This window comes from Streptomyces sp. NPDC034085, assembly GCF_055575555.1.
In genome coordinates this window covers 395,539-451,770 of sequence record NZ_JBVISL010000001.1, presented here as the reverse complement: position 1 = coordinate 451,770, position 56,232 = coordinate 395,539, and the positions used below count along the sequence as shown (strand labels likewise).

54 protein-coding genes (2 of these 54 cut by a window edge) are annotated in these 56,232 nt (G+C 72.7%); 25 read left to right on the top strand and 29 right to left on the bottom strand.

All coding sequences use genetic code 11. The annotated features are described in order from the left end of the window. On the top strand, positions 1–110 hold the 3' portion of the coding sequence (pulA, locus tag ACZ501_RS02140) for a pullulanase-type alpha-1,6-glucosidase (RefSeq protein ID WP_468791813.1). Its footprint begins 5,308 nt before the window's first position; the window shows 110 of its 5,418 coding nt (coding positions 5,309–5,418); its start codon lies off the left edge, out of view; the stop codon is at positions 108–110. An 87-nt stretch (positions 111–197) separates the two neighbouring features. Here the strand turns inward: pulA and ACZ501_RS02135 are convergent, their stop codons facing one another. From ACZ501_RS02135 to ACZ501_RS02105, 7 genes are all read right to left on the bottom strand, one after another. Next, positions 198–722 (bottom strand): GNAT family N-acetyltransferase, encoded by a 525-nt coding sequence (locus ACZ501_RS02135; RefSeq protein ID WP_361600875.1) that lies wholly within the window; start codon positions 720–722, stop codon positions 198–200. Between the two features lie 28 nt (positions 723–750). Then, positions 751–1,458, bottom strand: coding sequence for a TetR/AcrR family transcriptional regulator (locus ACZ501_RS02130; protein ID WP_361600872.1), 708 nt, complete (start codon positions 1,456–1,458; stop codon positions 751–753). Between the two features lie 56 nt (positions 1,459–1,514). After that, positions 1,515–2,558 carry a PDR/VanB family oxidoreductase gene (locus ACZ501_RS02125; RefSeq protein ID WP_468791810.1) on the bottom strand — a complete coding sequence of 348 codons (1,044 nt, stop codon included), beginning with the start codon at positions 2,556–2,558 and terminating at the stop codon, positions 1,515–1,517. After that, the gene (locus tag ACZ501_RS02120) at positions 2,555–3,451 is read right to left on the bottom strand and encodes a metal-dependent hydrolase (protein ID WP_361600866.1); all 897 of its coding nucleotides are present in this window, start codon (positions 3,449–3,451) and stop codon (positions 2,555–2,557) included. The genes ACZ501_RS02125 and ACZ501_RS02120 overlap by 4 nt, the downstream gene beginning before the upstream one ends. A 92-nt stretch (positions 3,452–3,543) precedes the next feature. Further along, the gene (locus tag ACZ501_RS02115; protein WP_362462840.1) at positions 3,544–5,466 is read right to left on the bottom strand and encodes a hypothetical protein; all 1,923 of its coding nucleotides are present in this window, start codon (positions 5,464–5,466) and stop codon (positions 3,544–3,546) included. 110 nt (positions 5,467–5,576) lie between these two features. Beyond that, positions 5,577–6,371: a tyrosine-protein phosphatase gene (locus ACZ501_RS02110; protein ID WP_361600860.1), complete on the bottom strand. Its 795-nt coding sequence runs from the start codon at positions 6,369–6,371 to the stop codon at positions 5,577–5,579. Positions 6,372–6,467: 96 nt separating this feature from the next. Further along, positions 6,468–7,052 carry a rhomboid-like protein gene (locus tag ACZ501_RS02105; RefSeq protein WP_468791807.1) on the bottom strand — a complete coding sequence of 195 codons (585 nt, stop codon included), beginning with the start codon at positions 7,050–7,052 and terminating at the stop codon, positions 6,468–6,470. Between the two features lie 209 nt (positions 7,053–7,261). On the opposite strand from ACZ501_RS02105, the gene ACZ501_RS02100 reads away from it, so the two are divergent. Together ACZ501_RS02100 and ACZ501_RS02095 are read left to right on the top strand one after the other, a co-directional pair. Then, positions 7,262–8,164 (top strand): hypothetical protein, encoded by a 903-nt coding sequence (locus tag ACZ501_RS02100; RefSeq protein WP_468791804.1) that lies wholly within the window; start codon positions 7,262–7,264, stop codon positions 8,162–8,164. A 69-nt stretch (positions 8,165–8,233) separates the two neighbouring features. Next, positions 8,234–9,682: a PepSY-associated TM helix domain-containing protein gene (locus ACZ501_RS02095; protein WP_468791801.1), complete on the top strand. Its 1,449-nt coding sequence runs from the start codon at positions 8,234–8,236 to the stop codon at positions 9,680–9,682. 65 nt (positions 9,683–9,747) lie between these two features. Here ACZ501_RS02095 and ACZ501_RS02090 read toward each other — a convergent pair whose 3' ends face one another. Beyond that, complete coding sequence (locus ACZ501_RS02090) at positions 9,748–10,365, bottom strand: winged helix-turn-helix domain-containing protein (protein WP_361611066.1); 618 nt, start codon at positions 10,363–10,365, stop codon at positions 9,748–9,750. A gap of 504 nt (positions 10,366–10,869) precedes the next feature. Beyond that, on the bottom strand, positions 10,870–11,889 hold the full coding sequence (glnII, locus tag ACZ501_RS02085; protein WP_468791798.1) for a glutamine synthetase: 1,020 nt from the start codon (positions 11,887–11,889) through the stop codon (positions 10,870–10,872). 207 nt (positions 11,890–12,096) lie between these two features. Between glnII and ACZ501_RS02080 the strand changes: the two genes are divergently transcribed. Then, entirely contained in the window at positions 12,097–13,047 is a 951-nt protein-coding gene (locus tag ACZ501_RS02080) for a Gfo/Idh/MocA family protein (protein WP_468791795.1), read from the top strand. Positions 13,048–13,054: 7 nt separating this feature from the next. Here ACZ501_RS02080 and ACZ501_RS02075 read toward each other — a convergent pair whose 3' ends face one another. Continuing rightward, complete coding sequence (locus ACZ501_RS02075; RefSeq protein ID WP_468791792.1) at positions 13,055–13,612, bottom strand: hypothetical protein; 558 nt, start codon at positions 13,610–13,612, stop codon at positions 13,055–13,057. A gap of 618 nt (positions 13,613–14,230) precedes the next feature. Between ACZ501_RS02075 and ACZ501_RS02070 the strand changes: the two genes are divergently transcribed. After that, entirely contained in the window at positions 14,231–15,145 is a 915-nt protein-coding gene (locus ACZ501_RS02070) for a GDSL-type esterase/lipase family protein (protein ID WP_468791789.1), read from the top strand. A 242-nt stretch (positions 15,146–15,387) separates the two neighbouring features. On the opposite strand, the gene ACZ501_RS02065 is transcribed toward ACZ501_RS02070, so the two are convergent. Both ACZ501_RS02065 and ACZ501_RS02060 read right to left on the bottom strand, forming a co-directional pair. Continuing rightward, the gene (locus ACZ501_RS02065; protein WP_468791786.1) at positions 15,388–15,588 is read right to left on the bottom strand and encodes a DUF397 domain-containing protein; all 201 of its coding nucleotides are present in this window, start codon (positions 15,586–15,588) and stop codon (positions 15,388–15,390) included. Continuing rightward, positions 15,585–16,394, bottom strand: coding sequence for a helix-turn-helix domain-containing protein (locus ACZ501_RS02060; protein WP_468791783.1), 810 nt, complete (start codon positions 16,392–16,394; stop codon positions 15,585–15,587). Before ACZ501_RS02060 ends, ACZ501_RS02065 begins: the two co-directional genes overlap by 4 nt. 196 nt (positions 16,395–16,590) lie before the next feature. On the opposite strand from ACZ501_RS02060, the gene ACZ501_RS02055 reads away from it, so the two are divergent. Next, the gene (locus ACZ501_RS02055; RefSeq protein WP_468791780.1) at positions 16,591–17,085 is read left to right on the top strand and encodes an ATP-binding protein; all 495 of its coding nucleotides are present in this window, start codon (positions 16,591–16,593) and stop codon (positions 17,083–17,085) included. On the opposite strand, the gene ACZ501_RS02050 is transcribed toward ACZ501_RS02055, so the two are convergent. Beyond that, a complete protein-coding gene (locus tag ACZ501_RS02050; RefSeq protein ID WP_361599849.1) occupies positions 17,075–17,509 on the bottom strand; it encodes a MarR family winged helix-turn-helix transcriptional regulator in 435 nt (144 codons plus the stop codon). The two genes, ACZ501_RS02055 and ACZ501_RS02050, sit on opposite strands and share 11 nt — an antisense overlap. A gap of 64 nt (positions 17,510–17,573) precedes the next feature. Here ACZ501_RS02050 and ACZ501_RS02045 point away from each other — a divergent pair, with 64 nt between their 5' ends. Further along, positions 17,574–18,410 (top strand): alpha/beta fold hydrolase, encoded by an 837-nt coding sequence (locus ACZ501_RS02045; RefSeq protein ID WP_468791777.1) that lies wholly within the window; start codon positions 17,574–17,576, stop codon positions 18,408–18,410. A gap of 55 nt (positions 18,411–18,465) precedes the next feature. Further along, positions 18,466–18,828 (top strand): DUF4180 domain-containing protein, encoded by a 363-nt coding sequence (locus ACZ501_RS02040; RefSeq protein ID WP_361599855.1) that lies wholly within the window; start codon positions 18,466–18,468, stop codon positions 18,826–18,828. 30 nt (positions 18,829–18,858) lie between these two features. Here the strand turns inward: ACZ501_RS02040 and ACZ501_RS02035 are convergent, their stop codons facing one another. Then, complete coding sequence (locus ACZ501_RS02035) at positions 18,859–19,239, bottom strand: ArsC/Spx/MgsR family protein (protein ID WP_361599858.1); 381 nt, start codon at positions 19,237–19,239, stop codon at positions 18,859–18,861. Positions 19,240–19,346: 107 nt separating this feature from the next. Here ACZ501_RS02035 and ACZ501_RS02030 point away from each other — a divergent pair, with 107 nt between their 5' ends. Further along, on the top strand, positions 19,347–19,604 hold the full coding sequence (locus ACZ501_RS02030) for a hypothetical protein (RefSeq protein ID WP_361599861.1): 258 nt from the start codon (positions 19,347–19,349) through the stop codon (positions 19,602–19,604). A gap of 46 nt (positions 19,605–19,650) precedes the next feature. On the opposite strand, the gene ACZ501_RS02025 is transcribed toward ACZ501_RS02030, so the two are convergent. Together ACZ501_RS02025 and ACZ501_RS02020 are read right to left on the bottom strand one after the other, a co-directional pair. Then, positions 19,651–20,556: a thermonuclease family protein gene (locus ACZ501_RS02025; RefSeq protein ID WP_468791774.1), complete on the bottom strand. Its 906-nt coding sequence runs from the start codon at positions 20,554–20,556 to the stop codon at positions 19,651–19,653. A gap of 8 nt (positions 20,557–20,564) precedes the next feature. Further along, complete coding sequence (locus ACZ501_RS02020; protein WP_468791771.1) at positions 20,565–21,809, bottom strand: PP2C family protein-serine/threonine phosphatase; 1,245 nt, start codon at positions 21,807–21,809, stop codon at positions 20,565–20,567. Between ACZ501_RS02020 and ACZ501_RS02015 the strand changes: the two genes are divergently transcribed. The 3 genes from ACZ501_RS02015 to ACZ501_RS02005 all read left to right on the top strand — a co-directional run bounded on the left by ACZ501_RS02015 (position 21,727) and on the right by ACZ501_RS02005 (position 24,776). Next, entirely contained in the window at positions 21,727–22,413 is a 687-nt protein-coding gene (locus tag ACZ501_RS02015) for a VIT1/CCC1 transporter family protein (protein WP_361599870.1), read from the top strand. The two genes, ACZ501_RS02020 and ACZ501_RS02015, sit on opposite strands and share 83 nt — an antisense overlap. Positions 22,414–22,448: 35 nt before the next feature. After that, the gene (locus ACZ501_RS02010; protein ID WP_468791768.1) at positions 22,449–23,339 is read left to right on the top strand and encodes a TIGR01777 family oxidoreductase; all 891 of its coding nucleotides are present in this window, start codon (positions 22,449–22,451) and stop codon (positions 23,337–23,339) included. A gap of 162 nt (positions 23,340–23,501) precedes the next feature. Next, positions 23,502–24,776: an NAD(P)/FAD-dependent oxidoreductase gene (locus tag ACZ501_RS02005; protein ID WP_468791765.1), complete on the top strand. Its 1,275-nt coding sequence runs from the start codon at positions 23,502–23,504 to the stop codon at positions 24,774–24,776. 77 nt (positions 24,777–24,853) lie between these two features. Here ACZ501_RS02005 and ACZ501_RS02000 read toward each other — a convergent pair whose 3' ends face one another. Further along, complete coding sequence (locus ACZ501_RS02000) at positions 24,854–26,293, bottom strand: regulator (protein WP_361599878.1); 1,440 nt, start codon at positions 26,291–26,293, stop codon at positions 24,854–24,856. 173 nt (positions 26,294–26,466) lie between these two features. Here ACZ501_RS02000 and ACZ501_RS01995 point away from each other — a divergent pair, with 173 nt between their 5' ends. The 5 genes from ACZ501_RS01995 (at position 26,467) to ACZ501_RS01975 (ending at position 29,862) form a co-directional block, all read left to right on the top strand. Beyond that, positions 26,467–26,745 carry a hypothetical protein gene (locus ACZ501_RS01995; protein WP_468791762.1) on the top strand — a complete coding sequence of 93 codons (279 nt, stop codon included), beginning with the start codon at positions 26,467–26,469 and terminating at the stop codon, positions 26,743–26,745. 108 nt (positions 26,746–26,853) lie between these two features. Continuing rightward, positions 26,854–27,651 carry a lipoyl(octanoyl) transferase LipB gene (lipB, locus tag ACZ501_RS01990; RefSeq protein WP_361599881.1) on the top strand — a complete coding sequence of 266 codons (798 nt, stop codon included), beginning with the start codon at positions 26,854–26,856 and terminating at the stop codon, positions 27,649–27,651. 111 nt (positions 27,652–27,762) lie between these two features. After that, positions 27,763–28,728: a lipoyl synthase gene (lipA, locus tag ACZ501_RS01985; RefSeq protein ID WP_361599884.1), complete on the top strand. Its 966-nt coding sequence runs from the start codon at positions 27,763–27,765 to the stop codon at positions 28,726–28,728. 227 nt (positions 28,729–28,955) lie between these two features. Beyond that, positions 28,956–29,153 (top strand): SCO2195 family GlnR-regulated protein, encoded by a 198-nt coding sequence (locus tag ACZ501_RS01980; RefSeq protein WP_267035224.1) that lies wholly within the window; start codon positions 28,956–28,958, stop codon positions 29,151–29,153. A 10-nt stretch (positions 29,154–29,163) separates the two neighbouring features. Next, positions 29,164–29,862: a DUF4191 domain-containing protein gene (locus ACZ501_RS01975; RefSeq protein ID WP_361599888.1), complete on the top strand. Its 699-nt coding sequence runs from the start codon at positions 29,164–29,166 to the stop codon at positions 29,860–29,862. A gap of 165 nt (positions 29,863–30,027) precedes the next feature. Here ACZ501_RS01975 and ACZ501_RS01970 read toward each other — a convergent pair whose 3' ends face one another. Continuing rightward, positions 30,028–30,495 (bottom strand): RDD family protein, encoded by a 468-nt coding sequence (locus ACZ501_RS01970; protein WP_361599891.1) that lies wholly within the window; start codon positions 30,493–30,495, stop codon positions 30,028–30,030. Positions 30,496–30,680: 185 nt separating this feature from the next. Between ACZ501_RS01970 and glnA the strand changes: the two genes are divergently transcribed. Both glnA and ACZ501_RS01960 read left to right on the top strand, forming a co-directional pair. Then, complete coding sequence (gene glnA / locus ACZ501_RS01965; RefSeq protein ID WP_007263729.1) at positions 30,681–32,090, top strand: type I glutamate--ammonia ligase; 1,410 nt, start codon at positions 30,681–30,683, stop codon at positions 32,088–32,090. 152 nt (positions 32,091–32,242) lie between these two features. After that, the gene (locus ACZ501_RS01960) at positions 32,243–32,512 is read left to right on the top strand and encodes a hypothetical protein (protein ID WP_361599895.1); all 270 of its coding nucleotides are present in this window, start codon (positions 32,243–32,245) and stop codon (positions 32,510–32,512) included. 44 nt (positions 32,513–32,556) lie between these two features. On the opposite strand, the gene ACZ501_RS01955 is transcribed toward ACZ501_RS01960, so the two are convergent. After that, positions 32,557–33,210 (bottom strand): TetR/AcrR family transcriptional regulator, encoded by a 654-nt coding sequence (locus ACZ501_RS01955; RefSeq protein WP_361599898.1) that lies wholly within the window; start codon positions 33,208–33,210, stop codon positions 32,557–32,559. 86 nt (positions 33,211–33,296) lie between these two features. Between ACZ501_RS01955 and ACZ501_RS01950 the strand changes: the two genes are divergently transcribed. Next, positions 33,297–34,067, top strand: coding sequence for an SDR family NAD(P)-dependent oxidoreductase (locus ACZ501_RS01950; protein ID WP_361599901.1), 771 nt, complete (start codon positions 33,297–33,299; stop codon positions 34,065–34,067). Here the strand turns inward: ACZ501_RS01950 and ACZ501_RS01945 are convergent. From ACZ501_RS01945 to ACZ501_RS01920, 6 genes are all read right to left on the bottom strand, one after another. Then, positions 34,061–34,582 (bottom strand): DUF4240 domain-containing protein, encoded by a 522-nt coding sequence (locus ACZ501_RS01945; protein WP_361599904.1) that lies wholly within the window; start codon positions 34,580–34,582, stop codon positions 34,061–34,063. The genes ACZ501_RS01950 and ACZ501_RS01945 overlap by 7 nt on opposite strands. A gap of 119 nt (positions 34,583–34,701) precedes the next feature. After that, complete coding sequence (gene aceE, locus ACZ501_RS01940) at positions 34,702–37,386, bottom strand: pyruvate dehydrogenase (acetyl-transferring), homodimeric type (RefSeq protein WP_468791760.1); 2,685 nt, start codon at positions 37,384–37,386, stop codon at positions 34,702–34,704. Between the two features lie 258 nt (positions 37,387–37,644). Beyond that, positions 37,645–38,271: a GntR family transcriptional regulator gene (locus ACZ501_RS01935; protein ID WP_361599949.1), complete on the bottom strand. Its 627-nt coding sequence runs from the start codon at positions 38,269–38,271 to the stop codon at positions 37,645–37,647. Positions 38,272–38,461: 190 nt separating this feature from the next. Further along, positions 38,462–40,333: a 2-oxoglutarate dehydrogenase, E2 component, dihydrolipoamide succinyltransferase gene (gene sucB, locus ACZ501_RS01930; protein WP_468791757.1), complete on the bottom strand. Its 1,872-nt coding sequence runs from the start codon at positions 40,331–40,333 to the stop codon at positions 38,462–38,464. A 53-nt stretch (positions 40,334–40,386) separates the two neighbouring features. Further along, on the bottom strand, positions 40,387–41,775 hold the full coding sequence (lpdA, locus tag ACZ501_RS01925; RefSeq protein WP_361599913.1) for a dihydrolipoyl dehydrogenase: 1,389 nt from the start codon (positions 41,773–41,775) through the stop codon (positions 40,387–40,389). A 340-nt stretch (positions 41,776–42,115) separates the two neighbouring features. Further along, the gene (locus ACZ501_RS01920; protein ID WP_361599916.1) at positions 42,116–43,654 is read right to left on the bottom strand and encodes a leucyl aminopeptidase; all 1,539 of its coding nucleotides are present in this window, start codon (positions 43,652–43,654) and stop codon (positions 42,116–42,118) included. A 376-nt stretch (positions 43,655–44,030) separates the two neighbouring features. Between ACZ501_RS01920 and ACZ501_RS01915 the strand changes: the two genes are divergently transcribed. The 5 genes from ACZ501_RS01915 (at position 44,031) to ACZ501_RS01895 (ending at position 50,894) form a co-directional block, all read left to right on the top strand. Further along, positions 44,031–46,040 (top strand): hypothetical protein, encoded by a 2,010-nt coding sequence (locus ACZ501_RS01915; protein WP_468791754.1) that lies wholly within the window; start codon positions 44,031–44,033, stop codon positions 46,038–46,040. Positions 46,041–46,225: 185 nt separating this feature from the next. Further along, positions 46,226–47,767, top strand: coding sequence for a GT4 family glycosyltransferase PelF (gene pelF / locus ACZ501_RS01910; protein ID WP_468791751.1), 1,542 nt, complete (start codon positions 46,226–46,228; stop codon positions 47,765–47,767). After that, a complete protein-coding gene (locus ACZ501_RS01905; protein WP_468791748.1) occupies positions 47,764–49,347 on the top strand; it encodes a hypothetical protein in 1,584 nt (527 codons plus the stop codon). Before pelF ends, ACZ501_RS01905 begins: the two co-directional genes overlap by 4 nt. Before the next feature lie 63 nt (positions 49,348–49,410). After that, positions 49,411–50,064, top strand: coding sequence for a spherulation-specific family 4 protein (locus tag ACZ501_RS01900; RefSeq protein ID WP_468792649.1), 654 nt, complete (start codon positions 49,411–49,413; stop codon positions 50,062–50,064). Further along, positions 50,061–50,894: an endo alpha-1,4 polygalactosaminidase gene (locus ACZ501_RS01895; protein WP_468791745.1), complete on the top strand. Its 834-nt coding sequence runs from the start codon at positions 50,061–50,063 to the stop codon at positions 50,892–50,894. Before ACZ501_RS01900 ends, ACZ501_RS01895 begins: the two co-directional genes overlap by 4 nt. Positions 50,895–51,312: 418 nt before the next feature. Here the strand turns inward: ACZ501_RS01895 and ACZ501_RS01890 are convergent, their stop codons facing one another. The 4 genes from ACZ501_RS01890 to ACZ501_RS01875 form a co-directional block, all read right to left on the bottom strand. Next, positions 51,313–51,882 carry a hypothetical protein gene (locus ACZ501_RS01890; protein WP_468791742.1) on the bottom strand — a complete coding sequence of 190 codons (570 nt, stop codon included), beginning with the start codon at positions 51,880–51,882 and terminating at the stop codon, positions 51,313–51,315. A gap of 753 nt (positions 51,883–52,635) precedes the next feature. After that, on the bottom strand, positions 52,636–53,859 hold the full coding sequence (locus ACZ501_RS01885) for a sensor histidine kinase (protein WP_468791739.1): 1,224 nt from the start codon (positions 53,857–53,859) through the stop codon (positions 52,636–52,638). A 22-nt stretch (positions 53,860–53,881) separates the two neighbouring features. After that, entirely contained in the window at positions 53,882–54,619 is a 738-nt protein-coding gene (locus tag ACZ501_RS01880) for a hypothetical protein (RefSeq protein ID WP_468791736.1), read from the bottom strand. Further along, positions 54,616–56,232, bottom strand: the 3' portion of a protein-coding gene (locus ACZ501_RS01875) for a phosphatidylglycerol lysyltransferase domain-containing protein (RefSeq protein WP_361599934.1). 273 nt of this gene lie beyond the right edge of the window; only the last 1,617 of its 1,890 coding nucleotides appear in the window; its start codon lies beyond the right edge, outside the window; it ends in the stop codon at positions 54,616–54,618. Before ACZ501_RS01875 ends, ACZ501_RS01880 begins: the two co-directional genes overlap by 4 nt.

The window sequence follows — 56,232 nt, the reverse complement described above, 5'->3', positions numbered from 1 at the left end:
CCGTACAGGCGCAGGGCGCGGACCCGGCGGTGAAGCGGTCGGCGTACGACCCGGCGACGGGGGAGTTCACCGCACCGGCGCGCACGGTCGCGGTGTTCAAGCGGGGCTGAGCCCGAGCGCGGCCTGCCCCGGTCGGGGCCGGCTGCCGCCCGACAGGAGCACGGTGGTGCCGGAGGCGACTCCGGCACCGCCGTGCCTCACACGTCCAGGCGCCGCTCCAGCAGGATCACCCCGTACACCCGCCCGTCCGCGGCCTGCTTCGAGGGGAACTCGCCGACCACCCGGTAGCCCGCGCCCCGGTAGTACTCCACCAGCTTCGGGTTGCTGGAGACGCAGTCCAGCCGCGCCCGCTCCCGGCCCGTGCGGGCGATCCGGTACTCGGCGTGCTCCAGGATCCGCAGGCCCGCCCCGGCCGGCGCGGCCTCCCGCTCCACCATCAGCCGGTGCACGTACCCCGCCACCGGCGGCTGCACGCCCCAGGCTTCCTCGTCGGACCACCAGAGCTCGTACGCCCCCACGACGCGCCCGTCGGCGTCCTCCGCGAGCCAGACCTCACCGTCGCGCATGACCGCGCGGAAGTGCGCCGCGTCCTTCTCGCCCGGCTTCCACTGGTCGATGCCCCGGCCGAGCATCCAGCGCGCGGCCCGGTCGTACAGCTTCACCAGCGTGCCGGCGTCCTTCTCCCCGGCCGCCCGGAACAACATCCCGTCGTCAATGATCACGCGGGCATTATCACCACCGGCCGTGCGTTCATCCGCCCTGGCGGGGTCCCGGAACCAGCGCCGCCAGCCGCCCGACCAGTTCCCCGAAGGGCCCGTCGGCCGGCTCGTCGGCCAGGATCCGTACCAGGATCCCCGCCATCTCCTCGTCGTAGGCCGCGCTCACCGCCGCCAGCGCGGCGAAGTCGTGCACCAGCTGGAGTTCCAGCTCGCCCCGGGGGATCCGCCGCCCGTCCAGCCACAGCAGCGCCGTGGACTCGGCCAGCGACACCCACGACCGTACGACGAGCTCCAGCCGGGCCGGCGGGTCCTGCACGCCGATGTGCACGAGGATCTGCTCGTACGCGGCCTGCCGGACCTCGTCGATCATCGCGTTGGCCCGGCTGCTGCCGGCCGCCGGACCACCGCGCAGCAACGCCGAGAAGCCGGGCCCGTGGTCGTCGACGAAGGCGAAGTACCGGCCCATCACCCGCAGCAGCCGGGCCCCGAGCGGGCCCTCCTGCGGTTCGTGGAACCGCTGCGCCAGCTCGTCGGCGGCCCGCCGCAACGCGGCCTCGTACAGGCTGAGTTTGCCGGGGAAGTAGTGGTAGACGAGCGGGCGGGATATCCCGGCGGCCGCCGCGATCTCGTCGATCGACACGTCGTCGGGGGAGCGGTGGCTGAACAGCTCCAGGGCCACCCCGATCAGCTGCTGCCGCCGCTCCTCGACACCCATCCTGCGCCGCACCCCGGTTGTCATGCCGACACCCTACTTCCCGCGCGGGTGTGGGCCGTACGGGTGACGGGCCGCCGCCGCTACAGGTCGAGCGTGAGCCGGTCGGCGGCCGCGCGGGAGACGCACAGCAGCATCGAGCCGGCGCGTTCGCCGTCCGTGAGGAGATCGTCGCGGTGGTCGACCCGGCCCGCCACGACCCGCTGCCGGCAGGTCCCGCAGAAGCCCTGCCCGCAGGAGTACGGGGTGTCGGGCAGCACGCGGCGCACCGCCTCCAGCGCGGACTCGTCCGCCGCCACCTCGACCGCCGTGCCGGTGCGGGCGAGTTCCACCGTGAAGGGCTTCGCCTCGGCGGGCGGCGCCGCCGCGAAGCGCTCCAGGCGGACCGCCCCCGGGTCCGGGACGGCCTCCGCGACCGCCCGCATCAGGGGCTCGGGGCCGCAGCAGTAGACCAGGGTGCCGGGCCGGATCCCGGCCAGCGGGGACAGGTCGGGCAGGCCGGCCTCGTCCTCGGCGGTGACCGTCACCCGGTCCCCGTAGGCGGCGAGTTCGGGCAGGAACGGCATCGAGGCGCGGGTACGGCCCCCGTACAGCAGCGTCCAGCCGGCGCCGGCCGCCGTGGCCGCGCGGAGCATCGGCAGGATCGGGGTGATCCCGATGCCGCCGGCGACGAACGCGTACGAGGGCGCCGGCTCCAGCTCGAACCGGTTGCGCGGCGGACGCAGTTGCAGCTCCGCCCCTTCCACCAGCCGCTCGTGCGCCTCGCGGGAGCCGCCGCGGCCGTCCTCGACCAGCCGGACCGCGATCGTCCAGCGCCCCGCCTCGGCCGGGTCCCCGCACAGCGAGTACTGGCGTACCAGCCCCGAGGGCAGGGCCAGGTCCACGTGCGCGCCCGGGGTCCAGGCCGGCAGTTCGTCCGACTCCAGGACCAGGCGCAGCACCCCTTCGGCGGGCTCGGTGCGCGAGACGACCACGGCCCGCAGCGTCCGGCGCGGCGAGTACCCCGACACGGGGTTCTCCAGCGCGGGCAGCGGCCACAGGGGGGAGCGGTCCACCCGCTTGAGCAGGGCGCGCCGGGTGAGGGCGGCGGCCCCCGCCACCGCCGCGACGGCCAGGGCCCGCTTCACGGCCGCACCCCGCCGTTGGCGCCGGGGGAGGAGGCCAGGTAGGCCTGCGCCTGGGCGGTGGAGCCCTCCTGGGAGGGGTGGTAGGTCCGCGACAGGTACGTCGGGATGGAGCGGGCCATCGCCCCCGCCGAGGGCAGGACGCCCTTGCGGCCCGCCCGCAGGAACTGCCCGTAGGAGGCTTTGGCGCCCGGGAGGAGGGGGTCGTTCGCCATGAAGAAGCGGGCGCCGCGCTGCCACAGGAAGAGCAGGGCGGCGAAGGCGCTGGCCCAGGTGCGGACCCGGCGGCGGTAGCTGCCGTCCATGTGCATGAACAGGTCGAAGGCCACCGAGCGGTGCTCGACCTCCTCCGCGCCGTGCCAGCGCAGCAGGTCCAGCATCATCGGGTCGGCGCCGCGCCGGTCCAGCTCGCGTGCGTTGAGCACCCAGTCGCCCAGGAACGCCGTGTAGTGCTCGATGGCGGCGATCATCGCGATCCGTTCCCTGAGCCACCAGGTGCGGGCGCGGCCGGGCGGCAGGGTCCGGTCGCCGAGCAGCTTCTCGAAGAGCCAGTCGACCTGGGCGGTGTAGGGGGTCGGGTCGAGGCCGAGGCGCTTGAGGTGGGGGAGTACGTCGTCGTGCGCGGCGGCGTGCATCGCCTCCTGCCCGATGAAGCCGATGACGTCCGCCCGCAGCCGCTCGTCCGTGATGTGCGGCAGGGCCTGCTTGTAGACGTGCACGAACCAGCGCTCACCGGCGGGCAGCAGCAGGTGCAGCACGTTGATGGTGTGCCCGGCGAAGGGTTCGCCGGGCAGCCAGTGCAGCGGGGTGTCCTCCCAGGAGAAGGACACGTTCCGGGGCGCGAGGCCTATGTGTTCCGACGCCACGGGGGCGGGGGCGGGCAGCCTATTAGACATGGCGTCAATGTACTGATGGGTACCCGCCAGGAAAACCCCCCGGCGTTACCGAACCCGCCGGCGCTGCCGAACCCGCCGGCGGGGACCACCCCCTAGCGGAGCGCCCCGGCCTTGGTGCCGTCCGTCAGCTTCCCCGACAGGTCCACCTGCGCACCCTCCGGCGCCTTCAGCGCCAGCCGGTTGCCGGTCGCGCTGCCGCTCACCCCGGACCCCGACGCCGACACCGAGGCGAACTGCGCGCTCCCCGCCGCCAGTACGTACCACTGCCCGGCGCGGGACTTCCACAGCACCCCGGCCAGTACCCGCGGCTCCCGGGGCCCGCAGGCCGGGGAGCCCTCCGCCTTGGCCGCCTGGGCCGCCAGCGGCGCCCCCGGGGCCAGGAACTGCGCCTGCACCCGGTCCGCGGTGCCCTGCCAGGTCTCCGCCCGGGTGCACAGCCAGGTGGCCGTCCCGTCGCCCTCGGGCAGCGGCTGCTTCGCGTACGTCCAGGCGTTGACGGTGCGCACCCCGTGCGAGCGCACCGACGGCAGCAGGCACGCCGTCTTCGACCACTCCCCGAGCTCCGCCCCCTCCGTCACGTCCCGCACCGCGCCCGGCGCGCCCGAGGTCAGCCGCGCCGGGGTCAGCTCGCCCAGGTCGGTCACCAGCCGGGTGGCGCCGTCGCCGGTCAGGGACAGGGCGCTCCAGCTCGTGCAGTCGCCGCCCGGGGCGGGGCCGACCACGGGCGGGGTGACCCCGTCCGGGGTGAGCTTCAGCGGGGCCGGCTGGTCGCCCGGCTTGAGCAGGTCGCGCAGGGCGGCGCCGGTCACCCAGGGGGCCGTCAGGTAGCGCACGTTGCCGTCGACCCGGCTCAGCACGAGCGCCGTCGCGGTGTCCGCCGTCGCCCCGTCGGTCCGGGCGAAGTCCAGGGCGGCGCCGGCCGTGCCGTTGCGCGGCTCGGCGTACCGGACCACGCGCAGCCCGTCGTACAGCAGGACCACCACGGCCTGGTCGACCGTGCCCGCGAACAGCAGCTGCGCCGGCCCCATCGGAGGCCCGGACGGGGTGCCCGGAGTGGCCGAGACCACCACCTCCTTGCCGGGGCGGGCCCATACGGCGAGCGCCCGGCGCAGCAGCCCCGCGTCCCCGGCGCGGTCGCCGCGCGCGGGCCAGGCGGAGTAGTCCGTACGGGAGGACGTACGCCACACCGTGGGCGCGGCCCGCAGCAACTGGCCCGGGTCCAGGGCCTGTTCCGCCACCGCGTTGCGCGCGTACGGCGGGGCCGCGGGCCCGTCCGAGCCCCAGCCCCCGCCCGGCAGTGCCAGCAGCGCCCCGCACACCGCGAGCGCCGCGGCGGCGGCCAGGCCGGCCCGCGCGAACCGGCGCCGGCGCAGCAGGTCGGTGGGGCGGGCCTGGAGCACGCACGGGTCGAACTCCGGGGAGGCGAAGAGGGCGTCGTGCGCCGGATCCCCGGACTCGGCGACCGCCGCCGCCGGGTCGGCGACCCCGGCGTCGGCGAGCACCCGGAGCACGTCCGGCTCGGCCAACCCCTCCAGCGCCCGCAGCACGCAGGCCGCGCGGCCGGGGCCGTTCAGGGTGGCCAGCCACTGGTCCAGGGCCAGTTCCTCGGCCCCGCCCGAGCGCGGGAACAGCCGCAGCCCCCACACCTGGGGCAGCAGCGCGGGCAGCTGCCCGCGCAGCGGGAGCGCCCGGAAGGTCAGCGGGATCCCCGCCTCCAGGGCGGAGCGCAGCACGCGCAGCCGGACGTACGCGTACCCGGACTCGGGCCCGCCCAGCCCGCCGCGCTGCGCCGGCACCCCGCCCTGCACGGCCGCGGGGTCGGAACCCCGCCGCCCGCGCGGCAGCGCCCGCTGGGTCAGCGAATGCGCGGTGAGCACCCGCCGGTTGCGGCCGAGGGCGGGGGGCAGCACCAGGTAGGCCAGCCGCACCAGCCGCGGGTAGTGCTCGACGATGGCGGCCTCGGCCTGCTCGACGTCGGGGGTCAGGGGGCGGGTGGCGGTATCCGGCGCAGTCACGTTCAGCAGAACGAGCGAATCGTCGGATGGTCACCCGCCCTGGCGCACCCGTTCGTGCGCATTCCCGCCTTCGAGGTTTACGGGGCGGCCCTGTGCGCCGACCGGCTCCGTCAGGCGGTCAGCCTGGCGCGCAGCGCCTCGACCGTCTCCTCCGAGACGCCGAGGCCCTCGTGGACGTACTTCTCCATCGAGCCGTAGCGGACGCGGACCTCGTCCAGACCGGCCTCCAGGTACGCGGGGAACACCCCGATCAGCGCCAGCGCGATGTCCGGGTCCCCGCCCGCGGCGGTGAAACCCTCGATCAGCGGCGCGAAGGCCAGCTTGACCGCCGGATTCACCGACAGGTACTCGGCCATCAGGGTGTCCTCGTCGGCGCCGAGCAGCGCCAGGATCAGCGTCGCTCCCCAGCCCGTACGGTCCTTGCCGGCCGTGCAGTGGAAGAGCAGCGGGCCCGCCTGCGGGTCCGCGGCCTCGGTGAGCAGCGTCCGGTACGCCGCCTGGGCGGAACCGGTGCTGACGAAGGAGCGGTAGACGGACCCGAACAGGGTCTGCGCCTTGCCGCCGCCCAGGTGCTCCTCGGCCACCACCGGGTCGGCGAGGAGGTCCTTGAGCTGGGTGGCGGCCGGCATCCGGCGGTCGCTCATCTTGTCGGCGAGCACGTCGCGCACCAGCAGCCGGACGCCGTCGGGTATCCGGTCCGGGTGGTCGGCCCGCTCGGGCGCGCTGCGCAGGTCGATGACGGTGCGCAGGCCCAGCGCCGCGACCGCCGGGTCGGCGTCGAGGTCGAGCCGGTCGAGCGCGCCCGAGCGCAGCACGAGGCCGGGGCGGACGGTACGGCCGCCGGCGAGCGGGGTGCCACCGAGGTCGCGGAGGTTGGCGACGGTGGTCGAGGGGGTGGCGGTCATCGTGGCGGCTCCAGCGGTGTGGCGTGCTCGGGGTGGCTTGCTCGTGGCGGCTTGCTCGGGTCCTGCGCGCCGTTCGTCCCCTTCGGGGCACATGGGTCAGACATGAGTGATTTTCCGATGATTCGATCCGGAACGACAATCGACGGCGACGGACAGCCCGATCCCCAGAGCGAGCGCCACGAGGTGGCCGGCGTCGGTGAAGGTCCGCCCGCGCCGCAGCACCGGCTGTGCGGCGACGGCCAGCAGGCCGGCCCGGACCGCGGTGCGCACCGCCCCGCGCGGCAGCGCCGAGGTCAGCGCGCCCAGGACGGTGTTGAACCCGTAGCTCGTGCCGACGTCCAGGGCCCGGCGGGTCTCGCGGTCGGCGCCGCGGCGCAGGGCCCCGTAGACGAGGAGCGTCGCCGCGGTGTGCCCGAAGAGGAAGACCGCGGCCGTCCACCACGCCCCGTACGCGTACTCCGCGTAGCCCAGGACCGCGACCAACAGCAGGGCGTACGGCAGCGGCATGGGCTCCTCGACCACGCAGGCGCTGCTCAGCAGCGTCTCCCAGCGGCCGGCGTCGAGGTTGTCGACGTTCGTCGAACAGCCGCGCAGCACCCGCTCCCGCTCGGCCGGGACCAGCCGTTCGAGGGCCTGGGCCCCGAGCTGGACCCCGCCGGCGTAGACCGCCCCCAGCGGCAATGACCATGACCATGGCAATGGATTCACCCTGCCATGATCGGATACGGCCCTCTTGCGGGTGGCGGCGGGCCCCGTGCGAACATGGCCGGGACATGCCTGAATCCTCACCCCGCGCGCCGATGCGCGGCACGCGCGCCGCGATGTTCGCGGCCGTGTGCGTGGCTCTGGGTGCGGTGGGGCATTCGCTCATGTCCGGGACGGATGTCCCTTTGAGTAGCCTTCTGGCCGCTTTCGCCGTCACCGGGGCGCTCGCCTGGGCCGCTGCCGGACGGCGCTGCGGACCGGCCGGGATCACCGCCGCGCTGCTCGCCGTACAGGGCGTCCTGCACCTCGCCTTCTCCGCCGGCCAGGCCCCGCGCCACGGCCATGGCCACGGCCGTCCCGCCCGGGCACCGGCCGCCGTGCCCGAGCCGCTGCCCGGGCACCACCACGTGCCCGGCATGCGGATGGACGCCCCCGCGGGCGCTCCGGCCGCGGACGGCATCACGGGCCCGGCCGGCGGCGACCTCCTGGGCGGCACGGGCGACCTGGCGAGCGGCGCGGGCGACATGGCCCCGGGCGCGGGCGACATGGCCGGGATGGGCGACCTGCTGGGCATGGCCGGGATGGGCGACCTGCTGGGCACGGCCGGGCACGGCGGCCTCGGGATGATCGCCGCGCACGTCCTCGCCGGGGTCTTCTGCGCCGTCTGGCTGGCCCGGGGCGAAGCCGCCGTCTTCCGGCTGGCCGGCGTCCTCGGGGCCACCGCGCTGCTGGCCGCCCGCCCGCTGGCCCGCGCGCTCGCGCTGCTGCGGACCCGGGTGGCTCCCGTACCGGCCCCGCCCGCGCAGCGTCCTCCGTACGAACGCCCGCCCCGCCTGCGCGGAGCCGTCCACGCCCACACCGCGGTCCGACGCGGCCCACCCGGGTGGCGGGACACCCGCACCACGGCCCCGACGCCGTGTCGCCAGAGCCCCGCCCGGCCGACGGCCCCCGCCGCGTACGCCCACCGCGTCGCCGCGGGCCGCCGTCGCGCCCCCGCGCGCGCGCACGCACCGGGCAGCGCCGGCCCCGCCCGCAGGGCGGCCGGAGCCGCTCCGGCGACACCCGTCCCGCTCCCCGCGCCCGCCTGACCGGCGCGTTCCGGGCGACGGACGAGACCGGGGCCGATCCCCCCGTTTCGCCGAACCCCGAGGACCGACATGTCCCTTGACGAGCTCCAGAACGCCCCGGTGCCGGACGCCGCCGCACCGGCCGGGCCCGCCCGCCGCACCGCCGGCGGCTGGGCCGCGCTGCGGCCCCTGCTGCTGCGCCTGCACTTCTACGCGGGCCTGCTCATAGCCCCGTTCCTCTTCCTCGCCGCCGCCACCGGCCTGCTGTACGCCGGCTCCTGGCAGGCCGAGCGCATCCTCTACTCCCACGAACTGACCGTCGACAGCGTCGGTGAGCAGGCCCTGCCGCTCAGCGCCCAGGTCAAGGCCGCCCAGGGCGCCGCCCCCCAGGGCAAGGTGCTCGGCGTGTGGCCCGCACCCGAGCCCGACGCGACCACCCGGGTGATCATGGAGAACCCGGGGCTCGGGGAGGGCGAGACCCTCACCGTCTTCGTCGACCCCTACACCGCCGGCGTGCGCGGGCAGCTGACCACCTCCGGTGACGCGCTGCCGCTGCGGGCCTGGCTGAGCGAGTTCCACGCGAGCCTCCAGCTCGGCGAGCCCGGCCGCAACTACAGCGAACTCGCCGCCAGCTGGCTCTGGGTGGTCGCCCTGGGTGGAATCGCCCTGTGGATCGGCCGCCGCCGCGCCCGCACGGCCGACCTCGTCCGGCCCGACCGCAAGGCCACCGGCCGGCGCAAGACCCTCTCCTGGCACGGCAGCATCGGCCTGTGGGCCGCCGTCGGGCTCGTCGGCCTCTCCGTGACCGGCCTGACCTGGTCGAACTACGCCGGTGAGAACATCGGGCAGCTCCAGGACCGGCTCGGCGGAGCCACCCCCTCCGTCGCGGCCGCGCTCAAGCCCGGCGCGGGCGCCGACGGCGGCGACGAGCACGCCGGACACGTCATGACCGACGGCATGGAGATGCCCCCGCCGGCCCCCGTCACCGACGTCGGCATCGACCGGGCCGTGGCCGCCGCCCGGGCCGCCGGGGTGACCGAGAGCCTGCGCGTGACCCTGCCCGCCAAGGGCAAGGGCTACGTCGTCAAGGAGAACGACAAGACGCTGCCGGTGCACCTGGACTCGGTCGCGGTGGACCCCGCCGACGGCCGGATCATGGACGAACTGCGCTTCGCCGACTACCCGCTGCTCGCCCAGCTGACCCGCTTCGGCATCGACCTGCACATGGGCCTGACCTTCGGGATCGCCAACCAGCTCGCGCTGGCCGCGCTCGCCGTCGCGGTGATGTTCCTCGTCGTGTGGGGCTACCGGATGTGGTGGATGCGCCGTCCCACCAAGGAGCGCCGGCTGTCGGTGGGCCGCGCCCAGCCGCGCGGCGCCTGGCGCAGGCTGCCGGTGACCGCGCTCCTGCCGCTGGCCTGCATGACGGCGGTCGTGGGCTGGTTCCTCCCGCTGCTCGGCATCAGCCTGGCGGCCTTCCTCGTCATCGACCTGGCCGCCGGGTTCGCCGCGCGCCGGCGTGCGGGGCGGACCGCGTAAGGAGGAGCGGGGGGAGTGGGCCCGTACGCGCTTTCCCGCGTACGGGCCCACCGTCATCCCCGCCGTCAGGGCGCGTACTTGTAGCCCACGCGGCGGACGGTCTGGATGGCGCCGCGGTGCGCCGCGCCCAGCTTGCGGCGCAGGCGGGCGATGTGGACGTCGACGGTCCGGCCGTCGCCGACGTGGCCGTAGCCCCACACCGTGGTCACCAGCTGGTCCCGGCTGTGCACCCGGTGCGGGTGCGCCACCAGATGGGCGAGCAGCTCGAACTCCAGGTAGGTGAGGTCCAGCTGCTCGCCGTCGACCTCGGCCGTGCGCTGCGCGGTGTCGATGCGCACGAGCGCGTCCCCGGTGGTCGTCGGGGACTCGGACGCCGACCGGACGGACGGGCCCGGTCCGGCGGCGGGTGCGGGAGCGGGAACGGACTGCGGGGCGAAGGCGATCGGCTGCTGGTCGGCCGGTACGAGGACCAGGTAGCCGACCATCGGCGGCTGGCCCGGCAGCGTGGGCAGGGCGTGCTGCGGCGCGGGCAGCCAGGTGGCGCCGGGCGGCAGCAGGTCCACCACCCGGGCCACCTCGTCCCGGTCGACGGCCCGGAGCCGGTGGCGCGGACCGGGCGGGAAGGGCAGGGAGGCGGAGGTCGCGGCGGAAGCGGCAGAAGCGAGGGAACGGGTGCTCGTCATGAGTGGTCGGCTCTTTCACGCGGAGAGGTCGGCAGAGGACGTACGTGTGCATGTGCGTGTGCACGTAGTCGTTGCGTACCGCGCAGACCGAAGGCCCCGGGTCTGGTGAGAGGTCCCGGAAGGCTTTAGAGGGCCGGCGCGTTCTCGGCGCGGCAACACACCCGGTCGAAGTCGTGGTCCTGACGGGACGGCCAGAACGGCTCCAGGTCGCTGCGACCTGTCGGGGGGTGTGAAGGGCTGGCCATGGGCGCCATTGAAGCAGAAACGACGGGCCCGGGGCAGGGCGCGTCCCACCTGATGGATCGGAATCTCAAATTCCGTCGTCATGATGTCGTCAGGCCGTCACAATCCCGGCAAACCGTCCTGCGGCGAGCTGCTCCCGGACACCCCGTTCCGGCGCCCGTATCGCATCGTGGACCGATCCGTCCCGGCAACACGACAGCCCCCCACCGCCGTTGCCGGCGACGAGGGGCTGTGCGGGGGCCGGAGCCCCGGGCCGGGGGCTCAGACCAGGCCGTCCTTCTCCAGGCCCGTGCAGCAGGTGTCCGTGATCAGGCGGGTCACCACGTACGGGTCCACGTTCGCGTTCGGACGCCGGTCCTCGATGTAGCCCTTGCCGTCCTTTTCCACCTGCCACGGGATGCGGACCGACGCGCCGCGGTCCGAGACGCCGTAGCTGAACTCGTTCCACGGGGCCGTCTCGTGCAGACCCGTCAGGCGCTCGTCGATGCCCGCGCCGTAGTTCTTGACGTGGTCCAGCGGCTTGCTGCCCTCGCCCAGCGCCTCGCACGCCGAGATGATCGCGCGGTAGTCCTCGCGCATCGCCTTCGTGGAGAAGTTGGTGTGCGCGCCCGCGCCGTTCCAGTCGCCCTTCACCGGCTTCGGGTTCAGCGTCGCCGACACGTCGAATTCCTCGGCCGTGCGGTACAGCAGCCAGCGCGCGATCCACAGCTGGTCGGAGACCTCCAGCGGGCTCAGCGGGCCGACCTGGAACTCCCACTGGCCGGGCATGACCTCGGCGTTGATGCCCGAGATCTCCAGGCCTGCCGCCAGGCAGTGGTCCAGGTGCTTCTCGACGATGTCACGGCCGAAGATCTCGTCCGAGCCCACGCCGCAGTAGTAGCCGCCCTGCGCCGCCGGGAAGCCGCCCACCGGGAAGCCGAGCGGGCGGTCGCCGTCGAAGAACGTGTACTCCTGCTCGATGCCGAAGATCGGCGCCTGGCCGGCGAACCGCTCGGCGACCGGACGCAGCAGCGCGCGCATGTTCGACTCGTGCGGGGTCATGTCGATGTTGAGGACCTCGCACAGGACGAGGAGGTGGTTCCCGCCGCGGATCGGGTCCGGGCAGGAGAAGACCGGCTGGAGGACGCGGTCCGAGGCGTGGCCCTCGGCCTGGTTGGTGCTCGAACCGTCGAAGCCCCAGACCGGCAGCTCCGCCCCGTCCGCCAGGATCTTCGTCTTGGAGCGGAGCTTCGCCGTCGGCTCGGTGCCGTCGATCCAGATGTACTCAGCCTTGTAGCTCACGGGACCATCCTGACTCTGCGGGGTGCTGCGGGTGGCTTGATCGGTGCGCGCGCCTGGCGCCTTTGTCGCTGGTCGCAGCGTGCCCCGTGGCGATTTCTCATCCGTTGCCCGTGTGTGAACCCCGTGTTACCGGGGTTTACACCGCAGGTCGGGTGGCTTGTGCGGGTCGGCGGCCGTACATCCGTCCGAGTGGGGCACACTGAGCAGGTGAGCATTTCGTACGATTTCAGCGCCTCCGGCAGTGGCCCCGCCGCGGGCCCCGGCGGTTCCCGCCCCCGCGTCGGCCTGCTCGGCACCGGCCCCTGGGCCCACCGCACCCACGCCCCCGCCCTCGCCGCGCACGCCGGCTCCGACTTCGCCGGGGTCTGGGGCCGCCGTCCCGAAGCCGCGGCCGAGCTGGCCGACGCGTACGGGGTGAAGGTGTACGAAGACCCCGACGCGCTGTTCGCCGACTGTGACGTCGCGGCCTTCGCCCTGCCGCCCGACGTCCAGGCCCCCCTCGCCGTGCGCGCGGCCGCCGCCGGCTGCCACCTGCTGCTCGACAAGCCCGTCGCCACGACGGCCGCGGACGCCCGCGCGGTGGCCGACGCCGCCGCGGCGCACCGGGTCGCCTCCGTCGTCTTCCTCACCCTGCGCTTCGCCGAGCCCACCGCCGCGTGGGTCCTGGAACAGGCAGGACGCTCCGGCTGGTTCACCGCCTCCGCGCACTGGCTCGGCGCGGTCTTCCCGCCCGCCGGCGAGCCCAGCGCGTACGCCGACTCGCCCTGGCGGAAGGCCAAGGGCGGCCTGTGGGACGTCGGCCCCCACGCCCTGTCCGTCCTGATCCCGGTCCTGGGCGACGTCACCTCCGTCCGCGCCACCCGCGGCCCGTCCGACCTGGTCCAGCTGGCCCTGCGGCACGCCTCCGGGGTCGTGAGCAACGCCGTGCTCAGCCTGAGCGCGCCCCGCGCGGCAGCGGGGGTCGGGCTGGAACTGCGCGGGGCCGAGGGCGTCTTCGCGCTGCCCGACTGGAGCGACGTCCCCGGCGCCTACGGGCGGGCCCTGGACGCGCTGCTCACCGCTGCCCGCACGGGGACGCCGGATCCGCGCGGGGCGGAGTTCGGGGCCCGGCTGACGGAGATCCTGGAGGAGGCGGAGGGGCAGCTCGCGGACATGTGACCCGGGGTCATTTGATGAGGGCGTTGGCCACGATGACGGCCAGCCCGATCGTGGCGTCCGCCAGGCCGAAGAGCAGGGCCGTGGCGATCCGGTAGCCGACCCGGATCGCCACGAAGGCCCCCCAGGCGAACAGCAGCGCGGTGTTCAGGCCGAGCCCGACGGCCGTCACCCCGTACGGGTCCCAGTGCGCGAACCCGGCGAGCAGGAGCAGCAGCACCGTCGGCAGGGTGGCGGCGATCATCGGCCACTCGTTCCCCAGGGCGCGGGCCAGCAACCTCCACCGGTGCCCGGCGGAAGCGTGCTCGTGGCCGGCCATGTGGTGCGAGTACCCGTGCGCGAGGGCGGCGGTGACGGCGGTGACCAGGACCCAGCTGGCGTCGTAGAACGGGGTGTACTCCCCGCCCTCCCGATGCAGCGCGGCCAGCAGCGCACTGGCCAGCACGGTCCCGTACACCCCGCCGAACATCCAGTCGGCCCTGCGGCGGGGCGGGGGGAGGGGGTACGGGGCGGCGGGGCTCGGTGGGGGCTGCGGCGGCTGCTGGGGCTGCGGCGGCTGGTCGGTCATGGGGCCCCTTGGTATGTTTCGTCCCTATTTGCTCCTCGGGCCACCCTAGCGGGACGGGGGGTGGGGGCGGTGTGAAGGGGGGCGGGGGAGGGGAGCGGGGTTTCGGTGGGGCGGTGTCGGGGCTGGTGTGGGGGTTTCCCGTCAGTCCCATCGTCATTCCGGTTCGGGCCGGTCCCTCAAGGGCGCTCCTTCGTCGCGTCGCTACGCGATTTCGCTGCGCTCAACCCTTGACCGACCGACCCGCCCCGGAAAGCCGAAAGACTGCCGGGAAGCCCCCAGAAGAACGGTCACTGGGGAGGACGGGCAGGAGCGGGTCTCTCAGGGACGAGGCGAGGGGCCGGGGCATGGCCTGCCGGGCATCCGGGTTCCATATCCGGTGCCCAGGACCAGGGGCCCGGCCCCACCCGCACCGAACAGCGACCAGGGCAGCGCGGGAAGCCGATGGGCGCGACAGATCGCTACGCGCTTCTCATTGCTTGGCGTCCGGCGGCCGTCTGGGGCTGGTACCTGCACCAGACGTTGATCAGGACCACATCCGGCACCGACAGGCGCGTCTGCTTGGCGTCCGGCGGCTACCTTGATCAACACAGCTGATCAATCCCTGAAGAAAGCCTTATCGTGAGCGAGACCCGCCCCCACGTCCTCTTCTCCTTCGGCACGCTGATGGACCCGAAGGTCCAGAAGACCCTCTTCGGCCAGACCGTGCCCAGCTTTCCCGCGTCGCTGGCCGGGTACGCGACCAGGCCGCTGAAGATCACCGACCCCGAGGTGATCGCGGCCAGTGGCCTCGACGTGCACCTGACCCTGGAGCGCAGGATCGGTGCCGTGGTCGAGGGAGCCCTTCTCCACCTGACCGACCGGGAACTCGCCGCAGCCGACGCCTACGAGGTCGACGACTACATCCGTCGACGGGTGGTCCTCGCATCGGGCGAGAGCGCCTGGGCCTATCTGGACGCGAAGCCGCTGCGCCCGTCGGCGCGGATCGTGATCGTGGGCGACAGCATCGCCTACGGCCGTTGTGACCCGCAGGGAGGATGGGCGTCCCACCTGGCCTCGGCCCACATAGCCGAGAACGAGACCGACCACCGGGTGTTCAACCTGGCCATACCCGGCATCACCTTGGCAGACGTCAGTGAGCAGACGCCCACCCTGCTGGCCCCTCGCCGGCCTGACACCCTCGTCGTCGCCGCAGGCATCAACGACTCCGCCCTCCCCGACGGTCTCGCACCCGTCGCGGACGCTCTCCAGAACCTCGCTGCCGCAGCGCACACGCACAACGCCCGCCTCGTCGTCCTGGGCCCGATCTGGCTGGACGAAGAGCGCACCAGCAACTACGAGGGCCTCTGCTTCACCCGGGAACGGGCCCTGGCCCTGCGCGCATCCCTGCGGGCCTGGTGCGATGAGAACCACGTCGACTTCGTCGACATGTGGGAGCCCCTGCGCGAGAAGCCGGACCTCCTCCTCGACGGCATCCACCCCACCCCGACCGGCCACCAGGCCCTGTACCACCACCTCACCGCCCACACCCGCTGACCGGCCCCTGACCCCTCGCCTCGTCCCTGAGAGACCCGCTCCTCGGACGTGTACCTGGTGACCGTTCTTTTGGGGGGTTCCCGGCAGTCTTTCGGCTTTCCGGGGCGGGTCGGTCGGTCAAGGGTGGCCGAAGGCCATCGCGTAGCGACGCGACGAAGGAGCGCCCTTGAGGGACCGGCCCGACACGGAATGACGATGGGACTGACGGGAAACCCCCACACCAGCTGTGATGCGGTTTAGGGTCAGCCGGCTGCCGTGATGCCGTCCAGGAAAGCGACCCAGGTCGTGGGTGCCACCGCCAGCTCGGGGCCACCCGTCATCTTGGAGTCGCGGACGCGGATGGCGGCCGTACCGGTGGCGACCTCGACGCAGTTGCCTTGGTCAGCCCCGCTGAAGCTGGACTTTATCCAGCGGTCCGACTCAGGGGCCGAATGCATCTTCATGTGAGTTTCTCCATCTGCTCTCTGATGAGGTCCGCGCTGCCTCGCGCGGAAAGAGCCTCGCCCATCAGGTCTTCGAAGGCGCGCTGCGCTGCCCGCACATGATCAGGTTCTTCGACGATGCCGGTAGTACGGTACGCCTCCACGCAGACCACGGTCACGTGGCTGGGGGCGGTGAGGAAACTTGCCGAGCTGTTGATCATCAAGTGTGCCTCCGCGTCGAGAGGGAGGACACGGATGCCCATCATGGGGCGTTCCATGTGGGTCAGAAGCGCAGCGAGCTGACCACGCATCACTTCGCGATGACCCAGGTGGCGGCGGATTACGGATTCACACAGGACCACGCGGACCTCGGGAGGAGCGGCCCCGCGGAGGATGTCCTGTCGCGTGAGCCGGGCGCGTACCGCCTGCATGATCTCGGCTTCGCCGGCGCGAGGGTCACCCTTGCTGAGGATGGCGCGCGCATAGTCGGACGTTTGCAGGAGTCCTGGAACGACGTGCTGGGACCACTCCCAGATGGCGATCGCCTCCCGCTCCAGCCTCATGCGACGCCGGTGTATTGCCGGGAAACTCTGCGCCACGGCTTCCTCATACAGCCGCTTGAACACCCCGTCCGTGCCGAAGATCTGGTCCAGCACCGCCGGCAGCTCCGGTGGGATCGGTCCCTTGCCCGACTCCAGGCGGCTGATCGTGCTCTTCGAGGTGCGCGCCAGGCGGGCCAGGTCCGTCTGGGTCAGGCGGCGTTCCGGGTACAGCTCCCGGGCGCTCTTGAGTTCCTCGGCGAATCGGCGGCGTGGATCCGAGTCCACAGACGCCCCCCTTCCCAGTTCCCATGCTGTTGGTCACGGCCGGATTCCGGGGCGTTCTCGCAGGTCACGCGGGCCGGAATATGCCACGCCGACCAAAGCGCAGATCGGTCCCCCAAGCGCTTTCGATCGTAGCTCCGTCTCCGTAACTCTGGCCTCACGGAAGGTGATTGAGCACTCGAACGAATGGTGGAATGTCATGCATGACGCGACGGGCGCCCCCGCCGACGACGACACGGAGTGGCTCGCCGGTGTACTCCCCCAGCTCGGCCGGGCCTGGGGGGACCTGGTGACCGGGCTGGATGCGGCCCTGCGCGGGTTCGTCTTCGTGCAGCGGTTCAGTGCCACCCCGCGCGGGGCGCGCCTCGCGCGGCATCTGGCCCTCGTGCAGCTGCACGCCTGGGGGGTTCCGCACGGGAGCCGGGACGCCGACGACGTCGGGCTCGTCATCGCCGAGCTGGCCGCGAACGCGGTGACGCACGGGCGGGTGCAGGGGCGGGACTTCGAGCTGCGGGTCACCCGCCTCGGCGAGGTGGTGCGCGTCGAGGTGTCCGACGGGCGGGGGGACCGGCGGCCCCGGGTGCGGGCGGGCGGGTACGGGATGCCCGTCATCGGGGCCGTCGTCGCCGCCTGGGGGGTGGCGGACCGGGTGGTCGGCAAGACCGTGTGGGCCGAGTGCGTCCTCAGGGGGTGAAGGCCTCCCGGGCCGCCGTCAGGAAGGTGCGGATGGTGTCGCGTTCGGTGGGGGAGAGGGCTGCGAGGGCGTCCAGGACGCCGTTCAGCATGGGGCCGAAGAACTCCTGGCCCAGGCGGACCGCCTCCGGGCTGACCCGGAGCAGGACGCGGCGGCGGTCGCCGGGGTCGCGGGTGCGTTCCACGTGGCCGAGGCGCTCCAGGCGGTCGATCGCCGCCGTGGTGCCCGCCGAGTTGAGGCCGAGCCGGGTGCCCAGCAGGCCCGCCGTGGCCGGTTCGCCGGCGCGGGCCGCGTCGAGCAGGCAGACCAGGGCCCGTACGTCGGTCGGGTGCATGCCGTTGGCGGCGGCGAACTCCGCCTGCCGGAGCCCGAATTCGACGGTCACCGCGCGCAGCAGGTGCACCAGTCCAAGGTTGTCGTCCACATCGCCTCCAACTAAGATCCCTCGCTCAGCGAGATTATCGCCCAGCGAGGCATTGGAGCCGGCCATGTCCGGGACGTCTTTCCGCGCCGCCTACGACGGGGTCCTCGACCGGTGGCCCGGTCCCGTCGAGGCCGTCGAGGTGCCCACGCCGTACGGAGTCACCCGCGTCAACAGCGTCGGTCCGGCCGGGGCGCCGCCGCTGGTGCTGCTGCCCGGCGGCGGGGCCACCTCCACCGTGTGGGGTGCGTGTGTCGCGGCCGGGCCGGCCCGGAGCCGGCGGGTGCACGCCGTGGACCTGGTGGGAGAGCCCGGGCTCAGCGTCCCCGCGCCCGGGCGGGCGGTGCGGTCGGTGGGGGACCTCGTGGAGTGGTTCGACGCGCTGCTCGACGGCCTCGACGCACCCGGCGGCGGGCCCGTCACCCTCGCCGGGCACTCGTACGGGGCCTGGATCGCCGCCCACCTCGCCGCGCGGCGGCCGGGGCGGCTGGACCGGCTCGTCCTGCTCGACCCCACGCAGGTGTTCGCCGGGCTGCGCCCCGGCTACGTCCTGCGGGCGCTGCCGATGCTGGTGCGGCCCACCCCGGCGCGGATCCGGTCCTTCCTGGCCTGGGAGACCGGCGGGGTGCCGCTCGACCCCGCCTGGACGCGGCTCCAGGAGGAGACGGCCCGCTTCCCCACCGTCCGGCCGGTCACCGGCCCGCGGCCGGACCTCGCCGGGCTGCGGGAGCTGCCGGTGGAGGTGCTGTTCGCCGGGCGGGCGCGCTGCCACGATCCCGCCCGGGCGGCCCGGGTCGCGCGCGAGGTCCTGCCGGGCGCGCGGGTCGGCGTACTGCCCGGCGTCTCGCACCACGCGCTGCCGCTGACGGCGGCCGAGGAGATCGCCCTCCGGCTGGCTCCCTGACGTCCGGCCGCAATTGCCTCGACCGCGCCGCCGCAAGTCCCTAGCCTCGATCTCCATGAGCAACGTGCAGACGATCCACGACGTGCCCGTCCTGCTGTGCGACCCGGAGGGGGAGCCGATCGGCGGTGAGGGTGACGTGACCGACCTGGTGGGCAACGCCGCCTGGTCGGGCGCCCAGTGGGTCGTCATCCCCGTCGAGCGGTTCGGTGACGACTTCTTCCGGCTGCGGACGCGGGTCGCCGGCGAGATCGTCCAGAAGTTCGTCACCTATCGCGTGGGGCTCGTGGTCCTCGGCGACATATCCGCCCACGAGGAGGCCAGTCCGGCCCTGCGGGACTTCGTCCGTGAATGCAACCGCGGGCGCCAGACCTGGTTCCTCACCGACCTCCGGCAGCTGCGGGAGCGGCTGGCGGGCTGAAGGCCCGTACCCCCCGCGGCCGGCCCCGTGTTACGCGGGCCCGGCCGTGCGGGAGAGGGCGTCGCGGACGGCCTCCTCCGACCGGGCGACCACGGCCGTGCCGTCCTCGGCGGTGATGATCGGGCGCTGGATGAGCTTCGGGTGGGCGGCCAGGTGGGCGATCCAGCGCCCGCGCGCCTCCTCCGTCGCCTCGCGGGGCAGGTCCCGTACGCCGGTCTCCTTCGCCAGGGCGTCGGAGGTGCGCGTGATGTCCCACGGCTCCAGCCCGAGGCGGCCCAGCACCGCGCGGATCTCGTCCTCGGACGGTACGTCCTCCAGGTAGCGGCGGACGGTGTACTCGGCGCCCTCCGCGTCCAGCAGGGTCAGCGCGCTCCGGCACTTGGAACAGGCGGGGTTGATCCAGATCTCCATGCCCGCAAGCGTAGCCAGACTCCGTCTGGCCAGGGGCTTCTGTCAGTGCCCCCCGGTAAAATCGAGGGAGAACGACAGGAAGCCAACTACCGTTTGGGAGGCTGTAGATGGCCGCTGCCGCGATCATTTCGATGCCCAAGAAGAAGCCGCTGCCGGCGGGCCTGCCCCGCGAGTGGTACGAGAGCCACAACCGCCGTCTGAAGGCGATGCGGCTGGCGATCTCCCTGCTCGACACGGGGACGTACGACGCCAAGCGCGCCACCAACCGCAAGATACGGACGATGGCGGTGCGCGTGGGGATCCACCGCCCGTCCAACCTCACCTGCCGGATGGTCCGCGCCTTCATCACCGCCCACGCCGGCTGACGCACCGGCAGGACGGCCGGCCGGCCCGCGCGCCGGCCGGCCCCGCTCAGGCCTCGTCGAAGGTGATCTCCTCGACCGGTCGCGTCATCCGCACGGTCTCGCCGTCGGTGACCACGATGCCCTGCAGGCCGGTGAGCCGCTCGGCCGTCCCCTGGAGGTAGTACGTGTCACCGGCGCCGGCGAGGAAGGCGGGCAGGCAGGCCAGGGGCGCGCCCTCCAGGTGCAGGTCCAGGTAGTCCTTCAACCGGCGGAAGAGCTTCGGGAGGATCACGGCACCGTCGTCGGCGGTGAGCGAGGCCATGCCGGTCACCTTGAACCCCGAAGTGGTCACGTCGGCGTCCCAGACGCCCCTCTTCCCGGGCGGGGCGCTCTTCGCCCCCTGGGCGGCGACGGCCAGCGCGTTGCGCAGGTGGTCGGGGAAGCCGCTGTAGAAGGCCGGGTAGGCCAGTCCCTGCCTGACCAGGTGGTGGTTGGCGGTCTTGGTCAGCTGCTCCACGTCCACGTCGATCTCGTAGCCGCCCAGCACCGGCGGCCTGCCGCGGCCGACCAGGGCCACGCACCGGCCGTAGACGTCCGTGCCGCGGGTGAGGATGTACCCGGGCACGGTCTCGGGAACGCAGAGGACGACGCTTTCCCGGTCGCTCTCCTTCGGCGCCTTCTCGTCACGGTGGAAGTCCTTGAAGTTGAGCCACTTCAGCAGCTCGTCCGCGGCCCGGTGCGCCAGACCCAGGGGCTGGTGCTGGACTCCCGACTCGTCGTCGCCGTAGTGGGTCTCCAGCGCATCGATGCCCTCCAGGCGGACGGACGCGCGCCCGTCGGCCTTCGGCAGGACCTGGTGGGCGCCGGGGACGAGGCGCCAGTCCGCCACGTCGTCCGGGGTGAAGGCGATGGTGTCGCCGTCCGGCTGGAGGTCTTTCGCCCTGAACGTTCCCCTGATGATCAACATGGACATGATCGCTCCTACGGATCTCGTGCATCCAGTGACAGCAACAGCAGCGCCACGTCGTCGCCCGGGCCGCCCCGGGTGAAGGCCGCGAGGTCCCGCCACACCGCCGGGACCAGGCCCTCGGGGTCGTTCGCCAGCACCGGCACCCGGACGGCCAGCGGGTAGAAGTTCCCGGCCGTGTCCCGCGCCTCCGTGACCCCGTCCGTGTGGGCCAGCAGCCGGTCGCCCGGCAGCAGCGGGAGCTCGGCCACGGCCGGAAGGGCGGGCCCCGTCAGCCCCAGACCCAGCGGAGGCCCCGGCTCCACGGCCAGCTCGGTGGCCGCGAAGTCCCGCAGCAGCAGCGCCGGCGGATGCCCGCACGACACGACCCGTACGAGGTCCCGCTCCGGCGGGAACTCCAGCAGCAGGGCCGTCGCGAACAGCTCCGGATGCGCCACGGACTCCGCGGCGGCGTCCGCCGCCAGCCTGCGGTCCAGCCGGGCCGCGACCGCCGCCAGCGCCGGGTCGTCCAGCACCGCCTCGCGGAACGCGCCGAGCAGCGAGGCCACCGTCCCGACCGCCGCCAGCCCGTGCCCCTGGACGTCCGCCACCACCGCCCGGACCCCGTACGGCCCGGCCCGTACGTCGAACAGGTCGCCGCCGACCAGCGTGCCCCGCTGGGCCGCCCGGTACAGCCCGGAGCAGCGCACCCGCCCCACCCGCTCCGGGACCGGCGGCAGCACCGCCATCTGGGCCGCCTCGGCGACCGTGCGCACGCTGACCAGCTGGGCGTCCCGGCGCCGCCGTACCCAGGCGATGACCACGCTGAGCAGGCCGACGGTGGCCACGGTGGCCAGGTCGGTCCCGCGGGCGTTGCCCACGCCGAGCTCCGGGATGCCCAGCAGGAGCAGCACGAGCGCCCCGAAGACGGCGGTGCCGGCGGCCCCGTACGAGAAGGCCGCCACGGCGGGCAGGGCGGCCAGGAAGTAGCCCAGTTCCTCCGTGCGGGTGGTCCACTGGGTCAGACAGAGCGCCACCATCGCCACCGCGGGCGCGATCCGGGCCCAGCGCGGTGGCGGCGCCCCCTGCAGCCAGCCCGGCTCCTGCCGTCCGCGTCTCACCCCTCCACCCTGGTACGGCGGCCCGGGCCGCGCACGCCGGGTGGCTCCGGCGGCCGCGGACCGCGACAGTGGATCGGTGACGGATACGCAGAGCGCGGCGATCAGCACCCGGCTGAACTGGCTGCGGGCGGGAGTGCTCGGCGCCAACGACGGGATCATCTCCACCGCGGGCCTGGTCGTCGGTGTCGCCGGCGCCACCACCTCGCGTGCCGCGATCCTCACGGCGGGCGTGGCCGGACTGCTCGCGGGATCGCTGTCGATGGCGGCGGGGGAGTACGTGTCGGTCAGCTCCCAGCGCGACTCCGAGCGGGCGGCCCTGGAGCTGGAGCGGCGGGAACTGGCGCAGGAGCCGGAAGCGGAACTGGACGAGCTGACGGAGCTGCTGGCCGCGCGCGGCCTGAGCCGGGACCTGGCCCGGGAGGCCGCCGAACAGCTCACGGAGCGGGACGCGCTGCGGGCGCACGCGCGGGTGGAGCTCGGCATCGAGCCGGACGAGCTGGCGAACCCGTGGCACGCGGCGTTCGCCAGCCTGGTCGCCTTCACGGCGGGGGCGCTGCTGCCGCTGCTGGCGGTGGTCCTGCCGGGGGCGTCGGAGCGGGTGCCCGTGACGGTGGTGGCGGTGCTGGTGGCGCTGGCGCTGTGCGGGGTGGTGAGCGCGAGGCTGGGCGGGGCGCCGCCGCCGAGGGCGGTCCTGCGCAACGTGGTGGGCGGGGCCCTCGCCATGGGGGTCACGTACGCGGTGGGCACCTGGCTCGGCCGCTGACCCCGTCCCGCACCACGAGGGGGAACACTGGCCCCATGCGGATCGCCATCACCGGAGCTTCCGGACTCATCGGACAGGCCCTCGTACGCTCCCTCCACGCCGACGGGCACCACACCGTCCGCTTCGTGCGGCGCGCCCCCGCCGCCCCCGGCGAGGCGCGGTGGGACCCCCGCGCCGGCTACGTCGACCCCGACGGGCTGCGCGGGTGCGACGCCGTCGTGCACCTCGCCGGGGCCGGGGTCGGGGACCACCGGTGGACGGACGCGTACAAGAAGGAGATCCGCGACAGCCGGGTGCTCGGGACCGCCGCCGTCGCCCGGGCGCTCGCCGCCCTCGACGCCCCGCCGCCCGTGCTGGTCTGCGGCTCCGCCGTCGGGTACTACGGCGACACCGGCGACCGGCCCGTCGACGAGTCCGCGCCCGCCGGCACCGGCTTCCTGGCCTCCGTCTGCGTCGAGTGGGAGGCGGCCGCCGCCCCCGCCCGGGAGGCAGGGATCCGGACCGTGTTCGCCCGCACCGGGCTGGTGGTCGCCCCCGGGGGCGGGGCCTGGGGGCGGATGTTCCCCCTCTTCCGGGCCGGCCTCGGCGGCCGGCTGGGCAGCGGCCGCCAGTACTGGTCGTTCATCTCGATCCACGACGAGGTCGCCGCCCTGCGGCACCTCGTCGACACCCCCACCCTCTCCGGCCCCTTCAACCTCACGGCCCCCGAGCCCCTGACGAACCGTGAGGTCACCGCCGCCATGGGCCGCGTGCTGCGCCGCCCGACCCCGTTCGCCGTCCCCGCGCCCGCCCTGCGCCTGGTGCTCGGCGAGCTGTCCCAGGACGTGCTGGGCAGTCAGCGGGCGCGGCCCGCCCGGCTGCTGGAGTCGGGGTTCGCCTTCCGGTACCCGGGCATCGAGGAGTCGATCAGAGCGGCCCTCGCGTAACCGCAGGCGCACCGGATCGACCGTGTGCGACCGTTCGTGACCCGTGTGCGACCGCTGTGCGACCGGAGTTGTGCGCAATCCCCACCCGGACTCGGGTTCTCCCGGAGCCGGTTGGGGGAAGGAGGAACCCCACACAGCCGCGCCGACCTCGGGGAGGGGCACGTGCTCAGCAGCTCACACCATGCCGCACATCACGCGGACGTCGTCATCGTAGGAGCCGGAGTCTCAGGACTCGCGGCAGCGCAGCACCTGATCGCGGCAGGGGTCACCGTCAGCGTCCTGGAGACCGCCGACGACCCCGGCGGCCGCATGGCCACCGCCTCCGCCGACGGATTCCGGCTCGACCGGGTCGGCCAGCTCCTCAACACCTCGTACACCGAACCCGCCCGCACCCCGGGCCTCGGGGGGCTGGCCCTGCGCCCCTTCGCCCCCGGCGTCCTGGTGCACGGCGCCGACGGCAGGCAGCAGCGGGCCGGGGCCCTCACCCCCGCCCGCGCCCTCGCCAGCGGTTCCCTCGACCAGGCCCGCTTCAGCGCCGCGCTCGGCCGGCTCGCGGCGCTGCCCCTGGAACGGGTGCTCGCCCGGCCCGAGCGCAGCGCCCTGGCCGCCCTCGGCTCCCGGGGCCTGCCCCCGCGCACCGTGTCCGGCGTCCTGCGCCCCCTGTTGTCCACCCTGCTCCGCGACCCGGACCTCACCACCTCCAGCCGCGTCGCGGACCTCGCCCTGCGCACCTTCGCCCGGGGCCGCCTCGCCGTGCCCGAGGGCGGCGCCGCCACCCTTCCGGACCTGCTCGCGGCAGCCCTGCCGCCCGGCACGATCCGCACCGGCATCCGGGTGCGGTCGGTGGCGACCAACCTCGTCACCACCGAGGAGCACGGGGACTTCGCCTGCCGTTCCGTCGTCCTCGCCACCGGCGCCCGGGCCGCCGCCGAACTCCTCCCGGGGCTGCGGGTGCCGGCCTTCCACGAGGTCACCGTCATCCACCACGCGACCCCCGCGCCCCTGCCCTGGGACGGCTCGCTGCTCCTGGACGCCGATCCGAAGTGGCCGCTGGCCCACACCGCCGTGATGAGCGCGGTCGACCCCACCCGGGCACCCGCCGGCCGCAGCCTGGTCACCACCACCGTGCACGGTCCGCCACCGCCCGCCCGGACGGTCGCGTCCCGCCTGGCCCGGCTGTACGGGACCTCGACGCGGGACTGGGAGCTGCTGGCCGTCCACCACACCCCCGAGGCCGTCCCGGCCATGCCCCCGCCGCACGACCGGCAGCGGGCGGTACGGGTCCTGGCCGGGCTCTACGTCTGCGGGGACCACCGCGACTCCAACACCGTCCAGGGCGCCCTGCACTCCGCCCGCCGCGCCGCCACCGCTCTGCTGCGCGACTTCGGCATCCCGCTCCCGGCCCAACCGGAGGAGGTCCTTCCGGCGGCGGCCTGAACGTCGGGGCCCGGTCCCCGCGGACCGGGCCCCGCCCCTGCCTGCCCGGCGCGCCCGAGCCGCCCGGCGCGCAGGCGTCAGCTCAGTGCCGACACCCGGTCCCGGTACGTCCGCACCGCCGCCGCGTCCCGGTACGGCTCCAGCCTCCGCTCGAAGTCCCGTACGTACTCCACCGCCCGCACCGACCGCATCTCCATCGCCTGCTGCGCCGCCTCCGCCCCCAGCGCGCACGCCTGGTCCAGCTCGCCCAGCCCCAGCCGGGCGGTGGCCAGCACCACCCGGCAGAACAGCCGCGAGCGCGCGAAGCCCGGCGCGCGCAGCTGGAGGGAGCGCTCCGCGTGCTGGGCGGAGGCCCGGTACTGCTGGAGGTCGCGGTGGCAGTGCCCGAACTCGTCCGCCAGCTGCCCTTCGTCGAACAGCCGGGCCCAGTGCGGTACGTCGTCCCCCGGCCTGGCCGCGCCCAGCGCCCGCTCGGCCCGCACCAGCGAGGCCGTCGCCGCCCGCACCTCGCCCAGCACCGCGTGCCCCCGCGCCTCCGAGGCGTGCAGCAGCGCCTGCACCACCGGCGGCGGCCCCGAGCCCACGCCCTGCTGGGCGACCCGGGCCAGCTGCACCGCCTCCCGGCCGTGCCCGAGGTAGACGGCCTGGCGGCTCATGGTGATCAGGACGTAGGACCCGTACTGCCGGTCCCCGGCGGCCTGCGCCAGGCGCAGCGCCTGGACGAAGTACCGCTGGGCGAGGCCGTGTGCCGCGATGTCGTACGAGGTCCACCCCGCGAGGCGGGTCAGGTCGGCGGCGGCGGCGAACAGGCGCCGCCCGGTGGTCTCGCCGTAGGTGCCGCGCAGCATCGGCTCCGCCTCGTGCTCCAGGTACCGCACCAGGGCCTGCCGGGCGTGCCCGCCGCCGTAGGTGTGGTCCAGGGTCCGGAACAGGTCGCTCACCGAGCGCAGCGCGGCGATGTCCCCGCTGGTCACCCGCTGCCCCGGCCCCCGGTCGATCTGCCGCTGGCGGGGCACGGTGGCGCGGCCCTGGGCCGGGACCCGGTGGGCGGCGGGGTCGGCGCCGCGCCCCACGCGTTCGTCGGGCCGCCCGATGAGCCAGTCCCGGCTGGGCACCACCAGGCCGGCCGGGGTGAAGGCGATCTTGCGCAGCTCGGCGTGCGAGCCGGAGTCCTTGCGCCACAGCCCGCTCGCGATGTCCACGGCCTCCTCCGGGGTCGCCGCGAACTCCAGCCCCGCGTACACGGGCGCGCACGCGTCCAGGCCCAGATCCTGTGCCGACAGCCGCCGCCCCAGGCGCCGGGTGAAGACCTCCGCGATCAGCGCCGGGGTGGTCCCGCGGGGCTGCTGACCGCGCAGCCAGCGGGTCACGGACGTCTTGTCGTACCGCAGGTCCAGACCGTGCTCCAGCCCGAGCTGGTCGACACGGCGGGCGAGCCCGGCGTTCGAGAACCCGGCTTCCGCGATCAGTGCCGCGAGCTGCCGGTTGGGGACACGCTGGGCAGGTCGTTCGGTCATCGGCTCCACGGTTTCCGTACGTGACGGACCGGAGTCCCGGCCCTGTGAACGGCGTGAATGTAGCGGCCAACTCCCCTCACACCGCCCTCTCTGCCCCACATTCATCCGATCGTGTGCAGAATGCGTAGGGCTCTTTACGGACCGACCCACCCGGTCCGCGTACGCTGCGCCCCATGACCCGCCGGCCCCAGGGGACCCACCTCCCCCACCCGTACGCGCCGTCCACCGCTCCGCTGCCCGCTCCGGAGCTCACCGAGGCGGAGTGCCGCCGCTGCGGCACCCACATCGCGGGACTCGACGGGCGCTACGCGTGCGGGGTGTGCGGCTGGGTCAACGACCACTCCGAGGGCCACCGCGAGCTGCCGGGGGCCGACCAGGACCCGGACCGGCCGCCCGCCGGCCGCAGGCGCCCCCCGCAGCTGCCGGGGCCGCTCCCGGAGCCGGGCAGGTAGCGGGCTCGTGGGCCCGCTACCGGGGGCCCGGGGGGCCGCGCGCGGGCGGCCGTACTCTTGACCGGGTGCGATACGTGCACACAGCAGGTTCAACGAGGAGGCGCTGCGGTGACTGAGCTTCGGTTTGTCCATCTGGGCTTCGGGCCGGAATCCGTCGAGTACACCGAGGCCTGGGAAGAGCAGCGCCGGGTGCACGCGGCCCGCTTCGCCGACGAGATCGGCGACACCTGCCTGATGGTGGAGCACGAGCCGGTCTACACGGCCGGCCGGCGCACCGACCCCAGCGAGCGCCCCCTCGACGGCACGCCGGTGATCGACGTGGACCGCGGCGGCAAGATCACCTGGCACGGCCCGGGCCAGCTGGTCGGCTACCCGATCATGAAGCTGCCCCGCCCCGTCGACGTGGTCGCCCACGTACGCCGCCTGGAGGACGCCCTCATCCGCACCGCCGCCGACTTCGGCCTGGAGACCACCCGGGTCGAGGGCCGCTCCGGCGTCTGGGTGCTCGGCGACCCCGTGGAGGAGCGCCCCAAGATAGGCGGCCTCTCCCTGGACTTCGACCCCCGCCTGCACGACGAGGAGTTCGACGCCCGGCTCAACGGCCCCGAGTACGCCCCGTCCAACGCCGGCCAGCGCCGCGAGGACCGCAAGCTCGCCGCCATCGGCATCCGCGTCGCCAAGGGCGTCACGATGCACGGCTTCTCCCTGAACGTGAACCCGGACGCCACCTGGTTCGACCGGATCATCCCCTGCGGCATCAGGGACGCCGGTGTGACCTCGCTCTCGTACGAACTGGGCCGCGAGGTCACCATCGCGGAGGTGCTGCCGGTCGTGGAACGGCACCTGAAGGACGTGCTGGAGCACGCCGAGCTGAGGCCGCGGGAGATCGAAGCCGCCGGGGCCTAGCCGCGCGGGGGAATGCGTCCGGGCGGCCCCCGGTTGGCGGACGTAAGAGCGTACGAATTTACGGGCGTACCCTGGTGGACGCCGAAGAATCGAAGTCACAGGGAGCCGGTCGTGTCCGCAGTCGCACCCGACGGACGCAAGATGCTGCGCCTGGAGGTCCGCAACAGCCAGACCCCCATCGAGCGCAAGCCCGAGTGGATCAAGACCCGGGCGAAGATGGGTCCCGAGTACACCAAGATGCAGGCCCTGGTGAAGGGCGAAGGACTGCACACGGTGTGCCAGGAAGCCGGCTGTCCGAACATCTACGAATGCTGGGAGGACCGCGAGGCCACCTTCCTCATCGGTGGCGACCAGTGCACCCGGCGCTGTGACTTCTGCCAGATCGACACGGGCAAGCCCGAGGCCCTGGACCGGGACGAGCCCCGCCGCGTCGGCGAGTCCGTGGTCACCATGGACCTGAACTACGCCACCATCACCGGCGTCGCCCGCGACGACCTGGCGGACGGCGGCGCGTGGCTGTACGCGGAGACCGTGCGCCAGATCCACCAGCAGACGGCCGGCCGCGAGGGCGGCCACACCAAGGTCGAGCTGCTGGCCCCCGACTTCAACGCGGTCCCGGAGCTGCTGGAGGAGGTCTTCGCCTCCCGGCCCGAGGTCTTCGCGCACAACGTCGAGACCGTGCCCCGGATCTTCAAGCGGATCCGCCCCGGCTTCCGCTACGAGCGCTCCCTCGAGGTGATCACCAAGGCCCGCGCGTACGGGCTGGTCACCAAGTCGAACCTGATCCTCGGCATGGGCGAGGAGCGCGAGGAGGTCTCGCAGGCCCTGAAGGACCTGCACGAGGCCGGCTGCGAGCTCATCACCATCACCCAGTACCTGCGGCCCTCGCCCCGCCACCACCCCGTGGAGCGCTGGGTGAAGCCGGCCGAGTTCGTGGAGCTGGCGAAGGAGGCCGAGGAGATCGGCTACTCCGGCGTGATGTCCGGCCCGCTGGTCCGCTCCTCGTACCGGGCCGGACGCCTGTACAACCAGGCCATGGAGAAGCGCGCCGCCCTCGGGTCCGGCGCCGCCGGCTGACTCTGTGTGCGTGTGAAGTCACGCACAATACCTACCAATCGGTAACACCGCGACGACGCGGCCCCTAGGCTCTTTTCGTGTGAGGAGCCCGGCGGGCCGCGCCGTTGTTTGCAACGTGTCCATCACATTTGACCGACCGGCCACACCCTGGTAACACCAGTCAGTGACGCTGGATCCACGCACCGCACACGTCCTTGATGCGAGCAGTGAGAGTAGGGGTCGACATCATGCAGGCCGCGCCAGTCCGCGCCATCGCCATCCCGTCCTTCAGTGAGGCCTTCCGCGGCCTGGAATCGCTGCTCATGAGCGGTGCCCGGCGCAACGCCTGGACGGCCGTCCTGGAGGACCGCCGCCGGGCGAAGGACCGCGTGGAAACCGAGCACGTACTCGAGGCCGCGGCGACCCGGACCCCGCAGGACACGTAAACTTCGCCCTATGGCGAGGAAGTCAAACGCAGAGACTGCTGCGAACCCCGGGCGACTGAAGCAGATCGCCCTGACGTACAAGATGACGCGCAAGGCCGACCCGAAGGTCGGTCTGATCGTCGCGGGCGTGGGAATCGTCGCTTTCGGCGTACTCCTTGCGATCGGCTTCCTGATCGGCCACCCGGTCTACCTGGGCATCCTGGGCCTCCTGGTGGCGTTCCTCGCGATGGCGATCGTCTTCGGGCGGCGGGCCGAGCGGGCTGCCTTCGGGCAGATGGAGGGGCAGCCGGGCGCGGCCGCGGCCGTACTGGACAACGTGGGACGGGGCTGGACGACCACCCCGGCCGTCGCGATGAACCGGAACCAGGACATCGTCCACCGGGCCGTCGGCAAGGCGGGCGTCGTCCTGATCGCGGAGGGCAACCCGAACCGGGTCAAGACCCTGCTCGCGGCCGAGAAGAAGAAGCTGGCCCGGATCATGCCCGACATCCCGGTCCACACCTTCATCGTGGGCACCGGCGAGGGCGAGGTGCCGCTGAAGAAGGTCCGTACGACGCTGCTGAAGCTGCCGCGCGTCCTGACCGGCCCGCAGATCACCCAGGTCAACGACAAGCTCCGGGCCATGGGCGACCTCATGAGCAACATGCCGGTCCCGAAGGGCCCGATGCCCAAGGGCATGCGCATGCCGCGCGGCGGAAAGATGCGCTGACCGCACTCCTCGTACGCACCAGGGGCGCCCCCGATGCCAGCCGGCTCGGGGGCGCCCCTGTGCGTATACGGAGTGGGTGGGCATGCACATGTGTATACGAGACGGGGTGCGCGGGGCGGCTTCCGCCTCCGGTGCCCGTCCGTACGCCCAGCCGCTCGCGGGCCGCTAGAGCCGGACCTGCACCGCGCCCGCCAGGCGGTCGTGCAGCCCGCGCCCGTCGCGGTCCCAGACCAGCGCGGGGACGACCAGGGCCAGCAGCAGGGTGCGGAGCATCACGCGCAGGATGCCGAGGCGCCCGCCGTCCTGCGCGATCACCCGGAGGCCGAGGATCCGCTTGCCGGGGGTGAAGCCCACGGTGCCCACGGTCAGCAGGGTCAGGGACAGGAACAGCACCAGCGTCCAGTTCCCGGCCGCGGCCAGGTCGCCGTGGGTGATGAGCCCGTACGCGATCAGCTGGCAGCCGATCCAGTCGATGACGACGGCGCCGAGCCGGCGTCCGAAGCGGGCCGCGGAGCCCGGGCCCGACCGGGGCAGGCCGAGCCGCTGGCCCGGATAGCCGAAGTCGACGCCCATCTCCTCGGCGGCCGCGCGGGGCCCGGAGAGCCAGGAACCGATTGCTTGCCTGTTGTCCACTCCACCACGGTACCGGTGCTCCTCCACGGCACCTGGACCGGACCCTGGTTAACTTGTGCGAAACAAATGGGTCATGCTTGGGAAATCCCGTCTGCTTATGGTCGGGTCAGCGTGCGGCACCGCACTGACGCACCACGAGCTATAAAGCCCGTCCCTGCCCCGGGACCGGGAGTAGGAGGAGTTGGATGTTCAAGAACGCCGACGAAGTGAAGCAGTACATCGAGGAGAACGACGTCAAGTTCGTCGACGTCCGCTTCTGCGACCTGCCTGGTGTGATGCAGCACTTCACCATCCCGGCGCGAGCGTTCGACCCGGCGGAGGAGCTCGCCTTCGACGGTTCCTCGATCCGCGGCTTCCAGGCGATCCACGAGTCCGACATGGCGCTGCGTGCCGACATCACCACCGCGCGCCTGGACCCGTTCCGCAAGGACAAGACGCTCAACATCAACTTCTTCATCCACGACCCGATCACGGGTGAGGCCTACAGCCGCGACCCGCGCAACATCGCGAAGAAGGCCGAGGCCTACCTCGCCTCCACCGGCATCGCCGACACCGCGTTCTTCGGCCCCGAGGCCGAGTTCTACGTGTTCGACAGCGTGCGCTTCGCGACCTCCGCGAACGAGGGCTTCTACCACATCGACTCCGAGGCCGGCGCCTGGAACACCGGTTCCGAGGAGAACAACCGCGGCTACAAGGTCCGCTACAAGGGTGGTTACTTCCCCGTAGCCCCGGTCGACCACTTCGCCGACCTGCGCGCCGAGATCTCCCTCGAGCTGGACGCCCAGGGCCTCCAGGTCGAGCGCCAGCACCACGAGGTCGGCACCGGTGGCCAGGCCGAGATCAACTACAAGTTCAACACGCTGCTCGCCGCGGCCGACGACCTGATGCTCTTCAAGTACATCGTGAAGAACGTCGCCTGGCGCAACGGCAAGACCGCGACCTTCATGCCGAAGCCGATCTTCGGTGACAACGGCTCGGGCATGCACGTCCACCAGTCCCTGTGGGCCGGCGGCGAGCCGCTCTTCTACGACGAGGCCGGCTACGCGGGCCTGTCGGACACCGCCCGCTACTACATCGGCGGCATCCTCAAGCACGCCCCGTCGCTGCTCGCCTTCACCAACCCGACGGTGAACTCGTACCACCGCCTGGTGCCGGGCTTCGAGGCGCCGGTCAACATGGTGTACTCGCAGCGCAACCGCTCCGCCGCCATGCGCATCCCGATCACGGGCTCGAACCCGAAGGCCAAGCGCGTCGAGTTCCGCGCGCCGGACCCGTCCTCGAACCCGTACCTGGCCTTCTCGGCCCTGCTCCTCGCGGGCCTCGACGGCATCAAGAACAAGATCGAGCCGATGGAGCCGATCGACAAGGACCTCTACGAGCTCTCGCCCGACGAGCACGCGAGCGTCCCGCAGGTCCCGACCAGCCTCGAGGACGTCCTCAAGGCGCTGGAGGAGGACCACGAGTACCTCCTCGCCGGCGGTGTCTTCACCCCGGACCTGATCGAGACCTGGATCGACTACAAGCGGACCCACGAGATCGCCCCGATCGCGCAGCGCCCGCACCCGCACGAGTTCGAGCTGTACTTCGACCTGTAAGAAGTCCAGGTCAGCACAGGCAGGGGAGGCCCCCGCCGCTCTCTTCGGAGAGGGGCGGGGGCCTTCTGCTTTTGACAGCCCGGGTTGGCCGCGCAACGGTTGATAGGGAAGTAAATGCCCGATAAGCCAGACATGTTCGGAGGTGCATGGAAATGCGCCGTAGGATCGTTGGAGCTGTTGTCGCCGGAGCCGCGGGGCTCACGCTGGGTCTGCTGCCGGTCGCCAACGCCTCCGCCCACGATGGCGGCGGCGGCTGGGACTCGCGCTCGGACCACCGGCACTCCAGCAACTGGAACCACGACGACGACTGCGGTGGGAACGGTCGTTGGCACGACCACGACCACGGCTGGAACGACAGCGACTGGGGCAACTGGGACAACGCCGGCTGGCACGACCACGGCGACTGGGGCGGTTGGCGCTGACCCGCCGCACCTCAGGCCCTCCACCGGTGCCCCTGCCCCGCGTCTCAGCGGAGCAGGGGCATCGCGCCGGTGAGCTCGCGCAGGGCGCGGACGGCGAGGTCCGCGGGGGAGCCGGGACCCGAGACCGGGCCCTCGCCGGCGGACCACAGCTCCAGAGAGACGCGGATCGCGTCCGTGGCGGCCGCGGCGAGCAGGCGTACCGACATGGGGTCCGCCTCCGGGCCGGCCAGCCGGGCCACCACCGGGACCAGCCGCTCCTCGGAGTCCTGGTTCACCCGGTACCAGACGGCCCGCAGGGCCTCGTCCGAGGCGGCCGCGCGCAGCAGGCCGCGGGTGACCTCCAGCCCCTCCTCGACGGCCTTGGAGTCGCTGAGGGAGCGGGTCACCGCGCGCTCCAGGGCCTCCGCGAGCGGCGTGCCGGGGTGCTCCTCGGCGAGCAGGGCGCGCCAGGCGTCGCCGCCGCCCGCGAGCAGCGGGGCCACTGCCTCCTGCTTGTTGCGGAAGTAGCGGTAGAACGTGCGCAGTGCGACCCCCGCGCGGTGGGCGATGTCCTCGGCGGTGGTGCCGTCGGGTCCGTGCGCGGCGAAGAGCTCGCAGGCGGCGCGGGCGATGTCCAGCTGGGTGGCGGCCTTGCGGCGCTCGGTCAGCGACTGGGTTCCGGGGCCGCTCTGCGGGGAGTACGGGCGAGGTGATCTCACGGGGGAAGCCTACCGCCAGGGCTCGCTGACGATTGCAATTGGTGCCAGCCTGGCAAAACGTGTCACGTAGTCGGTACGCTCCCCCCATGAACCGTTACGAAGGACGTCGCGTCCTCATCACCGGTGCCGGCTCGGGCATCGGCCGGGCCACGGCCCACCGCATTCTCTCCGAGGGCGGCCGCGTCCACGCCGTCGACGTGAACGAGGCCGGCCTGAAGGCCACGGCCGAGCAGGCCGCCGCCGACGGCCATGGCGCCCGCCTGACCACCGCCGCCCTGGACATATCCGACGAGGCAGCGGTCAAGGCGGGAGTGGCCGCCGCCGTCGACGCCCTCACCGGCATCGACGTGCTGGTCAACGCCGCGGGCATCCTGCGCTCCGGGCACACCCACCGGACCACGCTCGACCTGTGGAACCAGGTCATCGCGGTCAACCTGACCGGCACCTTCCTGATGATCCGCGAGTCGCTCCCCGCGCTGCTGGCCGGCGAGCAGCCCGTCGTCGTCAACTTCAGCTCCACCTCGGCGAGCTTCGCGCACCCCTACATGTCCGCCTACGCGGCCAGCAAGGGCGGCATCCAGTCCATGACCCACGCGCTGGCCGCCGAGTACAGCAAGCAGGGCCTGCGCTTCGTGGCCGTCGCCCCCGGCTCCATCGAGAGCGGCATGACCACCGGCACCGGCCCCGGCCTGCCCGAGGACACCGACTGGAGCCTGTTCGCCAAGCTCGCCCCTGCCCTCGGCCAGGGGTTCGCCGGCCCGCAGACCGTGGCCGGAGTCGTCGCCATGCTGGGCTCCGAGGACGGCGCCTTCATCACCGGCACCGAGATCCGCATCGACGGCGGCACGCACTACTGACGGAACCGCTCCCAGAGCCGGGGGAAGCGCTCCGCCAGCACGGCTTCGTTCTCGAAGTCCAGCGGGGTGCCCTCCGGCTCCTCCGCCTGCAACGGGACGCCCAGATCCGGGGCCACCGCCCCGGTCAGCTGCTCGTACGCCTCGTCGGCCGCATACCCCAGCTCCTCGCCGTCCCCGTCGATCTCCTCGTCGAACTCCCCCAGCAGCTCCGCCAGCTGGTCCGGGTCGTGGACCCCGCCCTCGAAGACCTCCCGGCCCTGCCCGATCAGCCAGCACCGGAAGTAGTCGAACGCGTCGTCGCTCGCGCCGTCGAGCAGCACCCACGCGGCGCCCCACAGGTCCCAGGTGTACGCCCGGTTGTACCGGGACTCGAAGTGCCGCGCGAAGTCCAGCACGGAGTCGGGGTCGAGCTGCGCCAGCCGCTCCACGAGCAGCTCGGCGTGCTCCTCGGGGTCGCCCTCGGCGGCCTCGCGGGTACGGTCGACGATCTCCCAGAACTCCGTCTCGTCCATCACCGCTCCAGCATCACGGGTCGCCCCCCGCGCCGCCACCGCTCATACGGCCAAAGGCCGGTGTCCGACCCCTTTGGGGGGTGGGCACCGGCCTTCGGCGGGTTCGGTCGGTCGCGTACGGCTCAGAGGCCGTAGCGCTCCCGGGCCTCCTTGACGGCGGACGCCGGGACCTCGCCGCGGCGGGCGAGCTGGGCCAGCGCGGCCACCACGATCGACTGCGCGTCGACACCGAAGTGGCGGCGGGCGCCCTCGCGGGTGTCGGAGAGGCCGAAGCCGTCGGTGCCCAGCGAGGTGTAGTCCTGCTCGACCCACTGGCTGATCTGGTCCGGGACCTGGCGCATCCAGTCGGAGACGGCCAGCACCGGGCTGGTGACGCCCTCCAGCGCACGCGTGACGTACGGGGTGCGCACCTCGCCGCGCAGCAGCGCCTCGTCGCACTCCAGCGCGTCCCGGCGCAGCTCGCCCCAGGACGTGGCGGACCAGACGTCGGCGGCCACGTTCCAGTCGGCGGCGAGCAGCTGCTGCGCCTCCAGGATCCAGTGGATCGCCGTGCCGGAGGCCATCAGCTGGATCTTCGGGGCGTCGGCGGCCGGGGCCGCCTCCGCCAGGTCCGCCGCCGTGTTGAAGCGGTACAGGCCCTTGAGGATGCCTTCCTCGACGCCCTCGGGCATCGCGGGCTGCGGCTTCGGCTCGTTGTAGACCGTGAGGTAGTAGAAGACGTCTTCCGGCTTCTCGCCGTACATCCGGCGCAGGCCGTCCTTGACGATCACCGCGATCTCGTACGCGAAGGCCGGGTCGTAGTTGAGCGACGCCGGGTTCGTGGACGCGATCAGGTGCGAGTGGCCGTCCGCGTGCTGGAGGCCCTCACCGGTCAGGGTGGTGCGGCCGGCGGTGGCGCCGACGATGAAGCCCTTGCCGAGCTGGTCGGCGAGCTGCCACATCTGGTCGGCGGTGCGCTGCCAGCCGAACATCGAGTAGAAGATGTAGAACGGGATCATCGGCTCGCCGTGCGTCGCGTACGACGTGCAGGCGGCGATGAAGTCGGCCATGGCGCCGGCCTCGGTGATCCCCTCGTTGAGGATCTGGCCGTCCTTGGCTTCCTTGTAGTACATGAGCTGGTCGCGGTCGACCGGCTCGTACGTCTGCCCCAGCGGCGAGTAGATGCCGGCCGACGGGAAGAGGGACTCCATGCCGAAGGTGCGGGCCTCGTCGGGGACGATCGGCACCCAGCGCTTGCCGGTCTCCTTGTCCCGCATCAGGTCCTTGACGAGGCGGACGAAGGCCATGGTGGTGGCCATCTCCTGCTTGCCGGAGCCCTTGAGCAGCGGGGCGAAGGAACGGTCCGCGGGGGCGGGCAGGGCCACGTGGTGGACCTTGCGGGCGGGGGCGGGGCCGCCGAGGGCCGCGCGGCGCTCGTTCAGGTACTGCACCTCGGGGCTGTCCGCGCCCGGGTGGCCGTACGGGACCTGGCCGTCGGCGAAGGCGCTGTCCGGGATCGGGAGGCCGAGGAGGTCGCGCATGTCCTTGAACTCGTCGATCGTCAGCTTCTTCATCTGGTGGTTCGCGTTCTTCGACTCGAACCCGGCACCCAGCGTGTAGCCCTTGACGGTCTGCGCGAGGATGACCGTCGGCGCGCCCTTGTGCTCCAGGGCGGCCTTGTACGCGGCGTAGACCTTGCGGGGCTCGTGGCCGCCGCGGGAGGTGTGGAAGCACTCGGCGATCTTCGCGTCGGAGAGCACGCCGGCCAGCTGCACCAGCTCGGCGTTGACGCCGAAGAAGTGCTGGCGGATGTAGGCCACGTCGCGGGTCGCGTACGTCTGGAACTGCGCGTCCGGTACCTCGCGCAGGCGGCGTACCAGGGCGCCCGTGGTGTCGAGCTGGAACAGCTCGTCCCAGGCGGAGCCCCACAGGGTCTTGATGACGTTCCAGCCGGCGCCGCGGAACTGCGCTTCCAGCTCCTGGACCACGCGGAAGTTCGCGCGGACCGGGCCGTCGAGGCGCTGCAGGTTGCAGTTGATGACGAAGGTCAGGTTGTCGAGCTGCTCGCGGGAGGCCAGGGCCAGGGCGGCGGTCGACTCGGGCTCGTCCATCTCGCCGTCGCCGAGGAAGGCCCAGACGTGCGAGTTGGCCGTGTCCTTGATGCTGCGGTTCTGCAGGTAGCGGTTGAAGCGCGCCTGGTAGATCGCGGAGAGCGGGCCGAGGCCCATGGAGACGGTCGGGAACTCCCACAGCCACGGCAGGCGCCGCGGGTGCGGGTAGGACGGCAGGCCGTTGCCGCCGGACTCCTGGCGGAAGTTGTCGAGCTGCTGCTCGGAGATCCGGCCGTCGAGGAAGGCGCGGGCGTAGATGCCGGGGGAGGCGTGGCCCTGGATGTAGAGCTGGTCGCCCGATCCGTCGGCCTCCTTCCCGCGGAAGAAGTGCTGGAAGCCGGTCTCGTACAGCCACGCGGCGGAGGCGAAGGTGGCGATGTGGCCGCCGACGCCGAACTTGGAGCCGCGGGTCACCATGGCGGCCGCGTTCCAGCGGTTCCAGGCGGTGATCTTCGCTTCCATCTCCTCGTCACCGGGGAAGGCCGGCTCGGCGGAGGTGGGGATGGTGTTGACGTAGTCCGTCTCCAGCAGCTTCGGCAGGGCGAGGCCGGCGGCCTCGGCGTGCTGGAGGGTGCGGCGGAGCAGGTATTCGGCGCGGCGCGTACCGGCGGCCTTGGCGACGGCGTCGAGGGAGGCCGCCCATTCGGCGGTCTCTTCGGTGTCGCGGTCCGGGAGCTGGTCGAGCTCGCTCGGAAGCTTTCCTACGGGGTCGGACATCGGTGTGCGCCGCCTTCCGGACAAAGGAGAGGAGGTGGTGAAGAGAACCCTGACGGGCAGGACAGGGTCATTGGACCCGGGTGGGGTCCGCAGTGACTGTAAATCGCTGATCGATGATCGATCAAATAAAAGTGACGAATATTCGACGCCAGGGCGAAAGTCGGCACCCGGTGCCATGAACGCAGGCACCCGGTGCCTGCTTCATCAGTACACGCCAATACCTTGGCGATCCCCTGGAGGATCGCTCAAAACCGCAGGTCAGACACTACGCGGGGCGCAGCCCAGGACGTGCCGCTTCACCAGCACCCCGATATCGGGGTCCTGGCTGCGGAACGCCGCGACCAGGGCCTCGTGCTCCTCCGCGTAGGACTTCTGGACCGTGCCCAGCCACCGGATGGACAGGGCGGTGAACACCTCGATGCCCAGGCTCTCCCAGGTGTGCAGCAGCACGCTGTTGCCCGCGGCCCGCACCAGCTCCCGGTGGAAGCCCACCGTGTGCCGCACCTGCGCCGTGCCGTCCTGGACGCGGTCGGCCTCCCACAGGGCCGCCACGTGCGGTTCCAGGGCCGAGCAGTCGGCCGCCAGCCGCGGGGCGGCCAGCTCGGCCGCGATCTGCTCCAGGCCGGCCCGGACGGGGTAGATCTCCTCCAGGTCGGCCGCCGAGAGGTTCCGGACGCGCACGCCCTTGTTCGGGGCCGACTCGATCAGCCGCAGCGTCTCCAGCTCGCGCAGCGCCTCGCGCACGGGCGTCTGACTGACCTCCAGCTCGACGGCGATCCGGCGCTCCACGATCCGCTCGCCGGGCTTCCAGCGCCCGCTGACGATCCCCTCCACGATGTGCTCGCGGATCTGCTCGCGCAGCGAGTGCACGACGGGTGGGGTGATCATCGGCGCTTCAACTCCTGTGGGGGCGGGCACGCGGGGGCCTGATGCGTAACAATACGGCGGTCGTGGCCTGCTGCGATGGGTTCCGAGTCAGGGACCCAGGGTGAGGCTCGTTACAACGACGGCGCCCCCGCCCGGACGGATCCGGACGGGGGCGCCGCAGGCGGCAGCCGGGGCTGCGCGCGGGGCCTTACAGGCCGAGCTCGACCTCGAACTCGCCGGCCTCGAGGATCGCCTTGACCGCGCCGAGGTACCGGGCCGCGTCCGCGCCGTCCACCAGGCGGTGGTCGTAGGACAGGGTCAGGTACGTCATGTCGCGGATGCCGATGTTCGTGCCCTCGGCGGTCTCGATGACCACCGGGCGCTTGACCGTGGCACCGATGCCCAGGATGGCGACCTGGTTCGGCGGCACGATCACCGTGTCGAACAGCGCGCCGCGCGAGCCGGTGTTGCTGATGGTGAAGGTCGCGCCGGACAGCTCGTCCGGGGTGATCTTGTTGCCGCGGACCTTGGCGGCCAGGTCGGCGGTCGCCTTGGAGATGCCCGCCAGGTTGAGGTCACCGGCACCCTTGATGACCGGGGTCATCAGGCCCTTCTCGGAGTCCACGGCGATGCCGATGTTCTCCGAGTCGAAGTAGGTGATGGTGCCCTCGTCGTCGTTGATCCGGGCGTTGACGACCGCGTGGGCCTTCAGCGCCTGGGCGGCGGCCTTGACGAAGAACGGCATCGGGGACAGCTTGACGCCCTCGCGGGCGAGGAAGCCGGCCTTGGCCTTCTCGCGCAGCTTCATGATCTTGGTGATGTCCACCTCGACCACGGAGCTGAGCTGCGCCTGCGAGTGCAGGGCCTTCATCATGTTGTCGCCGATGACCTTGCGCATGCGGGTCATCTTGACCGTCTGGCCGCGCAGCTCCGACACCGCGGCCGGAGCCTTGGCGGCGGCGGCGGCGGCCGGGGCGGCAGCGGCGGCGGGAGCCGGGGCGGCAGCGGCGGCCTTGGCGGCCTCGGCGGCGGCCAGGACGTCCTGCTTGCGGATACGGCCGCCGACGCCGGTGCCGGTGACCGCGGACAGGTCGACGCCGGACTCCGAGGCGAGCTTGCGCACCAGCGGGGTCACGTACGCGCCCTCGTCGCCGGAGACGGCGGCGGGAGAGGGAGCGGCGGCGACGGGAGCCGGAGCGGCGGCCGGAGCGGCCGGAGCCGGAGCGGCGGCCGGAGCCGGAGCGGCCACGGGGGCCGCCGGAGCCGGAGCAGCCGGAGCCGGAGCGGCAGCGGCCGGGGCGGCCACGACCGGAGCCGGGGCGGCGGCGGCCGGAGCCGGGGCAGCCGGAGCCGGGGCGGCGGCGGCCGGAGCCGGGGCAGCCGGGGCCGGGGCGGCGGCAGCCGGAGCCGGGGCAGCCGGAGCCGGAGCGGCGGCAGCAGGGGCCGCGGCCGGAGCCGCGCCCGCGACGCCGATGACGGCCAGACGGGCGCCGACCTCGGCGGTCTCGTCCTCGCCGACCAGGATCTCCAGCAGGGTGCCGGAGACCGGCGCGGGGATCTCGGTGTCGACCTTGTCCGTGGAGACCTCGAGCAGCGGCTCGTCGGCCTCGACGGACTCGCCGACCTCCTTCAGCCAGCGGGTGACGGTGCCCTCGGTGACGGACTCGCCCAGCGCGGGCAGCACGACGTCCGTGCCGGAGGCGGCGCCCGCCGGGGCGGCGGCCGGGGCAGCCGGGGTCTCGGCCGGTGCGGGGGCGGCCGGGGCCTCGGCGGCAGCGGGCTCGGCCGCCGGGGCGGCAGCGGGCTCGGCGGCCGGGGCGGCGGCCTCGGCCGGAGCGCCGGAGCCGTCGTCGATCACGGCCAGCTCGGCGCCGACCTCGACGGTCTCGTCCTCGGCGACCTTGATGGAGGCCAGGATGCCGGAGACGGGCGAGGGGATCTCGGTGTCGACCTTGTCGGTCGAGACCTCGAGCAGCGGCTCGTCGGCCTCGACGCGCTCGCCCTCGGCCTTCAGCCAACGGGTGACAGTTCCCTCGGTGACGCTCTCGCCGAGCGCCGGAAGGGTTACGGAAACCGACATGGTTTCAGTTGCTCCTAACGGAAGTGCGGAAGTGGTCGTCGCGCCCGTGACGATCAGTCGTGGTTGTGCAGCGGCTTGCCGGCCAGAGCCAGGTGGGCCTCGCCGAGGGCTTCGTTCTGGGTCGGGTGCGCGTGGATGAGCTGCGCGACCTCGGCCGGCAGGGCTTCCCAGTTGTAGATCAGCTGGGCTTCGCCCACCTGCTCGCCCATGCGGTCACCGACCATGTGGATACCGACCACGGCACCGTCCTTGACCTGGACGAGCTTGATCTCGCCCGCGGTCTTCAGGATCTTGCTCTTGCCGTTGCCCGCGAGGTTGAACTTCGCGGCGATGACCTTGTCCGCACCGTAGATCTCCTTGGCCTTGGCCTCGGTGATACCGACGGAGGCGACCTCGGGGTGGCAGTACGTGACGCGCGGGACACCGTCGTAGTCGATCGGAACGGTCTTCAGACCGGCCAGACGCTCCGCGACCAGGATGCCCTCGGCGAAGCCGACGTGCGCGAGCTGGAGGGTGGGGACGAGGTCGCCCACGGCCGAGATGGTCGGCACGTTGGTCTGCATGTACTCGTCGACCAGGACGTAGCCGCGGTCCATCGCGACGCCCTGCTCCTCGTAGCCCAGGCCCTGGGAGACCGGACCGCGGCCGATGGCGACCAGCAGCACCTCGGCCTCGAAGGTCTTGCCGTCGGCCAGCGTCACGCGGACGCCGTTCTCGGTGTACTCGGCCTTGTCGAAGAAGGTGCCGAGGTTGAACTTGATACCGCGCTTGCGGAAGGCGCGCTCGAGGATCTTCGAGCTGTTCTCGTCCTCGACCGGGACGAGGTGCTTGAGGCCCTCGATGACAGTCACGTCGGTGCCGAAGGACTTCCACGCCGAGGCGAACTCGACGCCGATGACGCCGCCGCCCAGGATGATCGCGGACTGCGGCACGCGGTCCAGGACCAGCGCGTGGTCCGAGGAGATGATGCGGTTGCCGTCGATGTCCAGGCCCGGCAGCGACTTCGGCACGGAGCCGGTCGCCAGCAGCACGTGGCGGCCCTGGACCCGCTGGCCGTTCACGTCGACGGAGGTCGGCGAGGAGAGGCGTCCCTCACCCTCGATGTAGGTCACCTTGCGGGAGGCGACCAGCCCCTGCAGGCCCTTGTACAGGCCGGAGATGACATCGTCCTTGTACTTGTGCACACCGGCGATGTCCACGCCCTCGAAAGAGGCCTTGATGCCGAACTGTCCGGCTTCGCGCGCCTGGTCGGCGATCTCACCGGCGTGCAGCAGAGCCTTTGTGGGGATGCAGCCGTTGTGCAGGCAGGTGCCGCCGAGCTTGTTCTTCTCGATCAGCGCAACGTCGAGACCCAGCTGGGATGCGCGCAGCGCCGCGGCGTAACCGCCACTGCCACCGCCGAGGATCACTAGGTCGAAAACGGTGCTGGCGTCGTTCGCCACGTCACGTCCTCCATGCATGTGCGCCGGGCACCGGTCCTCTGTGACCGGGCGGCGGCTGGTAATCGGCCGCTTGTTTCTTCGGCCCTGTGGTGGGGGCCCTGTCCTGCCGAGAACCCATCTTCGCATTTGTCGGGGGAACGCGGGACGCCGGGCCCCGGCTGTGCACCGTCGTTCTGCCCGAGATCCGGGTTACCCGTGCGTAGAAACCTACTGATTCCCGAGGTTTCTTCCAGGGCGAACGCGCCCCGGGACCCTGTCCGGGGTCCCGGGGCGCGGCGTGCGTCACAGAGGGCGTCTCACGGAGTGGTACGTGCGGCGCCGGTGCGAGGCGAGCGGTACGTCAGCCGAGGTCGCCGGTGGCGGTGCGCTCGGCCAGCCGCACCAGGGTGCGCACGGCGGAGCCGGTGCCGCCCTTGGGGGTGTAGCCGTACGGGGCGCCCTCGTGGAAGGCGGGGCCCGCGATGTCCAGGTGCGCCCAGGTGATGCCCTCGCCGACGAACTCCTGGAGGAAGAGGCCGGCCACCAGGCCGCCGCCCATCCGCACGCCCATGTTGGCGATGTCGGCGGTGGGGGAGTCCATGGTCTTGCGCAGCTCCTCGGGGAGCGGCATCGGCCAGGAGGACTCGCCGACCTCCTCCGCGATCTCGTGGATCGAGGTGCGGAAGGCGTCGTCGTTGGCCATGATCCCGAAGGTCCGGTCGCCGAGCGCCAGCACCATCGCACCGGTCAGGGTGGCGACGTCGACGATCGCGTCCGGGTTCTCCTCGGAGGCCTTGGTCAGGGCGTCGCCCAGGACCAGGCGGCCCTCGGCATCCGTGTTCAGCACCTCGACGGTCTTGCCGCTGTACATGCGCAGCACGTCGCCGGGCTTGGTGGCGGAGCCGGAGGGCATGTTCTCGGCGAGCGCGAGCCAGCCGGTGACGTTGACCTTCAGGCCCAGCTTGGCGGCGGCGATGACGGCGGCGAAGACGGCGGCGGCGCCGGACATGTCGCACTTCATCGTCTCGTTGTGGCCGGCCGGCTTCAGGGAGATGCCGCCCGAGTCGTAGGTGATGCCCTTGCCGACGAAGGCGAGCGTCTTCTCCGCCTCGGCGTGGGTGTAGGAGAGCCTCACCAGGCGCGGCGGGTTCTCGGAGCCCTTGCCGACGCCCATGATGCCGCCGTAGCCGCCCTTGACCAGCGCCTTCTCGTCGAGGATCTGGACCTTGACGCCGTTCTCCTTGGCGGTCGCGGAGGCGACGGCGGCGAAGGCCTCGGGGGTGAGGTCGTTCGGCGGGGTGTTGATCAGGTCGCGGGCGACGTTGACCTCGGTGGCGACGACGACGGCGCGCTCGGCGGCGGCCTTGTGCTCCTTGTCGCGCGGCTTGGCACCGAGCAGGACCACGTCGGCCAGCGGCTGCTTGGGGCCGCCCTGCTTGTCGCCCTTGCCGTTCTTCTTCTCGCCGCCCTGGTACGCGGTGAAGGCGTACGCGCCCAGCAGGGCGCCCTCGGCGACGGCGGTGACGGCGGAGGCGTCGTCCACGGGGAGGGCGAAGGCGGCCTTCTTGGAGCCGTGCAGGGCGCGGGCGGCGGAGCCGGCGGCGCGGCGCAGGGCCTCCTCGTCGAAGGACTCGTCCTGCTCCGGGGCCGCTCCCAGGCCGACCACCAGCACGACCGGGGCCTTGAGGCCGGCCGGGGCGGGCAGCTTGGTGGTCTCGCCCTCGGCGCCCGTGGCGCCGAGCGAGTCGAGCACGGCGGCGAGCTTTCCGTCGAACGCCTTGTCCACGGCCTCGGCGCCGGCGGCCACGACGAGGCCCTTCGGGCCCTTCGCCACGCCGACCACGAGGGCGTCGGCGCGCAGCGTCGCAGCGCCGGCAGTGCTGAGAGTCAGAGCAGTCACGGTGGTGAAGTCTCGCTTCCGTTTGTGTTAGTGGGCGCTTGGGTCGCGTCGGGGTCACCGGCCGCTCCGCAGCGATCGTATTAGGGCCCGGCGGCCGCCGGAAATGAGCCTACGCGCACGTACTCGTCCGGACGTCACTCGAAGGTTTGTCAAGCTGTTCGATCAATGCGCGGCCAGGTTCACCCATCTGTGGACTCTGCTCCAGGTTTGCCCCTTAGACCGGACGAGGTCCGAGAGACTCGGGTCACTCTCGCAAGGGGACGTGGGGTCCTTTTGCATGAATTTCCACAGCGCCTCCCCGGCCCGGCCGTCCGCCAAGGGCCGCTGTCGAGGGATGCCTGCGGGGGGAAAGGCCGAAATGGTCAACAGGAACCGGATGAACAGGGTCGCCGCCGCGATGGCCGCAGCAGCCCTGATGTCCGTGGCAGTACCCGCCGCGACCGCCCACGCGGCGGTCGTGACACCGCGCGTCGACCTGAAGGTGCTGGTCGTGGACGACGGCGGCAGCTCGGTCGGGGCGATCACCGCCCAGCTCAAGGACACCGGGGTCCCCTACACCCGGGTCGATCTGGCCAGTGCCGGCCGCCCCGTCATCGACGCGGCGTTCCTCGCCGACACCGTCGACGGCCGGCCCCGGGCCAAGTACCAGGGGGTCGTCCTCCCCAACGAGAACCCCTTCGGCGAGGGCTCCGCCGAGATGGCGGCGCTCACCGCGTACGAGACGGCGTACGGGATCCGCCAGGTCGACGCCTACACCTGGGCCCACCCGGGAGTCGGGCTCGAGTACACGGACAACGGCGGCTACAGCGGCCAGCTCGACGGCACCCAGGCCGCCGTCACCGCGGCCGGCAAGGCCGGCCCCTTCGGCTACCTCGGCGGTCAGGTCACCTTCGAGGACAACTCCGCCGTGGTTCCGGAGAGCTTCGGGTTCATGGGCAAGCCGCGCACCGGCTACACCAGCTACCTGGACGCCCCCGTCACCGGCGGACGGGCCTCGCTCGTCGGCGAGTACGCCCACGACGGGCGCAGCGAGCTCGTCGTCACCTTCGGGTACAACCAGTACCAGCAGCAGTTCCGGCTGCTGGCCCGAGGGATCGTCGAGTGGCTGACCCAGGGCGTCCACCTCGGGCAGGAGCGCAGCTACTTCGCGGTCCACGTGGACGACGTCTTCGCGCCGGACGCCCGCTGGAGCAAGGAGCTCGACTGCACGCCCGGCGACTACGCCTGCGCGGGCGGCGAGGGCAAGGAGAGCACCATCCGGATGACCGCCGCCGACGCCCAGTACGCGGCGCAGTGGCAGACGTCCAAGAACTTCAAGCTGGACATGCTCTTCAACGCGGGCGCCGGCGAGGAGTGGAAGGCCGAGAACGGCGGCACCGACGCGCTGACCGCCCAGCTCGTCGCCGACCGCGCCAAGTACCGCTGGATGAACCACACCTACTCCCACCCCTTCCTCGGCTGCGTCCAGGACACCAGCACCAACCCCTGGACCTGCACCAAGAACGCCCAGGGCGCCGTCAACTGGATGAGCCGCGCCGAGATCTCCGCGCAGATCCGCGACAACAACAACTGGGCGCTCTCCAAGGGCATCACCACCGACCGCACCGAGCTCGTCACCGGCGAGCACTCCGGCCTCAAGACCCTCCCGCAACAGCCCCAGGACAACCCCAACCTGGCCGGCGCCCTCGCCGACAACGGCGTCAAGTGGGCCGGCAGCGACAACTCCCGCGAGCCCGACCAGCGGGCGGTCGGCGCCGCCCTGACCGTCCCCCGCTACCCGATGAACGTGTACTACAACACGGGCACCAACGCGGAGATGGCCGACGAGTACAACTGGATCTACACCAGCCGCGCCGACGGCGGCAGCGGCATCTGCGAGGACAACCCGGCGACCTCCACCTGCCTGCCGGCCCCGCTGGACACCGCCACCGGCTACCTCGACCACATCGTCCCGGCCGAAGCGCGGACCGCCCTGCGCCACGTGCTGGCCAACGACCCGCGCCCGCACTACGTCCACCAGTCCAACCTCGCCGAGGACCGCACCCTCTACCCGGTGCTCAACCAGGTCCTCGACACCTACCGCTCCCTCTACGCGCCCAGCGCGCCGATCGTCAACCAGAGCATGAAGGACACCGGCGTCGAGCTCCAGCGCCGCGCCGCCTGGGACAAGGCGCTCGCCGCGGGCAAGGTGACCGCCTACAGGATCGGCAAGGACGTCGTCGTCAAGGCGCCCTCCGGAGTCGTCGCCCCGGTCACCGCACCCAACGGGACGAAGAAGCAGATGCTGCTCGGCACCACCGACTTCGGCACCGCCTACGCCGGCACCCGCTCCGCCTGGACGGCTCCCGAGCTGCTCCAGTCCGCGGTCACGCTCAAGCTCCTCTGACCGCACCGCACCGCATGCACGGGTGAGTGAGCCGAAGGGGGCGCGTCGGCGAAGGAGGGCGAGCGCCCGGAGGAAACCGTGAGGCACGAACGGTTTCCGAGGACGCACGCCCTCCTGGAGCCGGCTGAAGCGCCCCCGGAGGCGAACGAGCCCCAAAAGAAGAGAGTCCTGGGGGGACACACCGCATGAGCCATGGGCGCCACGTCACCATGCTCACCGAAGGCACCTACCCGCACGTCCACGGGGGCGTCAGCACCTGGTGCGACCAGTTGGTACGCGGCATGCCGGAGGTCGACTTCAACGTCATAGCCCTGACCGGCTCCGGACGCGAGCCGGTCACCTGGGAGCTGCCGCGCAACGTCTACCGGCACACCGCCGTCCCGCTCTGGGGCCCGCCGCCCCACCGGACCCGCCGGTCGGCCCTGCGGGGCAGGGCCCGCCGCCGCTTCACCGACACCTACGAAGCCTTCCTGCTCTCCCTGATCGATCCCACGCACGGCGGCTTCTCCGAGGCGCTGGGCGAACTCGCCCGCCTCGCCCGCGCCGGCCGGCTCGCCCCGGCGCTGCGCTCCGAGTCGGTCCTGCGCCTGCTGATGGCCGTATGGACCCGCCCCGGCCTCGTCACCGCCGCGGCCCGGCCCACCATCCACGACGCGCTCACCGCCACCGACCTGCTGGAACACGCCCTGCGGCCGCTGTCCGTACGCATCCCGCCCGACAGCGTCGCCCACGCCGTCAGCAGCGGCCTCGCCACCCTCCCCGCCCTCGCCGCCAAACACCTGGACGGGGTGCCCTTCCTCCTCACCGAGCACGGCATCTACCTGCGCGAGCGCTACCTCGGCTACCGCAGCGCCGCCCAGCGCTGGCCCGTCAAGGCCCTGATGCTGGGCTTCTACCGCGAGCTGAACTCCGAGGGCTACCGGCAGGCCGACCTGATCACCCCCTGCAACCAGTACAACCGCCGCTGGGAGGAACGCGGAGGCGCCGACTCCGAACGGATCCGCACCGTCTACAACGGCGTCGACCCGCACGTCTTCCCCGAGGCCGGCCCCGAACCGGAGGTGCCCACCCTCAGCTGGTGCGGCCGCATCGACCCGATCAAGGACCTCGAAACCCTCATCCGCGCCTACGCGTTCATGCGCGAGGAGCTCCCCGCCCTGCGCCTGCGCCTCTTCGGCCCGGTCCCCGCCGGCTGCGAGGACTACAAGCTGCGCCTGGAGAAGCTCGCCGCCGAACTCGGCGTCAGCGACGGCATCACGTACGAGGGCCGCATCGACCAGGTCGCCAAGGCCTACGCGGCGGGCTCCGTCGTCATGCTCTCCAGCATCAGCGAGGGCTTCCCCTTCAGCATCATCGAGGCCATGTCCTGCGGCCGCACCACCGTCTCCACCGACGTCGGAGGCGTGCGCGAGGCCGTCGGCGACACCGGTCTCGTCGTCCCGCCCCGCGAGCCCGAGACCATGGCCCGCGCCACCCTCGCCCTGCTCCGCGACGACGAACGCCGCGCCGAACTCGGCCGGATGTCCCGCAAACGGGTCGTCGAGAAGTTCACCCTCCACCAGTCCGTCGACGGCTTCCGGCACATCTACCGCGAACTCGCCGACCGGACGCGGGCCGGCCGGCCGGTCCTGCCCCCGCACACCGACGACTGGAGCGGGCGCCTCGCCGACCCCTGGTCCAAGGACCCCTGGCACAAGGAACTGGCCGCCGACGGGAGCGTGTGGTGAGCGGATCACTCTGGCTCAAGCCGCCCGGCCCGGACGGCTCCTGGGTCCACGTCGGCCACCCGGCACCCGCCGGCCGCACCGACACCCTGCCCGACCTGCCCCGGCCCCGCCCCGGCCGGCCCGGGGCCCCGGCCGCCGATCCCATGGACGAACTCGCCGAACGACTCGGCGTGTTCGTCGCCGCGGCCGTCCACCCCGACGAGATCGCCGCCATCCTCGAATCCGACGGGATGACCGACGAGTACATCCGCCTCACCTACGGCCGCCAGGACTCCTTCGCCCTCGCCGAGGAGCTCTACGCCCGCGTCCCCCGCTCCTTCCCCGAGCCCGACCGGCTCCCCGACCCCTGGAAGGTCTCCCTCACCGCCTGCCTGCTCCGCGGGGTGATCTTCGCCCTGCCCGGCCTCGCCTACGTCCTCGGCGCCCCCCTGCTGGAAGGCCCCCCGGACCGGCTCGGACTGCCCGCCGGCACCCTGACCCTGCTCGCCGGCGCCCTCATCGGCTGGGTCTGGGACCAGAGCCTGTCCCACCGCGCCTACTCCTGGCTCGGCCTCGGCGACCGGGCCGCCGCCGGGCGGACCCTGCTCGTCGGAGCCCCCGCCGGGGCGCTGCTCGGCACGGCCGCCGCCTTCGCCGTCCCCGGCGGGCCGCCGTTCTCGTACGCCTTCGCCGCCGGGCAGGCCGTGTACGTCGGCGCCGCCACCGTGCTGCTGGTGCTGGGCCGTGAACGGGTGCTGCTGGCCGCACTCGGCCCCATGGCCGCCGGCGCGGTCCTCGCGCTCTCCACCGGCCTGCCCGTACCCGTACGGATCACCCTGCTCGTGGTGTCCCTGCTGGCGGCGTGCACCCTCGCCCTGCGGGAGCTGCCGCTGGCCGAGGGCGTACGGGCGGGCGTGCGCAGGATCCACCGCTGGGCGGAGCGCCGCCCGGGCGAAGGCGGCCCGGTGCGCTGGCGGATGCTGCGCGGCCCCGAGGAGGACCACGCCCGGCGCGGGCCCCGCCTCGGCGACTCCGCGCCCTACGGGGTCTTCGGCCTCGGCACCGGCCTGCTGGTGCTGTACGCCGCCCTGGGGGAGGTGCTCAGCGGCGGCCCCGCCGAGGCGGTCGCCGCGCCCTCCGCCGTGGCGCTCACCCTCAGCATGGGCCCCGCCGAATGGCTGCTCCACCGCTTCCGCAGCGGCAGCCTTGCCGGGCTGCGCGCGGCCCGCTCGCCCGGGGCGTTCTGGCGCAGGATGCTCGTCACCCTGGCCCGGTGTCTCGCCGTGTACCTGGCGGTGCTGCTCGCCCTGGGCGTCACCGGAACCCTGCTGTGGCCGCACGCGCCCGGCCTGACCGCACTGCGCGTCGCCACCCTGCTGCTGCTCGGCGCCGTGATGTGGACCGGGTTGCTGCTCCAGTCCTTCGGCGCCGTCCGGCCCGCCGCGGTGGTCTGCGCCGGGGCCGCCTGCGCGCAGAGCCTGGCCCTGCTGGCCGGGATCGGGCAGCCGCGCCTGGTCCAGCTGGCGGTCGCCGGCACCGCCGCGGCCGCCCTGGCCGTGCTGGTCTGCCTGCTCCTCGGCCGGGCCACGGCACACCGCTGACCCGCCGCGGGCCCGCCCGCGACCCCCCGACCCGTGACCCCGCACGAGAAGACGAAGGACCCCATGCTGCTGGTGCCGCTCTACGAGCACCCCGCCGACCGGCCCGACGCCTGGGAGCGGCTCATCCGCTCCGCCGGGCAGCTGCACTCGGTGGTGCTCAACCCCGACAGCGGGCCCGGGCGGGCCCCCGACGAGCGGTTCGCCGCCGTCTCCGCGCGGCTGCGCGACGCGGGCGTGCCCGTCCTCGGCTACACCGACACCGACTACGGGCGGCGCCCGCACGCCGCCGTCGTCCAGGACCTGCTGCGCCACCGCGACTGGTACGGCGTCGACGGGGCGTTCCTCGACCAGGCCGCCGCCGGCCGGGAACTGCTCGGGCACTACGGCCGGCTCGCCGTCGCGGCCCGCGCGGCGGGCGCCCGTACCCTCGTCCTGAACCACGGCGTCCACCCGCACCCCGGGTACGCCCGCATCGCCGACCTGCTCGTCACCTTCGAGGGCCCCTGGGACGCCTACCGCGACACGGCCGCGGCGCCGCCGCCGTGGACGGCCGACCACCCCGCGCAGCGCTTCTGCCACCTCGTGTACGCGGTCCCGCCGGGCGCGCCCGCCGCCGAACTCGCGGCGCAGCGGCACGCTGGGGTGCACTGCGCCGTCCCCGGCACCGGAGCGCACCCGTGGGGAACCCTCCCGAACGCCCTGGAGGCCGCCGGATGAAGCGTTCCACCACCGCCCTCGCCGCGGGCTGCGCCGCCGCGCTGCTGCTGCTCACCGCCTGCACCGCCGGCCCGGACGACGACGGCGAGAGCCCGGGCCCCGCCCCGTCCTGGCCCTCCCAGGCGCCGGGGGAGCGGTGGCAGCCCCGCCCGGGCACGGGCTGGCAGTGGCAGCTCAGCGGCGAGCTCGACACGTCGGTGGACGTGCCGGTGTACGACATCGACGGGTTCAACACCACCAAGGAGCAGGTCGCCGCACTGAAGAAGGACGGCCGCCGGACCATCTGCTACATCTCCGCCGGCGCCTGGGAGGACTTCCGCCCGGACGCCGGGGACTTCCCCGAGTCGATGCTCGGCAAGGGCAACGGCTGGGAGGGCGAGCGCTGGCTCGACATCCGGCGGTTGGCCGAACTGGAACCGCTGATGGCGAAGCGGTTCGACATGTGCCGCGACAAGGGCTTCGACGCGGTGGAGCCGGACAACATGGACGCCTACCGCAACACCTCCGGCTTCCCGGTCACCGCCGACGACCAGCTGAAGTTCAACCGGTTCGTCGCGAAGCTCGCCCACGACCGGGGGATGGCGGTCGGACTCAAGAACGACCTCGACCAGATCCCGGAGCTGGTCGGCGACTTCGACTTCGCCGTCAACGAGCAGTGCGCCGAATACGACGAGTGCGAGGAGCTGACCCCCTTCATCAAGGCGGGCAAGGCCGTCTTCCACGCGGAGTACGACCTCCCGCCGTCCCGCTTCTGCAAGCAGTCCCGCCGGCTGAAACTGAGCTCCTTGCAGAAGAAACTCGAACTGGGCCCCTGGCGCAAGTCCTGCTGACGCCGGCGGCCGGGGCCGGGGGCGGGGGCGGTGAGCGGTAGCCCCTTGGGCGGTCTCACAGTTGGTTTGGGGGTTTCCCGGCAGTCCCATCGTCGTTCCGTGTCGTGCCGGCCTGTCAAGGGCGCTCACTTCGTTCGCGTCGCTTCGCGATTTCGCTGCGCTCAACCCTTGACAGCCCGACCCGCCCCGGAAAGCCGAAAGACTGCCGGGAACCCCCCAAAAGGAACGGTCACCAGGGAGGACAGGCAGGAGCGGCTCCCTCAGGGACGAGACGAGGGGTTGGGGCAATGGCCCGCCGGGCATCCGGCGGCCTAAATCCCGAGCCCCGGGCCGGGTGCCCGGCCACCCGCACGAAAGGCTGACCACAGCCCCCCGCGGAGCCCCCAGACGCGTCAGATCGCTACGCGCTCCTCACATCTCAGCGTCCGGTCCCCGTTTGGCTTGACGACCAGGGGCGCTCACCGGTGGCTTGCCAGGCGGTATCAAGCTCTTCGGGCCTCGAAGAACGCGCGCGACGCTCGTGCAACCAACGCCAGATCACGTGCACGACCAGAGCACACGCGACAGCAACAGCGATGAACCGGATGGTGTGCCAGGTATTCACGACAACCAAACTCGCCCCGCGAGACTCCCCGTCCAGGCGCATGGAGGTCTCATAGAAGGCGACGACCGGAATGAGGAGCCGAAAGAAGAGGCCGCCGACACCCGGAATGCGCGCCACGTTGCCGAGGAACCCGACGGGTGCCCCGAACGCAAACGCCAGCGTTCCCCACACCAGGATTTTGGACAGCGACCCCCCGCCTGATGTGCCGAACCCCTCCGGGGTGGCGGGGCTGAGGTCCTTGAACAGGTAGTAGGCGGTCACTCCGATGGCCAGCCCGAAAGGTGCCAGCAAGGCCGACTCGATTTTGGACCGACGGAGGTAGCCCACCAGGAACGCATAACAGGCCCACGACCACCCACCGGCGAAGATGGCGTTCACGACCACGCTGACGGGATTGTCCGACTTCTCGGAAAGAGGGCCCAGCAGGCCGAGTGCCAGACCGATCCCGAGTGGCCCTGCCAGCGACGCGGCGCGTGTGAGCGTAGAGCTTGTGATGTCTCTTCTCCGTCCATTCCGAACCCAAGCGGAGATCCTGAGTCAAGCCGTCTCGGCGCAGGACCAGTCAGTCCAGGGGGAGGGACTGCGTCAGGACCGTCGGTACGCCCACATCGGCTCCCCTTGCCAACCGGCGCGAGGATCTCGACGAGGTCCCGGGCTACGGGTGCATCGTGCCATGGGCCCATGGCCCGCTCCAGGGTGCGTAGTTCGCGGACCATGCGTGCGGACCGGGTCTGGTCAACATGTGGTGCAGGTATCAGCCCAAGACGGCCGCCGGGCGCTGAGCAAAGAGGAGCGCGTAGCGATCTGTCGCGTTGGGGCGCTCCCCCTGCTGTCCTGGTCGGCGTTTCGTGCAGGTAGTCATGCCCCCAACCCCTCGTCTCGTCCCTGAGGGGGCCGCTCCTGCCTGTCCTCCCTGGTGACCGTTCTTTTGGGGGGTTCCCGGCAGTCTTTCGGCTTTCCGGGGCGGGTCGGGCTGTCAAGGGTTGAGCGCAGCGAAATCGCGGAGCGACGCGACGAAGGAGCGCCCTTGACGGGCCGGCACGACACGGAACGACGATGGGACTGACGGGAACCCCCCAAGCCAACTGTGAGACCGCCCAAGGGGCTACCGCTCACCCGGCCCCGACCCCGCCCCCCTCACGCCGGCAGGATCGCGTGGACGCGGAAGCCGCCGCCGTAGCGGGGGCCCGCGAAGCAGGAACCGCCCAGGGCGCCGGTCCGTTCGCGCATGCCGAGCAGGCCGTGTCCGCCGCCCGGGTCGCTCTGGCCCGGAGCCGAGTCCGCCGAGTCGCCCCCGTCGTCCAGCACCGTCACCTCCACCGAGGGCCCCACCCGCACCACGCTCACCTCGGCCCGCGCCCCCGGGCCCGCGTGCTTGCGGACGTTGGTCAGCGCCTCCTGGATCACCCGGTACGCCGCCAGGTCCACGGCCGCCGGCAGCGGCTCGGTGCCGGTGCCGGTGCCCAGCTGGACGGTCGCCGCCACCGGCAGCCCGGCGTGCCGGAAGGTGTCCAGCAGTTCGTCCAGCAGGGCCAGCCCCGGCGCCGGTTCCGTCGGCGCCTCCGGGTCACCGGACTGCCGCAGCAGCCCGACGGTGGCGCGCAGCTCGTTCAGCGCGCTGCGGCTGGCGTCCCGTACGTGCGCGAGGGCCTCCTTCGCCTGGTCGGGCCGCTTGTCCATGACGTGCGCGGCCACCCCCGCCTGCACGTTGACCAGGGCGATGTGGTGGGCCACCACGTCGTGCAGGTCCCGCGCGATGCGCAGCCGCTCCTCCGCGACGCGGCGCCGGGCCTCCTCCTCACGGGTCCGTTCGGCCCGCTCGGCCCGCTCCCGTATCGCGTCGACGAAGGCCCGCCTGCTGCGCACCGCGTCTCCGGCGGCCGCGGCCATCCCGGTCCAGGCGAAGATGCCGATGTTCTCCTGCGCGTACCAGGGCATCGGGCCGGCCAGCATCGCCACCCCGGTGAGCCCCGCCATCGTCAGCAGCCCGGTCCGCCAGGTGGTCGGCCGGTCGGTGGACGCGGCCACCGCGTACAGGGCGATCACCGCGCTCATGGCGACGGGCGCCCGCGGCTCCGCGGTGGTCAGTTCCAGCAGCGACAGCCCGCAGGTGACGGCGAGCACGGTACGGGGCCGGCGGCGCCGCAGCACCAGGGCGGCCGCGCCGAGCAGCATCAGCAGCAGGGAGAACGCGTCGGGCGTACGGGTGCCGAAGGTGGGCCCGTGCGGCCCGTGCGGCTCGGCGAAGGAGCCGACGACCATGGACACCAGCGCCCCGAACGCGAGGACGGCGTCGGTGGCGAGCGGATGCTCCCGCATCCACTGCCGGGTGCGGGAGAAGGGGCCGTGGTCTGTCGTCACCCCGATACGGTACGGGCTCGTCCTAGAGCCGCGCGGGCCCCGGGGGAGGGGGACCGGCGGGGGGTGACGGCGGCCGGGGGCCGAGCGGGGTCCGCGAGCGGGCCGGCCCCCACTTGGCGCGCACCACGCACACGGCCATCACGGCGGCGAGGGCCGCCAAGTGCTCCTTGCCGGCCAGGTTGTTCTTGACCAGCACCTCGCCGGTCATCACCAGGATCACCAGGGCCCCGGTGAGGTACGCCCGGTAGCGCCAGCAGACGTAGACGGCCAGGCCCACCACCGCCGCGGACGGCCCGGTGTCGTTGACGACCCGGTCGGTCACCGGCAGGCCGAAGGGGTGGTCGGGGCCCACCGAGAGCCCGATCCGGGCGTAGGTGGTCCCGGCGAGGGTGGCCACGTACCCGACGAGCAGGGTGCGCCACCAGCCGATGCAGATCTCCGCGATCCCGAAGACCAGCAGGATCTGCGCGAGCGCCCCCCACACGGGCAGGTCGAGGGCCGGTACGAACAGGGACAGCGGGGTGCGCAGCAGCGCGAGCCACAGGGGGTCCGCGGCCTTGACGGAGCCCAGGTTCTGGACCGGCTGGAAACCCCAGGCGGTGTTCTGCACGACCTGGAAGACGGAGGTCAGGCCGACCGCCCCGAGGGTCATCGGGGCGGCCCGCCACCGGTCGCGGGCCAGCGCGTCCCGCACGATCCCGGAGAGGGGACCCCACTCGCGGCGGGCGAACTGCCGGACCTCCGTCTTCCAGGACGTCAACGAATCGTCTCCAGGTGTTTGCGGTGCAGCCACTTGGGCAGGCCGGGTGCTTCCAGGAAGCCCTCGGCCCGGCCCGCGGCGATACCGATCCGCAGCAGGTCCGAACTCTTCTCGAAGAGCATGAACCGCGGCTCCCAGATCGGGCGGTATTTGGCGTTGGCCCGGTAGAGGGACTCGATCTGCCACCAGCGGGAGAAGAAGCTCAGCAGCGAGCGCCACATGCGCAGCACCGGACCCGCGCCGAGCTTGGACCCCCGCTCGAAGACGGAACGGAACATCGCGAAGTTGAGCGAGACCTGTGTGACGCCGATCTCCTTCGAGCGTTCCAGCAGCTCGATGACCATGAACTCCATCAGGCCGTTCTCGGAATCCCGGTCACGGCGCATCAGGTCCAGGGACAGGCCCTTGGGGCCCCACGGCACGAAGGACAGCACGGCGCGCAGGTCGCCGTTGCCGTCGGTGCACTCGAGCATCACGCACTGCCCGTCGTCCGGGTCGCCCAGGCGGCCCAGCGCCATGGAGAAGCCGCGCTCGGTCGCACCGTCGCGCCAGTCGTCGGCCCGCTCCAGCAGGACGGCCATCTCCTCGGCCGGGATCTCGGCGTGGCGGCGGATGCGGACCGTGTAGCCGGCCCGCTTGACCCGGTTGTAGGCCTGCCGGACGGTGCGCATGGCGCGCCCCTCCAGCGTGAACTCGTCGGTCTCCACGATGGCCTCGTCGCCGAGTTCCAGGGCGTCCAGGCCGTGCCGGGCGTAGATCTGCCCGGCCTCCTCGCTGGCGCCCATCACGGCCGGCACCCAGCCGTGCTCGCGGGCCTCGGCCAGCCACGGCTCGATCGCCCCCGGCCAGGCCTCGGGGTCGCCGATGGGGTCGCCGGAGGCGAGCGAGACCCCGCCGACGACGCGGTAGGTGACGGCGGCCTTGCCGGTCGGGGACCAGATCACGGACTTCTCGCGGCGCAGCGCGAAGTAGCCGAGCGAGTCGCGGTCGCCCTGCTTGGCGAGCAGCGCCCGCAGCCGCTCCTCGTCCTCGGGGGTGAGCGGGTCGACGGCGCGCCGCGAGCGGAACGCCGCGAACAGCACGGCGAGCAGCAGCAGCATCGACATCACGTTGATGAACACGTCCACCCAGGCGGGCGTGGTGATCGCGCGGTAGGCCTTGTCGTCGGGCGCCAGCGTGATCAGCCGCATCACGCCGTAGCGCCAGCGCGCCAGGAACGTGGCGTCGGCGCGGTCGGCGTCGGTGTTGGTGGCGCCGACCAGCAGGGCGGCGATCAGTGAGGTGAGCAGCAGGCCGACGGCGGCCACCGCGGTGGCGAGCTTCGGGTTGGAGCGGTCGCCCTTCGCGTAGAACTCGTGGCGGCCCAGCAGCAGGGCGCCCACGAACGCCGCCGTCAGGACGAGCGAGACCCAGTTCTGCGCGTGCTCACGGAACTCCGGGTAGCACATGTTGAGTTCGCCGCCCGTGCAGGGGGCGAAGGCGGCGACCGCGAAGGCCAGCAGCAACATCCCGCCGACCACCAGGTTCAGGATCCAGGCGGCCCGCTTGCGGCGGCCCATGGTGACCGCGAGCAGCAGCGAGAACAGCCCGGAGGCGAAGCCGGCCGTCAGCAG

Bases quoted from the DNA above. Each gene is read 5' to 3' on its own strand.
- ACZ501_RS02130 (WP_361600872.1), bottom strand. From the start codon at position 1,458: ATGACAACCGGGGTGCGGCGCAGGATGGGTGTCGAGGAGCGGCGGCAG.
- ACZ501_RS02120 (WP_361600866.1), bottom strand. From the start codon at position 3,451: ATGTCTAATAGGCTGCCCGCCCCCGCCCCCGTGGCGTCGGAACACATA.
- ACZ501_RS02110 (WP_361600860.1), bottom strand. From the start codon at position 6,371: ATGACCGCCACCCCCTCGACCACCGTCGCCAACCTCCGCGACCTCGGT.
- ACZ501_RS02095 (WP_468791801.1), top strand. From the start codon at position 8,234: ATGTCCCTTGACGAGCTCCAGAACGCCCCGGTGCCGGACGCCGCCGCA.
- ACZ501_RS02090 (WP_361611066.1), bottom strand. From the start codon at position 10,365: ATGACGAGCACCCGTTCCCTCGCTTCTGCCGCTTCCGCCGCGACCTCC.
- ACZ501_RS02075 (WP_468791792.1), bottom strand. From the start codon at position 13,612: ATGACCGACCAGCCGCCGCAGCCCCAGCAGCCGCCGCAGCCCCCACCG.
- ACZ501_RS02065 (WP_468791786.1), bottom strand. From the start codon at position 15,588: ATGAAGATGCATTCGGCCCCTGAGTCGGACCGCTGGATAAAGTCCAGC.
- ACZ501_RS02055 (WP_468791780.1), top strand. From the start codon at position 16,591: ATGCATGACGCGACGGGCGCCCCCGCCGACGACGACACGGAGTGGCTC.
- ACZ501_RS02045 (WP_468791777.1), top strand. From the start codon at position 17,574: ATGTCCGGGACGTCTTTCCGCGCCGCCTACGACGGGGTCCTCGACCGG.
- ACZ501_RS02040 (WP_361599855.1), top strand. From the start codon at position 18,466: ATGAGCAACGTGCAGACGATCCACGACGTGCCCGTCCTGCTGTGCGAC.
- ACZ501_RS02035 (WP_361599858.1), bottom strand. From the start codon at position 19,239: ATGGAGATCTGGATCAACCCCGCCTGTTCCAAGTGCCGGAGCGCGCTG.
- ACZ501_RS02030 (WP_361599861.1), top strand. From the start codon at position 19,347: ATGGCCGCTGCCGCGATCATTTCGATGCCCAAGAAGAAGCCGCTGCCG.
- ACZ501_RS02025 (WP_468791774.1), bottom strand. From the start codon at position 20,556: ATGTCCATGTTGATCATCAGGGGAACGTTCAGGGCGAAAGACCTCCAG.
- ACZ501_RS02020 (WP_468791771.1), bottom strand. From the start codon at position 21,809: ATGATCCCGTCGTTGGCGCCGAGCACTCCCGCCCGCAGCCAGTTCAGC.
- ACZ501_RS02010 (WP_468791768.1), top strand. From the start codon at position 22,449: ATGCGGATCGCCATCACCGGAGCTTCCGGACTCATCGGACAGGCCCTC.
- ACZ501_RS02000 (WP_361599878.1), bottom strand. From the start codon at position 26,293: ATGACCGAACGACCTGCCCAGCGTGTCCCCAACCGGCAGCTCGCGGCA.
- ACZ501_RS01995 (WP_468791762.1), top strand. From the start codon at position 26,467: ATGACCCGCCGGCCCCAGGGGACCCACCTCCCCCACCCGTACGCGCCG.
- ACZ501_RS01980 (WP_267035224.1), top strand. From the start codon at position 28,956: ATGCAGGCCGCGCCAGTCCGCGCCATCGCCATCCCGTCCTTCAGTGAG.
- ACZ501_RS01975 (WP_361599888.1), top strand. From the start codon at position 29,164: ATGGCGAGGAAGTCAAACGCAGAGACTGCTGCGAACCCCGGGCGACTG.
- glnA (WP_007263729.1), top strand. From the start codon at position 30,681: ATGTTCAAGAACGCCGACGAAGTGAAGCAGTACATCGAGGAGAACGAC.
- ACZ501_RS01960 (WP_361599895.1), top strand. From the start codon at position 32,243: ATGCGCCGTAGGATCGTTGGAGCTGTTGTCGCCGGAGCCGCGGGGCTC.
- ACZ501_RS01950 (WP_361599901.1), top strand. From the start codon at position 33,297: ATGAACCGTTACGAAGGACGTCGCGTCCTCATCACCGGTGCCGGCTCG.
- aceE (WP_468791760.1), bottom strand. From the start codon at position 37,386: ATGTCCGACCCCGTAGGAAAGCTTCCGAGCGAGCTCGACCAGCTCCCG.
- sucB (WP_468791757.1), bottom strand. From the start codon at position 40,333: ATGTCGGTTTCCGTAACCCTTCCGGCGCTCGGCGAGAGCGTCACCGAG.
- ACZ501_RS01915 (WP_468791754.1), top strand. From the start codon at position 44,031: ATGAACAGGGTCGCCGCCGCGATGGCCGCAGCAGCCCTGATGTCCGTG.
- pelF (WP_468791751.1), top strand. From the start codon at position 46,226: ATGAGCCATGGGCGCCACGTCACCATGCTCACCGAAGGCACCTACCCG.
- ACZ501_RS01900 (WP_468792649.1), top strand. From the start codon at position 49,411: ATGCTGCTGGTGCCGCTCTACGAGCACCCCGCCGACCGGCCCGACGCC.
- ACZ501_RS01895 (WP_468791745.1), top strand. From the start codon at position 50,061: ATGAAGCGTTCCACCACCGCCCTCGCCGCGGGCTGCGCCGCCGCGCTG.